Source organism: Microbacterium sp. MYb62 (genome assembly GCF_002979475.1).
Lineage (GTDB): Bacteria > Actinomycetota > Actinomycetes > Actinomycetales > Microbacteriaceae > Microbacterium.
On the sequence record NZ_PCOY01000001.1, the window covers coordinates 113,475 to 168,360 of the forward strand.

Genomic DNA, 54,886 nt, shown 5'->3' on the forward strand with positions numbered 1-54,886 from the left:
ACCGGCCACCATGAGCGGCCCGGCCCACGGCGTGGAGTTGTCCAGCGGCCAGGAGACGACGATGTCGTCAGGGGCGTCCGCCGTGCCGTCGTAGGCGATCAGCAGGCTGGTCCCCTCGGGAAGCTGCATGTTGTCGGCGATGAGGCGATCCTCGTCGCCGAAGGAGTCGAGCCACAGGTCGGAGCCCCGCGGATCCTGCCCGGCGGCAGGTGGGTCGCCCTCAGCACCCGCATCGCCCTCCGCGCCTTCGGCGGCAGGATCATCACCACCGGTCGACTCGTCCTCGGCCTCGGATGCCTCGACGTGCTCGACCTCGAGGTCGCCGTCCTTGCCCACCGTGACGTGGTTGTAGTCGGAGACGGCGAGCCATGCCTCCATGTCAGGGGTGCGTCCGTAGCTTCCGAAGATCTCACCCTCGCCGCGCACGATCAGCGTCTGCGCACCGGGATTCGTCCGCAGCACTTCACCGTCCATGAGCACGAACGGCGCCGGTTCGTCTATCGCGACCTGCGTCTGCTGCGACGACGGCCCCATGAATATGGTGCGCTGGGCGATCCCCGCCCCGATCAGCACCGCGGCCAGCACGAAGGCCACCACGGCCCATACGAAACGCACGAATAGTCTCCTCACGCATCGCCGACATCCGTCGGCGACGCAACACTCGACATTTCAGACTAGCGAAACCAGCTGTGTGTTGCCCACGAGCAGGTGCAGTGCGTGCTGGGTCGGCACGTCGCCGGGGTCAGGACGGGCCGTCTCGATAGCCTTGCTGCATCCATCTCGAGGAGTCGACGCATGAAGATCCACAATCCGTTCCGCACCGCCCTGGTGGCGACACTCGGCGTGGGATTGGGGATCCTGCTCATCAGCAGCGTGCAGACGCTCTCGACCGTGCTGCTGTATCTCGGCACCGCGCTGTTCCTGAGTCTCGGGCTCGATCCGCTGGTGTCGTTCCTCGAGCGGCGGCGTCTCCCCCGCTGGCTGGCGGTCCTCGTGACGATCCTCGCGGTCCTGGCCGTGTTCGTGGGGATCGTGCTCATCATCCTCCCGGTGCTGGTGGACCAGATCTCACAGCTGATCGCGCAGATCTCCGCGATCGTCCAACGCGGAAGCGCGATCGATGATCTCAAGGAATGGATGACGGAGGCGTTCCCGAACCTTCTCGTGGACGATGTCTTCGCCTACGTCGAGGATTGGCTCACGACGAATCTCGCCGAGATCGGCGGTTCCATCGGGCAGGGCTTCCTCGTCGCCAGCGGTGCGGTGCTCAGCGGCCTGTTCGGTGCGTTCATCGTCCTCATCCTGACGATCTATCTGACGGCGTCGACCCCGTCCCTCAAACGAGCCGTCTACCAGCTCGCCCCGGCCTCGAAGCGCGACCGCTTCATCGACCTGTCCGAGCAGATCACCGACTCGGTCGGCTACTACGTCATGGGTCAGGTCACGCAGGGTGTGATCAACGGTGTGCTCAGCGCGATCTTCCTCACGATCATCGATGCACCGTTCCCCGCCGTCCTCGCAGTCGTCGCGTTCTTCTTCTCGCTGATCCCGCTCGTCGGCACGCTGACAGGCTCCACGATCATCGTGCTGGCCTGTCTGATCCCGGGTCTCGGCTCCCCGGCGACCGCGATCGCCGCCGCCATCTACTACCTCATCTACATGCAGATCGAGGCGTATGTGATCTCACCGCGCATCATGAGCCGCGCGGTCTCGGTGCCCGGCGCGGTCGTCGTCGTCGCAGCACTCGCCGGCGGTAGTCTCCTCGGCCTGCTCGGGGCCCTCATCGCGATCCCGGTCGCGGCCAGCATCCTGATCATCTACCGACAGGTGCTCATCCCGCGGATGAACGAACTCTGAATTCCAGAGAGAGCCCTCAGTCCGTCGGGGGCCAGTGCGTGCCCAGTGGCAGCGCTGAGGGATTCACGGCGGCGACGATCTCCGTGAGCACGCGGCGCGTCTGCGTCTCACCGACCCAGAGGTGCTTGCCGCCCTCGACCGCGATCAGCTGGGCGTGCGGAATCGCAGCGAAGCGTTCTCTCGCCTCGGCGGGACGCAGGTAGTCGTCCAGCTCGGGGACCAGGACGACGACCGGCCGATCGGTCGCAGCCCACGCGGCGACCTCCTCCGGCGTCGCTCGGTGCAGCGGCGGCGAAAGCAGGATGATGCCCTCGATATCGTGCTCGCGACCGTACTTCAGGGCCAGTTCGGTGCCGAACGACCATCCGAGAAGCCAGGGGCGCGGGAGCGCGCGATCACGGACGAAGCTCATGGCCGCGGCGACGTCGAACTGCTCCGCCGCTCCGCCGTCGAACGCCCCGTCGCTCGTTCCCCGCGCAGACGTGGTCCCCCTGGTGTTGAAGCGCAGTACCGCGAGATCGGCGAGTGCGGGAAGTCGGGCGGCCGCCTTCCGGATGATGTGCGAGTCCATGAAGCCGCCGGCAGTGGGCAGCGGGTGCAGCGTCACGAGCGTCGCGAAGGGTTCGCGTGCCTCCGGCTCAGCGAGTTCACCGACCAGCGTCAGACCGTCTGTGGTCGTCAGTTCGATGTCCTCGCGTCGCGCCGGAAGCTCCAGCGGCCCTCGGATCTCGATGCTCATGCCATCCTCCAACAGTGTGTGTGCCAGTGCCGGCGGGCGGCGAGGTCAGCCGCGTCTCCCAGGACGCCGTCTGCGCGCCAGGCGACGAGGTGAGCGGTGCCCGCTTCTATCCCCTGCCCGCATCCCGGACAGAGGTACTCCTTCTGCGCCTGTGCGGCAGAGACCGGCTGGACCGTCCACTCACTACCCCGACGCGTCTCGGAGCGTTTCCACCCGGCGAGAAGACGGTCGAAGGAATCCTCGGCGTCAGGGCGCGCCGGAGGGCGTCTGCGAGAGCGGGGCATCGTGCCTGCTCACCACCAGTGGTTGTTGGTCCAGAAGTTGTACGCGCCAGCCCAGCTGCCGTAGCGGCCGGTGGCGTAGCCTGTGGCCCACCGGAGGTTGTCGACCGGGTTGTATCCGTTGCCTGGCACCTTGCTGCAGGGCAGCGCCTGCACCAGCCCGCACGCACCGGAGGACTTGTTCGTGGCGTTGGGGTTCCATCCGCTTTCGCGGGAGACGATGTAGTCGACGTACTGCCAGTCCCCCTGCGCGATACCGGCCGCGGCCATCCACTCCGCCGGCGCCCCTCCCCCCGAGTAGGGAGGAAGCGAACCGCCGGAGGAACCGCTGCGGGGGGCTGCCGCGACGGTGGGCGCGGGAGGGGGCGGCGGTTTCGGCTTCACGTACACTTCGAAGCTGCCACGCACCACCGGGGTGATCTCCGCGCCGTCGACCGTGACGGTGAGGTTCTGTGTGTCGGCGAGAGCCAGAGAATATGCCGAATCCGGAGCATCCGGCTGGGCGGGTTGCGCCAGTGCGACACCGGTCGGAGCGACGAGCGCGCCGGCGAACCCGACCACGGCCAGTGCGCTGAGAACGCTGACCACACCACGACGGCGTGACACGCGGGGAGCACCCTTGCGCGCCGAGCGGGCCGTCGCTGCGGGCGCCAGCGAGGGATCGTTTCGTTCGAGGTTCATGTCGTTTCGGGAGTTCACGATGAGGGACAGTCTACGCAACGGTGCCTGAATCGACCATCAGGAACCTCAACGTACCGCGAGTATCACGTCGATCGTCGCATCGAGCAGCGCATCGACCTGTTCCTCGCGGTACCCGCCGCGCTGCATCCGGAACGCCGCGGAGCGCAGCTGTTCGGCCGTCAGCGCGTCGCCGTCTCGGAGGTAGCGCACGATTCGCGTCGACACGTGATCGACTTCATCGATGCGGTAGCCGAAGGTGAGCACACCCGTGCGGGCGAAGCGATGACGCCGCGGTCGCGCCAGATGATCGAGGATCAGCTGTGCATCCGACCTGGCCTGCTCGACCCAGGCACCCGCACCCTGTTCACGAACGACGCGCTCGCGCTCGCGGGCGGCGAATGCGTCCTCCACGCGACCGAGCGCCGCGTCGACGTCGGCGACGACGTAGCCGCCCTTGACGAGCGGGAATGACGCGGCCCGGACGTCGTCCGCGCCGAGTTCGTCTCCGCCGGTCTCGAACGCGCGCCGCGCCGACGCGAGAAAAGTGTCGACCGCCGCGCGATGATAGCCGCGCGTGCGACCAGAAGTCAGCGCGAATGCGGGCGGCGTCTGGGTCTCGTGCTCATCGAGCTGGTTGTCGGTCATCACAGCACCACCCAAGGTGAGAGGAGGAAGTACAGGCAGAGCGCGGGAATCGTCGACGGGAGGATGCTGTCGAGCCGATCCAGCAGACCGCCATGACCCGGCAGCCAGGAGCTCATGTCCTTGATCCCGAGATCGCGCTTGAGCATGGATTCGCCGAGATCGCCGAGTGTCGCGGAGAGGAGGATGGAGGCGCCGAAGATCAGCCCCGCCCACCACGGCAGCTCGAGCAGGAACATCGCGAGCAGCACGCCGGCCAGGAGCGACGCGACGACAGCGCCGCCGAAACCCTCCCAGGTCTTCTTCGGGCTGATCTTCGGTGCCATCGGATGACGACCGAAAGCCAGGCCCGCGGCGTAGGCACCCGTGTCAGCGGCCACCGCGATCGCGATGAAGCTGAGCACCCACCATTCACCGCCCTCCTGCTTGAGCAGGATCAGCGCGATACCGGCGAGGAACGGCACGTACACCTGCACGAACCCGCTGATCGCGGCATCCGCCAGCACATCGCCGTAGGTGCGCCCGTCCTTCTCGACCATCTGGGCGATGAGTCGCCACACGATGACGAAAGCGACAGCCACGAAGAGCATCACCCAGCACAGCCAGGGCTCGGCGAAATACGCCGAGAGAACCAGGAGGGCTGCGGCGATCAGCTGTGGCACGACATCGACCCGACGCCCGGAACCCCGCAACGCCCGCGAGAGCTCGTATACTCCCAGCAGCGCGGCGGCGAGAGCGAACGGCACGAACAGTACTTTGAGGAACAGCAGGGATCCCAGCAGGGCCGCGCCGAACGCGAGCCCGATCAGGATCGCCAGAATCAGATCGCGGCCGGTGCGCTCCTTGATGCGCTCGTTGGCCTGGTCGAGCTGATCCCGTGCATGCGAGACATGGCTGCCGAGCTCGTCTCGTGCGGCCCGCCACTGCTCGCGGATCGCGTTGTGATCAGCGGTGTCGAGCGGGTCGCCGAGCGACCGCGCCGCGTCATCCGTCGATTCCGGGCCCGGGAGAGGAGGGCGCGGCGGGACAGCCGCCGAGTCGAATGACGGGAAGGCCGCGTCGACGAGCGGGACGCCACCGGACGGCGTGCCATCGCGCCCGTCACGACGCGTCACCGCCCCGTCATCCTCGGCGTCTCGCGTTTCGTCAGACATCCCGACTACACCTCGAGGAGTTCGGCCTCTTTGCGCTTCAGCGCGTCGTCGATGAGGTCGACGTGCTGACGCGTCAGGCCGTCGAGCTCCTTCTCGCCGCGCGCGATCTCGTCTTCACCGAGTTCGCTCTTGAGCGCGTCCAGTTCATCCTTCGCCTTGCGGCGGATGCCGCGGACGTGCACCTTCGCGTCCTCGGCCTTGGTCTTGACGAGCTTGACGTATTCCTTGCGACGCTCCGCCGTGAGTTCGGGCATCGTCACACGGACGAGGTTGCCGTCGTTCGTGGGGTTCGCACCGAGGTTCGGCATGTCGCGGATGGCCTGCTCGATCGCCTTCAGCGCCGACTTGTCGTACGGCGTGATGATGAGCGTGCGAGCTTCCTGGTTCGCCAGCGACGCGAGCTGGGCGATAGGTGTCGGCGTGCCGTAGTAGTCGACAAGGACCTTCTGGAACATCTGCGGGTTCGCACGACCGGTGCGCACCGTGGAGAAGTCCTCCTTGGCAGCTTCGACCGCCCGGTTCATACGAGTGGTGGTTTCAGCGAGGACGTCCGCGATCACGGTGACTCCTATCGTCGGGGTGTTCTGCAAATTCTATCGGGCGAAGTGTCCTCCGCCGTGTCACACACTCAGGCGGTGACGAGGGTTCCGATCGGCTCGCCGAGCAGCGCACGGGTCACGTTGCCCGCCGGCTCCATGCCGAACACGCGCATGTCCATGCTGTTGTCCATGCAGAGGCTGAAGGCCGTCGAATCGACGACCTTGAGTCCGCGCTGCAGCGCGTCACGATAGGTCACCCGCTCGATGCGCTCCGCATCGGCATGCTTGTTGGGATCAGCGGTGTAGATCGCGTCGACGCCGTTCTTGGCCACGAGGACCTCATCCGCGCCGATCTCGAGCGCCCGCTGCGCGGCGACGGTGTCGGTGGAGAAGTACGGCAGACCAGCGCCGGCACCGAAGATCACGACACGCCCCTTCTCGAGGTGACGCTCCGCGCGACGAGGGATGTACGGCTCGGCGACCTGGGTCATCGAGATGGCCGACTGCACGCGCGTGGCGGCCCCGGCCTGCTCGAGGAAGTCCTGCAATGCGAGGGCGTTCATGACCGTGCCCAGCATCCCCATGTAGTCGGCGCGTCCCCGGTCCATGCCGCGCTGGCTGAGCTCGGCCCCGCGGAAGAAGTTGCCTCCGCCGACGACGATCGCGACCTCGACGCGATCCACCGCCGCGGCGATGTCCCGCGCGATCTGGGAGACGACGTCGGGACTGACGCCCAGCTGCCCCGCTCCGAAGGCCTCTCCGGAGAGCTTGAGAAGGACGCGGCGGCGTCCGGTGCGTTCAGTCATGGGTGGGTGTCCTCTCGTCCCGATTCAAGATAGTGCCTCGTGGGCATGAAGAAGGGGTTCGGATCTTGGCGATCCGAACCCCTTCGACGGTGCTACGCGCCGACCTTGAAGCGCGCGAAGTCCGTCACGGTGATACCGGCGTCCTTCGCCACCTGGGCGACAGAGAGCTTGTTGTCCTTGGCGTAGTCCTGCTCGAGCAGGGCGACCTGCTTGATGAACGCAGAGACACGGCCTTCGACGATCTTCGGGAGAGCCGCTTCCGGCTTGCCCTCGTTGCGGGAGATCTCGGTGACGATCTCGCGCTCCTTCTCGACCGCGTCGGCCGGAACGTCTGCACGCGACAGGTACGACGGGTTGGCGAACGAGATGTGCTGAGCGATGCTGCGCGCGGTCTCCGCGTCGTCACCCGAGTAGGCGACGACGACGCCGATCTGCGGCGGCAGGTCCTTGCTCGTACGGTGCAGGTAGACCTCGACCTTGTCGCCGGAGATCGTGCGCACGCGGCGCAGCTCGACCTTCTCGCCGATGATCGCGGCCTCTTCCGAGATGACCTGCTCGACGCTCTTGTCGCCGGCGGATGCCGCGAGGGCGGCGTCGACCGAGTCGGCCTTGACCGCTGCGGCGGCGTCGGCGACCTTGTCGGCCAGCGCGATGAAGCGCTCGTTCTTCGCGACGAAGTCGGTCTCGCAGGCGAGCTCGATGAGCGTCACAGCGCCGTCCTGCTCGCGGGCGACGATCAGTCCCTCGCTCGTGGAACGGTCGGCGCGCTTCGCGTTGCCCTTCGCACCCTTGAGACGCAGGATCTCGGTGGCCTTCGCGACGTCTCCGTCAGCCTCCTCGAGCGCCTTCTTGGTGTCGACCATTCCCGTGCCGAGCTGCTCACGCAGCGCCTTGAGGTCAGCGATGGTGAAGTTGGCCATGTGTGGTGGCTCCTTGCTTCGTTAGGTGTGTGTACGAGGGATTACTTGGCGTCAGCAGCCTCGGCGGCGGCGACCTCAGCGGTCTCCTCACCGGAAGCGGCGGCGATCGCCTCGTCGTGTGCCTCAGCACCGGCCTCGTCGGCAGCGGTCTCGTCGGCGGCGGGCGTCTCCACGACGGCAGCAGCGTCATCTGCGGTGACGACCTCGGCGGCGTCAGCGGACTCCTGGACCTCGGGAGCCGGAGTCTCGAGGAGCTCCTTCTCCCAGTCGGCGAGCGGCTCGGCGTCGCCCGTCTCCGGGTTGTGCTTCTGCTGCAGGCCCTCGGCCGCGGCGTCGGCGATGATGCGCGTCAGCAGCGAGACGGAGCGGATCGCGTCGTCGTTGCCGGGGATCGGGTACTGGAAGTCGTCCGGGTCGGCGTTGGTGTCGAGGATGCCGATCACCGGGATGCCGAGCTTCTTGGCCTCATCGATCGCGAGGTGCTCGCGCTTGGCGTCGACGACCCAGATGGCCGAAGGCGTCTTGGTGAGGTTGCGGATACCGCCGAGCGACTTGTGCAGCTTGTCGAGCTCGCGCTTCTTGAGAAGCAGCTCCTTCTTCGTGAAGCCGCTGTTCGCCGGGGTCTCGTAGTCCAGCTCCTCGAGCTCCTTCATGCGTGCGAGACGCTTGGAGATCGTCTGGAAGTTGGTGAGGAGTCCACCGAGCCAGCGCTGGTTCACGAAGGGCTGGCCCACGCGGGTCGCCTGCTCGGCGAGGATCTCCTGCGCCTGCTTCTTCGTGCCGACGAAGAGGATCGTGCCACCGTGGGCGACGGTCTCCTTGACGAAGTCGTAGGCCTTGTCGATGTAGCCGAGCGACTGCTGCAGGTCGATGATGTGGATGCCGCTGCGCTCGGTGAGGATGAAGCGCTTCACCTTCGGGTTCCACCGACGGGTCTGGTGTCCGAAGTGCACGCCGCTGTCGAGCAGCTGGCGGATGGTGACCACAGCCATGGTCGTCTCCTGGTTCTGGCGCGTTTCTGCGCCGTTGAGGTTGTCTCGCCGATCAGATGATCTGGCTTCCTGGCGCCCGGCCCACACCCGCCTGCTCGAGGAGAAGGACCTGTGGGAGTGGATGCCGCGAAGTGATTCGCTTTGGGCACGCGTAGTCACCCCGATTTCGAGGTGCTCCCCCAGCATACAGGATCAGGTCGCGGCACTCATCCTGCACCCTGGGGCGCATCTGCGGACCTCTCCCCGCGGCCGTGGGCACCCGGTTCCCGCGCCATCGTCTGCCGACCGCGACAGTCAGACTCCTGCCATGCGTTCATCCTCTCGAACCGTTCTGGGGGCGGTTTCGCTCCTCCTGCTCCTGCTCGCGGTGGCGAGCCCGGCCGCTGCGTCGAATCCGGACGACCGGGGCGACCCGCCCCGCTGGACCTGGCCGTTGACGGGGCCGCACGTCGTCGTGGCCGAGTATCGCGCGCCTGCACATGACTACGGCCCCGGGCATCGAGGTGTCGATCTCGGCGCGTCGGTCGATGCCGTGGTCGTCGCGCCGGCGGACGGCGTCGTCGCGTTCCGTGGCGGTGTGGTGGATCGTCCGCTCCTCACCGTCACCCACGCCGACGGTCTCGTCACGACCTTCGAGCCCCTCCGATCCACCCTCGCCCCCGGCGATGCGGTGTCGGCCGGCCAGGCGCTCGGGTACGTCGATGTCGGCGGTCACAGCCCGCCGGGTGCGCTCCACCTCGGTGTGCGACTCGACGGCGCATACATCAATCCGATGCTGCTCTTCGGTGATGTCCCTCGAGCCGTGCTGCTCCCCTGCTGCGCATCGCGATGATTCTCCGCGGATCGCGGTCAGGCGCGGGGGTGCGCGAGCCGATACGTCGCCGCCAGGCGTTCGGTCGACACATGCGTGTAGATCTGCGTGGTCCCGAGGCTGGCGTGGCCGAGGATCTCCTGGACCGCACGCAGGTCCGCACCACCGTCCAGCAGATGCGTGGCCGCGGTATGACGCAAGGCGTGGGGGCCGATGGTCTCGGCACCGACGATCGGCCCCAGGACCCTCGCGACGAGCTCGTACACGGTCCGTGGTCCGATCCGCGCCCCTCGACTGCCCAGGACGACCGCGGGTGTGAACGTCCGCGCTCGTGCCACGAGGACGGGTCTGCCGCGGTGCAGGTACGCGACCAGCGCGTCGCGGGCCGGCGCTCCGTAGGGCACGACTCGTTCCTTCGCCCCCTTGCCGAGAACCCGCGCCGTGCCACGGTCGAGGTCGAGATCATCGATGTCAAGGCCGCAGAGCTCGGAGACGCGAACGCCCGATCCGTACAGCAGCTCGAGGATGGCGTGATCCCGCAATGCGATCGGATCTCCCTCTTGCGCTGCCTCGCGGTGCGCGTCGAGAAGGCTCGACATCGCCTCTCGCGATGCGACCGTGGGCAGCGTGCGCCCCTTCTTGGGTGCGACCAGGCGCAGGCTCGGATCGTGGGAGATGAGCTCCTGCTCCTTCGCCCAGCTGAAGAACGAGCGCGCCGCAGCCGAGCGCCGGGCCAACGTAGACCTGGCATCGCCTCGCTGCGTTGCACGCCAGAGCCAATCCCGGAGCACCTCCAGATCGACGGCTTCGATCGGCAGGCCGCCCGACGCCGACGCAAGATCTCGCAGGTCCGATCGGTATGCCTTCACGGTCGCGGGCGACAACCGCCGCACCCGCTCCAGGTGATCGACGAACGCCTCGGTCGCGGCCGCGAGTTCCATCTCTCCAGCTTGCCGTGCCGGCGTGCTCTCTGCGGCAGCCTCGCCGTCGAATGCCTCGCTCTGCGCGGCGGGGCGGATTCATGTCGACCTTGTCTGCGGGGCTCGGCGCCACCCGGCCTCGTCGAGGGCGACATCGCCTTCCAGATGCAGCAGCCCGAGCAGCGACCTGACCCGATCCGCTGACAGACCCGCGCGGCGCGCGATCTCGTCTATCGGCAGACGTGTCCTCGTGCTCATGGCATCGAGGACTCTCGTGCGATTCGGATCGCTCTCCGCCGGTCCGAACTCCTGGTGGCCGTCCACGGTTCCGAGCATCTCCCTCACCTCGGGCGCAGATGTGACGCACTGCGCGTCGTACTCGCGCAGAAGACGATGACAACCTGCGGATGACGCCGACGTGACCGGCCCCGGCACGGCGCCGAGGGGCCGTCCGAGCGTCGCCGCGTGGCCGGCCGTGTTGAGGGATCCGCTGCGCCATCCGGCCTCGACGACCACGGTCGCCTGACCGAGTGCGGCGATGAGGCGGTTCCTCGCGAGGAACCGCCATTTCGTCGGAGCCGTGCCGCACGGCGGCTCACTCACCAACGCCCCTTCCTCGGCGATCTGTCGAAGAAGCTCCTGGTGCCCGACCGGGTACGCGCGGTCGACACCTCCGGCGAGGAAGGCGACGGTCGCACCCTGGACGCCGAGGGCGGCACGATGCGCAACGCCGTCGATGCCGTAGGCGCCGCCGGACACGATCACCGCACCCGTCGCAGCGAGGTCACCGGCGAGTTCCGCAGCCATATGCTCGCCGTACCCGCTGGAAGCCCGTGCCCCCACGATCGATAGACGGGGTTCCCTGTGGAGTAGATCCGCGCGGCCTCGCACCCAGAGTGCGAACGGAGCGCTGGGGCCGAGATCGTCGAGGCTCCTCGGCCAGTGCTCGTCGCCGGGGATGACGAGCCGTGCTCGCACGTGGTGAGCCCCGCGTAGCGCGTCACCCACGGCCTGCGCCCGAGCGCGGGGTCTCCACCGGGCCCGGCCCTCCGCGAGTGCGCGCGATGCGTCCGCGGTCGCGCCACCAGGGGGAACCAACGAGGCGGAATCGCCCACGGCCAGCGCGAGCGCATCGACCGCTCCGAGCGCTTCGATCAGCGCGCCGGCCACCGAGTCGCCGGGCTCGGCGATCACGGACCAGGCTGCCCGAGCGACGCACTCGGCGATCTCCGGCCCGGGATGGACGCGGCGGACGGCGGCCGCGATCTCGCAATCGGCGAGCAGGGATTCGATCATCCGGGCAGGCCCCTCCGCAAATGCAGGGCTCGACCGATCTCCTCGATGCCCGGTACCTCCCGCTCGGCCAGATCGGCCATCGTCCACGCGACCCGGAGAACGCGGTCGTACCCTCTCAGCGTGAGCGCGCCGCGCTCCAACGCACGGTCGAGCGGCGAACGCGTCTCGGCCGGCAGGCGGAAGGACCCCTGACGCAACCAGGTGCCCGGAACATCGACATTGCGTCGCCAGCGCGTGCTCCGCCAACGGGAGGCCGCCCTCGCACGCGCCGCCGCGACGCGTTCACGCGCCATGGCCGTCGTCGTCGCCGACGCCTGCCCCGTCGCCCTCGAAGCGGTCACGCGGCTCACCTGCAGATCGATGTCGATGCGATCTCGGAGGGGCCCCGACAGCCGAGTGGAGTACCGCCGGATCGACATCGGCGGACACACGCACTCGGCACCCCGGACCCCGTGGTTCCCGCACGGGCAGGGATTCATCGCCAGCAGCAGCTGGAACCTGGCGGGAAAGCTCGCCGTGAACCCCGCACGGTGCACCTCGATCATCCCCGATTCCAACGGCTGCCGCAGCGCGTCGAGCGCCACCCGCGAGAACTCGGCCGCTTCGTCGAGGAACAGCACGCCGCGATGTGCCCTCGCGATCGCGCCGGGCCTCGCCACGCGCGATCCGCCGCCGATGAGTGCCGCGACGGAGGCGCTGTGGTGCGGTGCCTCCAGCGGAGGAAGCCGGTCGAGCACGGCGACGGGTTCCCCGCTGAGGGAGCGGACGGACGCGACCTCGAGCGCCTCCTGCTCGTCGAGCGGCGGCATGATCCCCGGCAATCTGCGCGCGAGCATCGTCTTCCCCGCTCCCGGTGGGCCGCTCAGGAGCATGTGGTGCCCGCCTGCTGCCGCCACGACGAGCGCTTCGACGGCTTCTTCCTGCCCCACGACATCCGACAGATCGAGCGCGTCCTGGTTGCGGGGGGCCGCTGTCGCCACATCGACGGTCGTCACGTCGGGTGCCTCGACATCGGCACCGTGCCAGACCGCCACCTCCGCCAGCGACGCTGCCGCACGCACCTCGATGCCGGGTACCAGCCGCGCTTCCGCTTCGTTCGCGCGCGGGACGATCACCGACCCGAATCCCGCACGCACGGCGGCGAACACCGCGGGAAGAACCCCCGGAACGGGGCGGATCCGACCATCGAGCCCGAGCTCACCGATGTGCACCGTGGCGGTGATCGAACGCGGATCGATCGAACCGCCTGCCGCGAGAGAGGCGACGGCCACACCGAGGTCGAACCCGGCGCCGTGCTTGGGGAGGCTCGCGGGCGAAAGGTTGACCGTGAGTCGTCGCCGTGGAAGGTCCAGACCGGCGTTCTTGCAGGCGTTGTGCACCCGCTGCACGGCCTCGCCCAGTGACTTGTCCGGGAGCCCGATGATCCGGAACTCGGGCGTCTGATTCGACATGTCCGCCTCGACCTCGACGAGATGCCCGTCCACGCCGGTGAGCGCGACCGCCCAGGTGCGCGCGGTGCTCACGCGATGTCCACGAGATGCTCGAGCGAGCCGCGGAACGGATCATCGCCGATGATCCCGATCGCGTCGAGTCGCAGGATGCGGCCACGCGCGGTTTCGGGGTTCTGGGCGACCCAGGCCTGCGCGAGCCGCCAGAGCCGACGGCGCTTACGATGATCGATCGCCTCGAACGGGTGCCCGAACGCGGCGGTCCGACGCGTCTTCACCTCGACCACCGCGAGATGATCGCCGCGTGCGGCGACGATGTCGATCTCACCCTGGGCACACCGCCAGTTCCTGGCGAGCACGGTGTATCCATTGCCCGTCAGGTGCTGCGCAGCGCGCTCTTCCCCTGCTCTGCCGAGTTCATCCTTGGATGCCATGTGCTCAGCATCACGTGTCGTCCTCGTCGCACAGCGCGAGATCACACTGCCAGCACGGTCATCGGGGAGAAGTCAGTTCAGCGAACCCTTGTGCAGAATCGGGCGCTTCCGCTGGGCGACGACGTCGTCACTCGCCGTCGAGCGAGAGCTCCTGCGGGAGCTCGAACTCGCGGCGCTGGAGTTCTTCGACGTTGACATCCTTGAACGTGAGCACGCGCACGGCCTTCACGAAACGGTCGGCACGGTAGATGTCCCAGACCCACACGTCGCTCATCGAGATCTCGAAGTAGAAATCGTGCTCGGTGTCGCGACGGACGACGTTGACCTCGTTCGCCAGGTAGAACCGACGCTCGGTCTCGACGACGTACTGGAACTGCGACACCACATCCCGGTACTCCCGGAACAGTGCCAGCTCGAGTTCGCGGTCGTAATCGTCGAAGGCTTCCTCATCCATGATGTGTCCATCCTAGAGTCGCGCGCCCGACCACGCGGCATCCCCGTTCGCGGATCCCCTCGGTCGGGTGGCTCAGAACAGGGTCGGGACGTCCGCGATCGCCCAGGACGCCCGATGGAACGGGGAGAGCCCGAAGTTCCGGATGGCGTCGCGATGCTCCGAACTGGCGTAGCCCTTGTTCCTGTTCCACTGATACGCGGGATGGCTCTCGTGAAGCTCGGCCATGTAGCCGTCGCGCGCCACCTTCGCGATCACCGAGGCCGCGGACACCGAGGCGCAGTCCCGGTCCGCCTTGATCACCGGGCGCACGCGGAGCGGCACGGGGTGCACCTTCGAGACATAGTCGTGGTTGCCGTCGAGGAGGACCAGAGCCTCTCCGACGTCGGCCCCCTGGTCGGCGACAGCCTGCACCGCTCGCGATGCGGCGAGACCGAGAGCCCGCATGATGCCGACCTCGTCGACCTCCGTCGCGCTCGCCCACCCGACAGCGGAAGCCTGGACCCAGGCGGCCGCACGGGCAGCCACCTCAGGGCGACGCTTCTCGGTCACGAGTTTGGAATCGCGCAGTCCCTCCGGCACGCGACGACGGGCGCCGGCGGCATCCATCACGGCGGCACCGACGGCGACCGGCCCGGCGAGAGCGCCGCGTCCGACCTCGTCCAGGGAGATGATCAGGCCGCACTCACCCAGGAGTCTGCGCTCCAGGGTCAGCCGCGGCGTGACGACGGTCATTCTGCCGCCGGCACGCCGTTGAAGATCTCGTGATGACCGTCGATGGGTCCGACGCGATCCAAGGGCCACGTGGTCAGGAAGGCCTTGCCCACGATGTTCTCGATCGGCACGAAACCGCCGCTCGGCAGATCCTGATGAGCGCGGGCGTCGCGTGAACGATCGCGGTTGTCACCCAGCAGCCACACCGCCCCGTCGGGGACCACGACATCGAAGGGCTCGTTCGACGCCGCCGTGTCCCCCTCCGGAAGATTGAGGTAGCTGAGTTCGTCGATGGGCGCGCCGTTGATGGTGATCTGGCCGAGCGCATTGCAGCAGACCACGTGGTCGCCGGGCAGACCGATCACGCGCTTGACCAGGTGGTCCTGAGAATCCGTCGCGGAGATGCCGACGAAGTTCAGCACCCAGTCGACGGCCTCCACCAGCGGCGGCTGCGGCGGCGCCTGCGGAATGCCTTCGAGCCACCCGCCCGGATCCTTGAAGACCACGACATCGCCGCGCTCGTAGGGCGTCCACCGCGGTGTGAGCTCATCGACCAGGATGCGGTCCTTGACGAGCAGTGTGCGCTCCATCGACGCCGACGGGATGTAGAAGGATCGCACGACGAAACTCTTCACGACGAACGACACGAGTGCCGCGATCACGATGATCACCAGCACGTCGCGGAGGAACACGAGGAACCCGCGGCGACGTCTGGACGTGGGCGCGGACGGAGAGTCGGTCATCAGGTTCCTTCACGATCATGCACCGTCGTGCGGCGACGGTATCTAGGTTCGCACACCGGGCACAGAACAAAGCACCCCGGGACATCGTGTCCCGGGGTGCTGTGGAGTTGCTGCGACTCAGCGGTCGCGCTTCTCCTTGATCTTCGCCTTCTTGCCACGGAGCTGGCGGAGGTAGTAGAGCTTGGCGCGGCGCACGTCACCGCGCGTGACGACCTCGATGTGGTCGATCACCGGGGAGTGCACCGGGAAGGTACGCTCGACGCCGACCTGGAAGCTGATCTTGCGGACGGTGAAGGTCTCGCGCACGCTGTCGCCCTGGCGGCCGATGACGACGCCCTGGAAGACCTGGATACGAGAGCGGCTGCCCTCGGTGATGTTGACGTGCACCTTGACGGTGTCACCGGGGAAGAAGTCCGGGATGTCCGAACGAAGGGAAGCCGCGTCGACGGCGTCGAGGATCTGCATGATCGTCTCTCTCTGCACCCGCCACAGGTCGCATGCATGTTTTCAAAGGAACAAGAAAAGGAGTGAACTGTACGGAGCTGATGCATCCGCGGGCTCCCCTGTGGCAGAGCCGGTCACAGCACAAGGAACCATTCTGCCATGGAAGCGGTGCCCGACCAAAACGCGGCCTCAATCGCGGAGGTCGGTCTCCCGCACCACGATGACCTCATGCGCCCGGGTCGGCGGCGCCTGCTCCTCGGCGGTGGGGATGGTGGACCAGGTGATGGTCTCGCGCAGCCTCGCGCCGCTCCCCTTCGCCTCGTTCCACAGCTGCCACAGCTGCAACCAGATGAGACCGATGCCGGCGATGATCGCGCCGGTGAGCAGCCACGGGAACGCCCCGTCGATGAAGAATCCGACGGCGATGGTGAGTCCGTTCCAGACCGTGAATCCCGCTACGTCCCACCAGGACACGGCCCGTTCGATCCGCACGGAGGGACGGGAGCGCGTCAGAAGCGTGAGCAGCAGCTGCCCGAGGAAGACAGAGGGCATCGCGATCAGCAACACCCAGAGGATGGACCAGCCACCCTGGAAGACTCCCCACCCGATCAGCAGCCACAGCGGCAGCAGGAAAGCCGCCGGGAGGAGCCAGCGGAAGAAGGCCTGTCGCAACCACATGCTCAGATCGTACGACGCCGGTCCCACTCCGGCCCCGGTGTTCGCTGAGAGCGCTCGGGGATCCGGACCCTCGCGATCAGGGAGAATGGGAAGGACGAGAGGACAACCGATGATCGAACTGCGCACCCCTGCCGAGATCGACGAGATGCGCGCCGCAGGACGTTTCGTCGCCGAGACACTGGCGACGCTGCGCGACGAGACCAAGGTCGGGACCAATCTCCTCTCGATCGATCGCCGCGCACACGACATGATCCGCAAGGCCGGCGCCGAGTCGTGCTACATCGACTACCACCCGTCGTTCGGTGCGAGCCCGTTCGGCAAGGTGATCTGCACGTCGGTCAACGACGCGGTGCTGCATGGGCTCCCCCACGACCACACGCTTCGGGACGGCGATCTCGTCACCCTCGACTTCGCCGTGTCGGTCGACGGCTGGGTCGCCGACTCGGCCGTCTCGTTCGTCGTCGGCACCGCCCGCGAAGAAGACCTGCGATTGATCGACACGACGGAGCGCGCGCTCTCCGCCGCGATCGAGACGTCCACGGTCGGCAATCGCATCGGCGACATCTCCGCGGCCGTCGCCGCCATCGCCCACGGCGAGGGGTACTCGATCAACACCGATTTCGGTGGGCACGGCGTCGGTCGCACGATGCACGGCGATCCCCATGTCCCGAATGACGGTCGCGCGGGCCGCGGCTTCCCCCTGCGCGCCGGCCTGGTTCTGGCGCTCGAGCCCTGGTTCCTCGCGACGACCGACGAGCTGGTGACGGATCCGGACGGCTGGACGCTGCGCAGCGCTGACGGATCCCGTGGCGCGCATTCCGAGCACACCATCGCGATCACCGAAGACGGACCGATCATCCTGACCGACCGTTCCTTCCTCGGCGTCGACTGACGACCATCCTCACGACGCGAGGGCGGCGTCAGATGCGGCGGTAGACGTAGACCTCCGTGACCTGCGGAAGGTCGAATTCCTCACGTCCACGCGTTTCCACGGCTTCGTCCAGCACCTGCCCGATCTCGCCGAGCATCCTGGTGCGCGTCGCATCATCGGCGATGAGCAGGCTGCTCACCGTCGACCACCGGCGAAGATAGTGCTCCCGCGTGATGGGCTCGGTCCAGTGCAGCTCTTCGCGGCGGACCAGCACGAAGCCGGGGAGCTCGCTGTCCGCACTGTCGGTCGTGAGGTCCTCATCGCCCACGGCAGGATGAGCGATGCGATGGCAGGCCCGATCCCAGACGCACATCGGATCCGAGTGATTCCACAACAGGCCGAGGGTTCCTCCGGGGACAAGGACGCGTGAGATCTCGGCCGATGCGGTCTCGCGCTCGAACCAGTGGAACGCCTGGGCGACCGTGACGACATCCATCGATGCCTCCGCGACCGGTATGCACTCGGCCGTGCCGATCAGGGCTTCCACGCCAGGGAGCTTGGATCGCAGCACCTGCAGCATGCGCTCGGATGGTTCGACGGCATAGGTACGACGCGCTCGACCGACGAGCCGTTCCGTGAACTTCCCGGTACCGGCGCCGAGGTCCAAGACCGCGTCGACCACGCTCGGGACGATCGCCGATGCCGACGCCTCCGGGAACCCAGGACGGTATCTGTCGTAGTCATCCCCGATGCTCTCGAAGGAACGGGCCAAAGCGTGTCCGGACATGTCTCGACGCTATCAGCGTGCCCCGACGAGCCCGCGCGGCCCCGCGTATGCCATTCTGAGTCCATGATTCCGCAGGATCGTCACGTGCCGGAGCGTCTGCTCCTGGCCCGGCACGGGCAGACGGTCTGGAACGCCGAGCACCGCCTGCAAGGTCAGCTCGACTCTCCCCTCACGGAGGAAGGTGTCGCTCAGGCCAGGGCGATCGCTGAGCGGCTCGCGGATGCCGGTGTCCTCACCGTGTGCGCGAGCCCCCTCGGGCGAGCGCTGCAGACGGCGGTCATCATCGCCGACCGGCTCGGCGCCGAGGTGATCGAGGTCCCCGAGCTCGCGGAGCTCGATCACGGCGAACTGGCGGGGATGACGTGGGAGGAGATCGACGTCGCCTACCCGATGGCCAGAGAAGAGCGCGCCGCCAACCGGTACGGCTGGGCGTTTCCCGGCGGTGAGAGCTACGCCCAGGCGAGGGCGCGCGCGAGGAAGGCACTCAGCAGCTGCGGATGGGCTTCCGACGGCGTGCCGCTGCTCGTGAGCCACGAGATGATCGGACGGATGCTGCGCGCGGAGATGCGGGGGCTCGACGCGTCGAACGCGCTGGGCCTGCGGCATCCCCACGGCGTGGTCTTCGAGATCGACCGGACCTCGGAGCGGATGCTCTGAGGGGGCGGAGAAGGTCGGGGACGAAGCCGATCACCGTCAGCGCGACGGGGCCTCGTCGTCTGCCAGGAGATCGGGTCGGCGGGCTCGCGTGCGCACGAGCTGCTGCTCCCGCCGCCAGGCGGCGATCGCGCCGTGATTTCCGCTGAGCAGGATCTCGGGCACCGCGCGTTCCCGCCAGGACGCGGGCTTCGTGTAGGACGGATACTCGAGCAGACCGTCCTCGTGGGACTCCTCGACGAGGCTCTCCGGGTTGCCGACGACGCCGGGGATGAGGCGGCCGATGGCCTCGATCATCGCCATGGTGGCGACCTCTCCCCCATTGAGGACGTAGTCCCCGAGGCTGATCAGTCGCACTTCTCCGAGGTCGGCCGCGTACTCGAAAACGCGCTCGTCGATCCCCTCGTAGCGACCGCATCCGAAGACGAGGTGCTCGCGCGTCGCGAGCTGGCGGGCGGTCTTCTGCGTGAAGACCTCACCGGCGGGTGACGGGAAGATGATGGTCGGACGCTCGGCATCCGGTGCCGGCGCGGACCCGGCCACCTCGTCGAGGGCCAGCCCCCAGGGCTCGGGTTTCATCACCATGCCGGCGCCACCGCCGTAGGGCGTGTCGTCCACCGTGCGGTGGCGATCGAACGCCCAGTCCCTGAGGTCGCGGACGCGGAGGTCGATGAGGCCTGCGTCCTGAGCCTTCCCGAGAAGGGAGAGGGTCAGACCGTCGAAATAGGACGGGAAGATGGAGAGGACGTCGATGCGCACGGGGGAACCGTATCAGCGCTCACTCGGACGCTTCGGCGTCCGAGCCCGACGGCGACTCGGCGTCCGCGGCATCCGGAAGCTCCTCGAAGAGGCCGGGCGGCGGGGTGACGATCACGCGTCCAGCAGCGACGTCGACGGTCGGCACGATGGCCGCGACGAACGGCACCATGACCTCGTTCTCCCCGGCCTTCACGATGAGAAGGTCCTGCGCGGGGAAGTGCTCGACGCGCACGACACGGCCGATGACGGCGTCGTCGCGGACGACGTCGAGACCGACCAGCTGGTGGTCGAACCACGCGTCGTCCTCGACCTCGTCGGCATCCTGATCGATCCACAGGATCGCCCTGACGAGGCTGTCGGCGGCGTCACGGTCTTCGACGTCGTCGAAGAAGACGACGGGGTTGCCGTTCATCACCCGATACTCGCGGACCGTGATCTCCTTGCCGTGCCACGGAGATGCCTCCGGCACCTGCAACGTGAAACCGGCACCGGGAGTGAAGCGTCCCTCGGGGTTGTCGGTGTAGAGCTCGAGCTTGAGTCCGCCCTTGAGCCCGTGCGCCTTGACGAGGCGTCCGACACGCAGCTGGTTCTTGCCCTGGTTGCGGTCCTTCGACACCACGTCAGTCGTCCGCGACATCGACGCGGACCCGACGCCCGTCAGCGAGGGCGCTGACGAGGGTGCGAAGGGCCTTCGCGGTGCGGCCGCCGCGCCCGATCACGCGTCCACGGTCATCGGGGTGCACACGCACCTCGAGGAGGTCGCCTCGCGGCGACGTGGATTCGTTGATGCGGACATCTTCCGGGTGATCGACGATCCCCTTGACGATGTGTTCGAGCGCGGCGGCGAGCACGACGGATTACTCTGCGTCTGCTGCGGGAGCCTCAGCGGCCTCCGCGTCGGCCGCGGCGGGAGCCTCCTCAGCGGGAGCCTCCACCTTCTTCTCGACCTTGGGCTTGACGACGGACTTCTTGGAGCCGTCGATCTCGAAGGGAACCTTGGGCTCCTTGACCTTCAGCGTGGACTTCGCGTCAGCGTCGCCCTTGAACTTGCCCCAGTCGCCCGTGATCTTGAGGATGGCGGCGACCTGCTCGGTCGGCTGCGCGCCGACGGAGAGCCAGTACTGCGCACGCTCGGAGTCGACCTCGATGAACGAGGGCTCCTCGGTGGGGTGGTACTTGCCGATCTCCTCGATCACGCGACCATCGCGCTTGGTCTTCGAGTCGGCGACGACGATGCGGTAGTACGGCGCACGGATCTTGCCCAGGCGCTTGAGACGAATCTTGACAGCCACGATTCTCCTGAATTGTGTGGAAGGAAACGAACTGATCGCCTGGAGAGTGGGGTGCACACCCGGCGGAAGCTCAAATGAGTGCGGACGAAAGCTGGATAGAGGGTCGAGCAGCCGTCCGACCCTCTATTCTGCCAGATACGCGGGCCGCGCGCGAAACGCGGCGAAACGCCTGTTGCCGTGTCGCGGTGCGCGCATGCCAGACTGTGCGGGTGAAGCTCGAGTTCGCCTCCTCGGCCCGGTCCACCGTCGGCCTCGAATGGGAGATCATGCTCGCGGATCCCGCGAGCGGTGACCTCGTCGGACGCGCTCCCGAACTGCTCGCCGCGCTCGAAGCCGAGAGCGCCGATGAGCGGCACACGGTCACGGGCGAACTGCTCACGAACACGATCGAGGTCACGAGCGGCATCGGCGATTCGGTGGCGCACGCCGTCGACGACATCGCCAATGCCATCACAGCGGTGCGTTCCGCGACGGATCCGGCGGGGATCGAGCTGCTGTCGGCGGGAAGTCATCCGTTCGCCCAGTGGTACGACCAGCAGGTCACGGACAAGTCGCGTTACCACACGCTGATCGAACGCACCCAGTGGTGGGGGCGCAACATGATGATCTGGGGGATCCACGTGCACGTCGGCGTGGAGGACCACCGCAAGGTCTTCCCGATCATCAACGCGCTCTCCGCCTACCTGCCGCACCTGCAGGCTCTGTCCGCCTCGAGTCCGTTCTGGGCGGGTGAGCGCACGGGATACGCCTCTAACCGCGCTCTCGTCTTCCAGCAGCTGCCCACGGCCGGCCTCCCCTGGCCGCTGCACGACTGGTCCGAGTACGAGGCGTACCTCGACGACATGGTCCGAACCGGGGTGATGGCCGACGCCACAGAGGTGCGCTGGGACATCCGCCCCGCACCCCGCTGGGGCACCATCGAGGTGCGCGCATGCGACGGGCTCTCGACACTGCCCGAGCTGGCCTCGGTCGCCGCCCTCGTCCAGGTGCTGGTGGAGCACTTCTCCCGCCAGCTCGACGAGGGCCGGAAGCTCCCCGAACTGCCGGCATGGTTCCACCGCGAGAACAAGTGGCGTGCGGCGCGGTACGGACTGGACGCGCGCGTCATCGTCGACGCCGCGGGAACCCAGCGACCGGTCCGCGAGCATCTCGCCGAGATCCTCGAACAGCTCGCGCCGGTCGCCGTCGAGCTCGGCTGCATCAGAGAGTTCGGCAACAACGCCGCCACGCTGGAGCACGGAGCGAGCTATGAGCGTCAGCTCGTGCTCGCCAATGCCACCGGCGGCGACCTCACGGCCGTCGTGCAGCATCTGATCCGCGAGTTCCGGTCCGGCCCCGAGTCTTCCACCGACGGCGCGTAGCCCCCTCCGGGCGGACGCCCCTCGCGCTGCGGAGCACTCAGTCCTCGACCAGGCGCCTGGCGAGGCCCTCGTCCAGCACGACATCGGTGATGAGACCTGCGGCCAGTGCGGCGCGAAGACTGACGAGCTTCGGGATGCCGGAGACGACGCAGATCCGACGCGGGACCCGCCGGAGACGATCGAGGCCGGGGCCAGTCGCCCTGGCGTTGACGCGGATGTCCCTCCACGAGCCGTCCAACCGGAAGAACACCGTCGCGACGTCGCCGATCGCATGGTCCTCGCGGAGGCTGCGGTAGTCGTCGCGTCCCAGGTAGCCGCCGACGTACACGCGACTGGGCACCTCGGCTGCGGGGGATCCCAGACTGAAGACCGCGACGTCCATCTTCGCCTGCAGGTCGAGCACGCGACGAGTGCTCCGCTCGCGCCACATCGCTTCACGTGTCGCCGGGTCGTCGAAGAACGCGGGAACCGGGAACTGCTGTACCTGCGCGCCGAAGGCGCTGCCGAACCGCTGCAGGATGTCGCTGGAGTACTCCACCCCCGTGGTCTGCGTGTTGCCCGCCCCGTTGAGCTGCACGAACGTCGTGTTGTGGGTCTCCTTCTGCGTGAGCCCGCGACTGACCGCGCTGATGGTCGACCCCCACGCCACCCCGATCACCATGTTCGAGTCGACGAACTGCGACAACAGGCGTCCGGCAGTGAGGGCGACCCGCTCCAGGCGCTCCACCTCGCTGAGGATCTCGGGCATCGGCACGACGTGCGCCGCGACTCGATGGCGGTCGCGGATGCGCTGTTCGAGCATGCCGAGCCGTTCGAGGGGCGAGTTGATCCGGATGTCGACCAGCCCGCTCTCCCTGGCGAAGCTCAGCAGACGGGAGACGGAGGACCGTGAGGTACCGAGCTCCTGAGCGATGACCTCCATCGTCTTGTCCTGCATGTAGTAGAGCTGCGCGGCCGTGAGCGCGGCGATCAGCTTGCTGTCGCGCGATTCCGCGCTTGTCCCGGCCATGACGACCTCCTCATCCTCGATCCTTGCACATATGTGCAGTGGGCTTGCGCGGGATGCCACACAGGTCGATGCTGGTTGGCAAGTAAGGAAGAGAGGGTCGACGATGATCGATTCGACACACTCGTCAGCGGAGCGCGCAGAAGTTCGCGCCGTCCGCGAATCCGGACGCACGAGCGTCCTCGTCATCGGCGGCGGGATCAACGGGATCTCCACGTTCCGTGACCTGGCACTCCAAGGGGTCGACGTGCTGCTCGTCGAGCGCGGCGACTTCGCTTCCGGCGCTTCCTCCGCGTCGAGCCACATGATCCACGGCGGCATCCGCTATCTCGAGAACGGCGAGTTCCGCCTCGTGCGCGAGTCCGTCGAAGAGCGCAACGGTCTGCTCAAGATCGCCCCGCACTACGTCAAGCCGCTGCAGACGACGATCCCGATCTACTCGACCTTCTCGGGCATCCTGTCCGCTCCCCTGCGATTCCTCACGCACAAGAGCGGCAAGCCCCAGGAGCGTGGCGCGTTCCTCATCAAGGTCGGCCTGACGATCTACGACACCTTCTCGCGTGACGGCGGCACCGTTCCCCGGCACCGGTTCCTCGGACGCAAGAAGTCGCTCGCGGAGCTGCCGTCGCTCGACCCGAAGATCAAGTACACCGCGACGTATTACGACGCCTCGATGCACGATCCGGAGCGGCTCGCGCTCGACGTCCTCCAGGACGGACGCGCGGCGCACCCCGGTGCACACGCACTCAACTACGTCGAGGCCATCGCACGCGACGGCGACAAGGTCGTGCTCCGCGATCGCGAGAGCGGGACGGAGTTCTCGGTGCAGTCCGACGTCGTCGTCAACGCCTCCGGCCCCTGGACCGACCTCACCAACGACGCACTGGGCACCGACAGCCGCTTCATGGGCGGCACCAAGGGGTCGCACATCGTGCTCGACCACCCTGAGCTGCTCGAGGCGACGCAAGGTCGTGAGATCTTCTTCGAGCACTCCGACGGCCGCATCGTGCTCATCTACCCGCTCAAGGGTCGCGTTCTCGTCGGCACCACCGACATCGACGCCGACCCGCGCGAGGTCCCGGTGTGCACGGAGGAGGAGGTCGACTACTTCTTCGATCTGATCCACCACGTGTTCCCGACCATCGCCGTCGCACGCGACCAGATCGTGTACAAGTTCTCGGGTATCCGTCCGCTCCCGCGCCACGAGGACACGGCTCCCGGTTTCGTGTCCCGCGACTACCGCATCGAGGTCGACGACCAGGGCGCTGTCCCCCTGGTCAGCCTCGTCGGCGGCAAGTGGACGACGTTCCGCGCACTCGGCGAATCCCTCTCCGACATCGTGCTCGGCCTCATCGATCGCACCAGAACCGTCTCCACGGCCGGACGTGCGATCGGCGGCGGGCGGGAGTTCCCCCGCACCGAGAAGGCCAAGCGCATCTGGATCCAGGAGAATCTCCCCGGTGCCGGCGTCCGCGCGGAACGGCTGCTCACCCGCTACGGGACGCGCGCCGCGCAGGTCTGGGACTACGTCGAGCAGGGAGCGGATGCTCCACTCGCCGGCGGCGACCTCTCGACGCGCGAGCTCGACTGGATGGTGCAGAACGAGATGGTCACGCGCCTGGAGGACGTCGTCCTCCGCCGGACCAGCATCGCCTTCACCGGCGGCGCGAACGCCGAGGTCCTCGACGAGATCGCCGACGCCCTCGCGCCCATGCTCGGCTGGGACCGCTCGCGCCACGATGCGGAGCTCGAGCAGACCCGCCAACTGTTGAACGAAAGACACGGACTCGACATCCCGTCCCGCACCCGCGGCTGACAGGATCTCGGACAGCCGCCCTCCTCGCGGCGCAACCCTCATAACGTGTCGGGGCAGAGGGGCCCCGACACACAAGAAAGGTCAAAGAAGACATGGCTGATGTGAATCTCGGTCTCTACTTCCTCTCCGAACTGGTCGGCACGGCGATGCTGGTGTTGCTCGGATGTGGTGTCGTAGCGAACGTCGCTCTCGCGAAGAACAAGGGCTTCGGCGGCGGCTTCCTGATGGTCAACTGGGGATGGGGCCTCGCGGTCTTCGCCGGTGTGCTCGTCTCGGCCTACTCCGGCGCGATCCTCAACCCCGCCGTCGGCATCGGCCTCCTGGTCGCCGGCAAGATCAGCTTCGTGATGTTCCTGACGGCCACGGCCGCGGAGCTCGTGGGAGCGATCCTCGGCGCGATCGTCGTGTGGCTCGCCTACAAGCAGCACTTCGACGAGGAGCCGGAGGCCGCCAACAAGCTCGGCGTCTTCTCCACCGGCCCCGCGATCCGCTCCTACGGATGGAACCTCGTCACGGAGATCATCGGCACGTTCGTGCTGGTGTTCGTCATCTTCGCGTTCGCCGACTACGGCGACATCGAGGTCGGCACGCCCGGAGGCCTCGGCCCGCTCACGGCTCTGCCGGTGGCACTCCTCGTCGTCGCGATCGGCGCTTCCCTCGGTGGCCCGACCGGCTACGCGATCAACCCTGCCCGTGACCTCGGTCCGCGCATCGCCCACGCCATCCTGCCGATCAAGGGCAAGGGCGCCAGCGACTGGTCCTACTCGTGGGTCCCTGTCGTCGGTCCGCTCATCGGTGGTGTGATCGCCGCTCTGGCCGCCCCCGTGCTGCTCGGCCTCGCCGGCTGACCCGCACTTCATCCGCACTGGAATTCAAAGGAGAGCACAAGTGGCTGACTACATCATCGCGATCGACCAGGGAACGACGTCGAGCCGCGCGATCATCTTCGACAAGAAGGGGAGCATCGTCGCGACCGGCCAGAAGGAGCATGAGCAGATCCTTCCGAAGGCCGGTTGGGTCGAGCACGACGCGGCCGAGATCTGGCGCAACGTCCAGGAGGTCATCGGTCTCGCCCTCGGGCGCGCAGACCTCACCCGCCACGACATCGCGGCCGTCGGGATCACGAACCAGCGCGAGACCGCTGTCGTGTGGGACAAGAAGACCGGCAAGCCGATCTACAACGCGATCGTCTGGCAGGACACCCGTACGCAGGAGATCGTCGACCGCCTCGCGGCCGACGGCGGCGTGGAGCGGTTCAAGCCGGTCGTCGGTCTTCCGCTGGCGACCTACTTCTCCGGCACGAAGATCGCCTGGATCCTCGAGAACGTCGACGGGGCCCGTGAGAAGGCAGAGGCGGGCGATCTGCTTTTCGGCACGACCGACTGCTGGGTCCTGTGGAACCTGACGGGCGGTGCGGACGGCGGAGTGCACGCGACCGACGTCACCAACGCCTCCCGCACGATGTTCATGGACCTCGAGACGCTCGAATGGCGCGACGACATCCTCGAGGCGTTCGGCGTGCCGCGTTCGATGATGCCGGAGATCCGTTCCTCGTCCGAGGTCTACGGCACGGCCGAGAGCTCGTCGCTGCTGCGCGAGACACCGATCGCCGGCATCCTGGGCGACCAGCAGGCCGCGACGTTCGGGCAGGCGGCTTTCCAGACCGGTGAGAGCAAGAACACCTACGGCACTGGCTGCTTCCTGATCTTCAACACGGGCGAGGAGATCGTCCACTCGAAGAACGGGCTGCTCACCACCGTCGGCTACAAGCTCGGCGATGGACCGACGCACTACGCGCTGGAGGGATCGATCGCCGTCACGGGATCGCTCATCCAGTGGCTGCGCGACCAGCTCGGCATCATCTCCTCGGCCCCCGAGGTCGAGAAGCTGGCCGAGCAGGTCGAGGACAACGGCGGGGTGTACATCGTCCCGGCGTTCTCGGGTCTGTTCGCACCGTACTGGCGCCCGGACGCCCGTGGCGCCATCGTGGGCCTGACCCGCTACGCGAACAAGAGCCACATCGCGCGCGCCGCCCTGGAGGCCGTGGCCTTCCAGACCCGCGACGTGCTCGACGCGGTCAACGCGGATGCCGGCGTGGATCTGACCGAGCTCAAGGTCGACGGCGGGATGGTCGCCAACGACGCACTCATGCAGTTCCAGGCGGATGTCCTCGGCGTCCCTGTGGTGCGTCCGGTCGTCGCCGAGACCACGGCGCTGGGTGCGGCTTACGCTGCCGGGCTCGCCGTCGGATTCTGGAACGGTCTCGATGACCTCTCTGCGAACTGGCAGGAGGACAAGCGCTGGGAGCCCTCGATGGAAGAGGGCGAGCGCGACCGGCAGCTGCGTCTGTGGCGCAAGGCCGTCACGAAGTCGATGGACTGGGTCGACGAGGACGTGAAGTGATCTGACGGCATCACGAGGCGGGTCCGGAGTTCTGCTCCGGGCCCGCTTTCGTGTTCCCGACCGCGAGCTGCTCGGCGACGGCCAGGAACGCTCTGGCCGCAGTGCGCGGCGCGGTGACGTCCCAGGCGATGTACTCGACGCGCGACGGGCCGTCGCGTACATCGGCGGTCTCGACGTCGACCCCCGACCTCGCGACAGTCCCCGGCGCGAGCAGCGTCACCGCCAGTCCTGCTTCGACCAGCCCGAGGATGAGCGACGCGGAGTCGGCCTCGAACGCGACGTCGCGCGTCAGGCCGGCGGACGCGAACGCGGCGTCGCTCTGGGCTCGGCCGGAGGTCGCCGCCGGGAAGTCGGCGAACGTCAGGCCGGCGAGATCTGCGAGTCCGATCGCCCCGGATGCCGCCAGCTCGTGCCCTCGAGGGACCACGGCGACGAGACGGTCGTGGGACAGAACGCGCGATGCCACCCCGACCGGATCCACCCCCTCGCGCAGGCCGAGCACGGCGACGTCGAGGTCGCCCCGACGGAGTGCCCCCATCAGGACGTCGCTGTTACCGACCCGCAACTCGACCCTCGCGAGCGGATGAGCCGCGCGGTACGCCACGAGCGCTGCCGGGAGGTCGATGGCGGTCACCGTCGGGATGACCCCGATCCGAAGCGTGCCCACGACGACGCCGTCGGCGGCGGCGGCATCCTCCTTCGCCTGCTCAGCGGCCCGCAGCGCGATGCGCGCGTGCTCAACGAAGGCTGCACCGGCCTCGCTCAGGCGCACGCTGCGACTCGACCGCACGAACAGCCGTCGGCCGAGTTCGCGCTCGAGCGCGGCGATCTGGTGACTCAGCGCCGACTGCGTGACGAAGCATCGTTCGGCGGCGCGGGTGAAGCTCGAGGTCTCGGCGACTTCCACGACGTAGCGGAGCTGTTGGAGTTCCATCCATCCATGATCACGCTTCATCTAAAGCGTGACAACTATGCCTTGGACTCATCGATGCTCGCCGCGCACCCTGGAAGTATGAACCGCCTGGCACTGGTGCTGTTGACCGCACTCGCTCCCATCGCATGGGGAACCACCTATCTCGTGACCACCGAGCTCCTCCCCGCCGGCCATCCGATGTTCGCCGGCCTGCTCCGGTCCCTCCCGGCCGGGCTGCTCGCCGTGCTGATCAGCCGTCGACTTCCGCGCGGGTCGTGGTGGGGAAAGGCCTTCGCCCTCGGAGCCCTGAACATCGCAGCGTTCTTCCCGCTCCTCTTCCTCGCTGCCGAACGACTCCCCGGCGGCGTCGCCGCCGCGGTCGCGGGGGCGCAGCCACTCATCGTCCTGATACTCGGCGCTCTCGTCCTGCAGGAGCGGATCCGGCCCGTGACGGCTGCGGCCGCCGTCGTCGGGGCCGGGGGCGTCGCGCTGGTCGTCCTGGGCCCGGCGGCCGAGCTCGATGCCTGGGGAGTCCTCGCCGCGCTCGGCGGGGTCACGGCGACCGGGGTGGGGATGATCCTGACAAAGCGGTGGGGTCGACCGTCCGGCGTCGGCCCGGTCGCCTACGCGGGCTGGCAGCTCAGCGCCGGCGGGCTGCTCCTGCTGCCGCTTACGCTCATCGTCGAAGGCGTGCCCTCCACGATCGATGCCGGCGCCGCTCTCGGGTACCTCTGGCTCGGAACCGCCGGAGGAATCGTGGCCTACACGCTCTGGTTCCGCGGGGTCCAGCAGCTTCCGATGATCGCGACGGGTCTACTGGCGCTGCTCTCCCCCGTCGTCGCCACCACACTGGGCGTGCTGGTCGCAGGCGAGCGCTTCACCGCGATCCAGGCGATCGGTCTCGCTCTCACGATCGGCGCCCTGGTCCTGGGGCAGGTCGTCACCCGCCCGCCCGCAGCGAATCCCCCACGGCGGGTGGAACCGTCGTCGCCTGCGGCACTGGCGGCGCCCCGCTGAGCGCCGATCGACTCCTGCCGATCAGCGCTGCCGGTCAGCTCTTGCCGAAGAGCTTCTGGATCTCAGCGAGTTCTGCCTCGCTCGGTGCCTGAGCAGCACCGCCGCCGAGCCCGAATCCCGATCCCGTCGGCGTCGCGGTCGAGGCGATACCCGCGTTCTCGGCGGCGCGCTTCGCCGGGTTCCCCGACCGGGAGCCGCCCGAGGACTTCGCCTTCTTGCCGCGCTTCGACGACGCACCGGGACGCCCCATGCCGGGCACCGCCCCCATGCCGGGGATGTTGGGCGTGCCACCGCGCGCCACCGTCTTCATCATCTTGGCGGCCTGCTCGAAGCGCTGCACGAGCTGGTTCACGTCGGTGACGGTCATGCCCGAACCGCGGGCGATGCGCAGGCGGCGAGAGCCGTTGAGCACCTTGGGGTTGCGGCGCTCCCCCGGTGTCATCGAACGGATGATGGCCTCGGTGCGATCGATCTCGCGCTCGTCGAAGTCGTCGAGCTGCTGCTTCATCTGCCCCATGCCCGGGAGCATCCCGAGCATCTTCTTCATCGAGCCCATCTTCTTCATCTGCTGAAGCTGGTCGAGGAAGTCCTCGAGCGTGAAGGCCTCTGTCGCGAGCTTCTCGGCCATCTTCATGGCCTCTTCCTCGTCGAAGGCCTGCTGGGCCTGCTCGATGAGGGTCAGGATGTCGCCGAGGTCGAGGATGCGGCTCGCCATGCGGTCGGGGTGGAACGGCTCGAGATCCTCGAGGCGCTCGCCCGTCGAGGCGAAGATGATCGGCCGGCCGGTGACGGAGGCCACCGAGAGCGCAGCGCCACCGCGCGCGTCTCCGTCGAGCTTCGAGAGCACGACACCGGTGAAGTCGACGCCCTCCTGGAACGCCTTGGCCGTGTTGACGGCATCCTGACCGATCATCGCGTCGATGACGAACAGGACCTCGTCGGGGTCGACGGCCTTGCGGATGTCGGCTGCCTGCTTCATGAGTTCGGCATCGACGCCGAGGCGGCCGGCGGTGTCGATGATCACGACGTCGTGCTGCTGACGGCGGGCGTAGTCGACGCCATCGCGAGAGACCTTGACGGGGTCGCCGACGCCGTTGCCCGGCTCGGGAGCGAAGACCGTGGCACCGGCCTGCTCCGCCACGACCTGCAGCTGGTTCACCGCGTTCGGGCGCTGAAGGTCGGCGGCGACGAGCAGCGGGGTGTGCCCCTCGCCCTCGAGCTGTTTCGCGAGCTTGCCGGCGAAGGTCGTCTTACCGGAGCCCTGGAGGCCCGCGAGCATGATGACCGTCGGTGCCGTCTTCGCGAACTGCAGGCGTCGCTGCTCGCCGCCGAGGATCTGCACGAGCTCCTCGTTGACGATCTGCACGACCTGCTGCGCGGGATTGAGCGCCTTGTTGACCTCGTCACCGAGTGCGCGCTCGCGCACCTTCGCGGTGAACTCCTTGACGACGACGAGTGCGACGTCGGCGTCGAGCAGCGCGCGACGGATCTCACGCACGGTGCCGTCGACGTCGGCCGCGGTGAGCTTTCCCTTCGTGCGCAGGTTGCGGAAGGTCTCGGTGAGCCGATCGGAGAGCGTGCCAAAGGTAGCCATGGTGCTGTCGATTCTACGCGAGCGGAGCCTCCATGCTCAGCGCGGCGCGGAGCTCGGCCTTCGCCCTCTGATAGCGGCCGCGAGCGGTGGAGGCGGGGATGCCGATGATCTCGCCCGCCTCGGCGAGCGAGAAGCCCTCCCAATGCACGAGACGCACGACTTCGGCGAGGTCGAGATCGAGGCGCGCGATCGCGTCGCGCACATCGGCACCGGCATCCGACGGCGGGGCGCACGCGTTCTCGCGGACCTGCAGACGGATCCGGTCGGCCAGCGCCCATCGGCGCCGCGAACCACGGGCGTGGTTGAGCAGCGCTCCTCGAGCGATGCCGAAGAGCCACATGCGGGCGCGCTCGGCGTCGACGGGAAGCTCGGCGACCCGGCGCCACGCCACCACCATGGTCTCTCCGAGCAGATCGGGGGCGTCGTCGGGGCCGGCCCTGCGTTGGAGGTACGCGAGGATGTCGGCGGCGGAGGCCTCGAGAGCGGCGGTGAGCAGTGCGGATCCGTCGGTCATGCGCCGGCGCACTTGACACCACCCTCGGAGCTGAACGTCCAGGAGTTCTCCGGGAACCCTCTTTCCTTCAGATGTGCGGTCATCGCCTCACCGACGGCCCGATCGACCGCGAACGCGTGGATGTCGTCAGCGTCCGGCCGACCGGGAACCGAGGCCGCGTCCTCGAGCCAGCCGTCCGCTCCGATGATCACGGTCATTCCCACCACCGCCTGCTCGTCGTAGATGGCCCTCACCTCGGCTTCGGCGGCGGGAAGGTTGAGGGCACGATCCAGCGCTCCCCCTCTCAGCCACTGGGCGACCTCATCCTGAAGCGCGCGCTGCGTCTCCGTGTCGGTGCTCCGGTCCACCTCAGCGGTCGGATCGTCGATCGTTGCTGGATCCCCGATGATCAGTCGCACCTCGCATGCTCGACCACTCGGGAGGCTGAACGAGTAGGCGCCGTCAGGGTCCTCGAATCCGCCGGGCCACGAGACCAGCCCGGATGCGACGGCAACACCGCCCCCACCGATGACGAGCGCCAACGCCGTGGCGGCCGCGACGCCTACCGTCGCCCGTCGACGCGGCCGAACCGGTCGAGCCGTGTCTTCGGCGTCCCGCACCATGGCGCGCAACGCGACATCGAGATCCGGTCGCCGGGTGACGGTCGCCGGGTTCGATCGGGCAAGACCGTCGTCGAACAGGTCGTCGTCCATGAGCTTCTCCTCCGTTGCGCCCACCTCGAACAGGAGGGTTCACTCCTGACCTGTCCGGCACACCGCGAAACGTCCACGGTCGATGCGGGTCAGCCCCAGCGAAGGTCGTCGATGCCGGACTGCGCCTCGTCGAGCAGGGCGTCCGGAGTCACGCGTCCCGCTCCCTGCTCGGCCCATACCCGCAAAGACGAGAAGAGGGCAGCCGCGTGCGCGGCGCCGAGGATGTCGGCGCGGATGGTACTGATGCCTGCGGCCACAGCCGCCTGGGCGATCGCCGCGGCCAGCCGCGCCTGGCGCACGCCGGTATCGCGGACCAGCTCCTGCTCCAGGCCCATGGCGGCCCTGTTCCGCAGGGCGAGCGCCAGCGGGTCCGGTGCGAAGTCCCGCAGGACCTCGCGCAGCACCGCACGCACGGCGTCCCCGTCCGCGCGGTCGCCGAGCTCGGCCAGGGCGTCCACGCTCGCGGCGATCCTGGCGTCGAGCCCCGACCACAGCACGTCGCTCTTGGAGGAGAAATAGTTGAAGAAGCTCGAACGGCTGACACCGGCGCGCTGTGTGATGTCGGCCACGGATGTCGCGTCGTAGCCGCGCTCCAGGAAGAGCTCGCACGCCGCCTCTGCCAGCGTCTCCCTCGACGACGCCTTCGGGCGCCCCGCTCGACCGGTGGAACTCATGCCCTCACGCTACCGCGAGGTGCGGCGCAGGCGCGCCCGAGCATCCCCGGAGGAGTATTGTTGCCCTCAGTCCATTTACCCGACGAAGGTGACCATGTGATGCTCGAGATCCTCACCCCCGGATTCGCTCCGACCCCTGTGCCCTACCTCGACGGGTGGGAGTTGCAGCGTCGCGTACACGCCGACATCGTCGAAGGCGCGCGGCCGGACACCTTGATCCTCCTCGAACACGAGGGGGTGTACACCGCAGGCAAGCGAACCGAGCCGCAGGAGCGCCCACAGGACGGCACGCCCGTGATCGACGTCGATCGCGGCGGCAAGATCACCTGGCACGGACCAGGGCAGCTCGTCGGATATCCCATCGTGCGGCTGGTCGAACCCATCGACGTCGTCGCCCACGTCCGCCGACTGGAGCGTCTGCTCATCGAGGTCCTGCGCCCACTCGGCGTCGACGGCTATCAGGTCGCCGGACGCAGCGGTGTCTGGGTGCGTCGACCGCTCTCCGAAGACAAGGTCGCGGCGATCGGGGTGCGCGTGCAGCAGGGCGTGACGATGCACGGGTTCGCCATCAACTGCGACAACTCCCTGGCGGGGTTCCGCGGCATCATCCCCTGCGGCATCACCGACGCCGGGGTCACGACGGTGAGCGAGGTCGTCGGTTCGGCCGTCTCCCCCGTCGATCTCGTCGATCCGGTGCAAGAAGCCTTCCTCGCGGAGTACGCGGGAACCGAACTGTCAGGAGCCAACGCATGACCGCTGCACCCGAGGGCCGCAAGCTCCTCCGCCTCGAGATCCGGAACGCCGAGACGCCGATCGAACGCAAGCCGGAGTGGATCAAGACGAAGGCGAAGATGGGCCTCGAGTACACGGCGCTCCACTCCCTCGTGAAGAGCGAAGACCTGCACACGGTCTGCCAGGAGGCCGGCTGCCCGAACATCTACGAGTGCTGGGAGGACCGGGAGGCGACCTTCCTCATCGGCGGCTCCCAGTGCACCCGGCGCTGCGACTTCTGCCAGATCGACACCGGGAAACCCGATGCCTACGACACCGACGAGCCCCGACGCGTGGCCGAGAGCGTCGTGCGGATGAACCTCCGCTACGCCACGGTGACGAGCGTGGCCCGCGATGATCTGCCCGACACCGGCGCGTGGCTCAATGCCGAGACGGTGCGGAAGATCCACGAGCTCAACCCGAACACGGGCGTCGAACTGCTCGCGAACGAGCACAACGCCGATCCCGCGTTCCTGGGTCAGATCTTCGATGCGCGCCCTGAGGTGTTCGCGCACAACGTCGAGACCGTGCCGCGCATCTTCAAGCGCATCCGCCCGGCCTTCCGCCACGAACGCTCCCTCAACGTGCTGACGCAGGCGCGGGATGCCGGTCTGATCACGAAGTCGAACCTCATCCTCGGTATGGGCGAAGAGCCGGAGGAGGTCATCCAGGCGCTGCACGACCTGCACGACGCCGGCTGCGACATCATCACCATCACCCAGTACCTGCGTCCGTCGCCTCGTCACCTCCCGGTCTCGCGCTGGGTGAAGCCGGCGGAGTTCCTGGAGTTCAAAGAGGAGGCGGAGCGCATCGGCTTCCTCGGTGTCCTCGCCGGGCCCCTGGTCCGGTCGTCGTACCGTGCTGGGCGCCTGTGGGCGCAGTCGATGGTCTCCAAGGGTCGGGACATCCCGGAGCACCTCGCACACATCGCCGACAGCGCAGACCTGGGCTTCGCTCAGGCGGTCTGACCGACCGTCCTGGCACCGCTCGGAACGACGGTTCAGTCGGCGCTCATGACGGACTGCACGCTACCGTCGGAGCCGAGGTTCACGAGCAGCACGTCATCCGTCGAGCTGTCGTCGAGGGCGTATTCGAGGACGGCGAACGGCTCAGAGCCGCCGTGCTCGTCCGCGAGGATCGTCATGCTCATCAGGCGCAGCGAGCGGATGATGTCGACGGCGGCATCCCCCGAGACGTCGACGAGCACCTCAGGCAGATCGTCACCGTAGGTCTCCTGCTGCTGAAGGATGTACTCGGTGACCTCGCTGGTCCGGTCATCGACCTCCGCGAGCATGCCCCGGCGTGCCGTGTCGTCCACGCTCTCGAGTCCGGCGATGAGCGATGCGGCGATGTCGAGCGCGTCGGCGGACACGTCGTCCTGGTCGGGCGCCGTCAGATCGACGGTGACGCTCTGGTCGCCCAGCTCGACGGTCTCCGACCAGAAGATCGAGCCGTCTGGTCCCGAGGACAGGAGTCCGAAGTAGTCGTGTTCGATCGCCATAACGCTATGAAACCAGCCTCGTGCTCACTGCGGTAGTCCCGTCATCAACCGACCAGCGACTGGACGAACACATGGGGGGTGAAACCGGTGAGATCGTCGATCCCCTCGCCCTGTCCGAGCAGCTTGACCGGGATGCCCGTGCGCTCCTGGACGGCGAGCACGAACCCGCCCTTGGCGGACCCGTCGAGCTTGGTGAGGACGAGGCCCGTGACGCCGGCGTGCTCGAGGAAGGCCTCTGCCTGCATCACGCCGTTCTGACCTGTGGTGGCGTCGAGCACGAGCAGCACCTCGCTGATCGGCGCCTGCTTCTCGACCACGCGCCTGATCTTCGAGAGCTCGTCCATGAGGCCGCCCTTGGTGTGCAGACGCCCAGCCGTGTCGATGATCGCGATCTCGATGCCTTCGCGCTTCGCATACTCGACGGTCTGGAAGGCGACGGACGCAGGGTCCTGTCCCTCCTGCTGCGGACGCACGATCGCGGCGCCGCCGCGCTGAGCCCACGTGGCGAGCTGGTCGACCGCCGCCGCTCGGAACGTGTCGGCCGCCCCCACCACGACGCTGCGCTGATATCCGCGGAGGAACTTGGTGAACTTGCCGATCGTCGTCGTCTTGCCGACGCCGTTGACACCGACGACCAGCACGACGGCCGGGCGTTCCGTGAGCTTGAGAGTCGTGTCGAACTTCGCGAAATGCTCCTCGAGGGTCTCTCGCAGCATGCGCTGGAGATCCTTGGGGTCCGTCGTCCGGTACTTCTCGACCTTCGCGCGAAGCTCGTCGACGACACGCTCGCTGATGTCGGGTCCGAAGTCGGCGGTGATGAGAGCCGTCTCGAGGTCCTCCCAGGTCGTCTCATCGATCGTGGGCTTGACGAACATGCCGCGCAGTGCGCGACCAAGAGACCAGGACTTCTCCGCCATCCCTCCAGCCTACGGGTACCGTCAGGGGATGAACCCCGCATCCGGATTCGAGCGTGTGTACGTGCATGGTGCTGGGCGCCGAGGCAGGGATGCATGGCCGGCGCAGGGCATCGGCGCGGGGCGGTTCTTCTCGTTCCCCTCCGAGTCCTCCATCGAGCAGCAGGTCGCCTCCCTCCTGAGTGCAGGCTCCGGTACCCGTGTGATCCTGTTCGCCCACTCGATCGGAGCCGTCCCCGCCGTCCTCGCTGCGGCCTCGCGCTCCGTCGACGTCACAGGTCTGGTGCTGGTCGAACCCGCGCTCTACGACATCGCTCGCGGCTCGGCGCCGGTCGAACGCCACATCAGCATCGTTTCCGAGGCGCGTGCACTCGCAGCGACCGGGGACCTCCGCGGGTTCTGGGCGATCCTGCGGCCGTTGATGTTCGGCGGCCCGTACGACGACGAACTCTGGGATCGAGAGCGACCGATCGCGCAGCATTGGGCCGCGACGAACCTGCCCTGGGGGCACGGCGTGCGCGCATCGATGGTGCGGAGCGTCCCGACTCTCGTGGTCACCGGCGGTTGGAACGGCGAATATGAGGAGATCGCCGCCGTGCTGACAACGGAGGGCGCGCGACACGAGACGCTTGCCGGCGCGGGGCATCGGCCTCAAGACCTTCCGACGTTCCCCGCGCTGGTTGCAGGATTCGAGCGGGATGCGGTTCGCGAAAACCCAGACGATCACGGCGTGTCGTTCGGAGGCTGACCCCGACACGCCCGCGGACCCCCGGACCATCCGGACTTCCGCCGCGGCTGGCGCGTGCGGCTGTCAGCTGGCGCGTGCGGCAGTCAGACGGCGGCTGCCGCCCGGTCGCCGACGCGCTGACCCACGACGGCGGACACGCCGTCCTGACGCATCGATACCCCGTACAGGGCATCGGCGATCTCCATCGTGCGCTTCTGGTGGGTGATGACGAGCAGCTGCGAGCTCTCCCTCAGCTGCTCGAACACTGTGAGCAGTCGACCGAGGTTCGCATCGTCGAGTGCGGCCTCGACCTCGTCGAGGATGTAGAACGGGCTCGGCCGCGCCTTGAAGATCGCCACGAGCAGGGCCACCGCCGCCAGCGAACGCTCCCCGCCGGAGAGAAGGGACAGGCGCTCGATCTTCTTGCCGACCGGGCGCACCGAGACTTCGATGCCGGTCGTCAGCATGTTGTCGGGGTCGGTGAGCGAGATGCTCCCCGTGCCGCCGGGGAACAGGAGCGGGAACACCTGTCCGAATGCCTCCTTCGTGTCTTCGAAGGCACTGGCGAAGATCGTCTGCATCCGCTCATCGAGATCGGCGATGATCGTGAGGAGGTCCTGCCGGGTCTGGGTGAGGTCAGACAATTGCTCGGTCAGGAACGCGTGCCGCTGCTCGAGAGCGGCGAACTCCTCGAGAGCAAGCGGATTCACTCGGCCGAGCTGTGCGAGCTTGCGTTCGGCCTCGGCGAGCCGACGCTGCTGGATGCGGCGATCGAAGGGGATCGCGGTGTCGTCGAGGAGATCGTCAGCGACGGATTCAGCGCCTGGATCACGGGGAACCAGCTGGTCAGGACCATATTCCGCAACAAGAATATCTTCGTCGAGCGCGAGCTCGGAGGACACGCGTTCGAGCAGACTGTTGAGGTGCAGCTTCTTCTCATGGATCTGCAGTTCGAGCCCGTGCACGCTCTCGGTGAGTCCGGCGAGGCGTTCCCGCAGTGAGGTCTCCTGCGCTCGAAGTCCGACGAGCTCTTGGTTCTGAGCCGACCGCGCGGCCTCCGCCTCCGCGAGCGCGACACGCGCCTCGGTCACGGATCGGTCCAGGGAGTCGAGGATGCGCGGGAGCTCCTCGGCCACCCCCGAGGCCGCCTCGCGCTGTGCGCGACGGATCACTGCTCGTCGAGCGGTCTCCGCAGCCGCGTCCCGTTCCTGCTCGCGCTGACGTTCGAGGCTCGCGACCCTGGTTTGAGCCGCACGCACGCGTTCTCTCAGCGTCTCGATCTCCAGCCTCGCCGTCACCTCGCCTTCGCGCGCGAGCTCGAGAGCCTCGAGCAGGCCGTCGCGTGCCGACGCGTCGAGGACGGGACGCGGCGCCGCGATCGCCTCATCCAGCTCCGCCTTCGCCGCCTCCGCCTTCGCCTCGGCGTCGGACACAGCAGCCTGGGCCTGGACGAGGCCGGCCTCCAGCCGCTCGCACTCCGCCACAGCCGACTCATGCCGCACCGTGACGCGGTTCATCTGCTCGGCATGCGTCGCCAGAGCCGCGTCGTGCTCGCGGAGGGCGCGCAGCGCGTCCTTGGCCTGACGCCTCGTGGTCTCCACAGCCTCGTTCGCATCCTCGCGGGCCTCACGGAGCGAATCGACCACGATCTGGATCTCGGTGAGGCGCTCGGATGCCGCATCGCGCTCCGCCGCGAGCTCCAGACGTGAACGCTCGCCTCCTGACCCGGTCCGCAGGGTCTGCGCGGTGATCACGTCACCGCCCACGGTCACGATCGTCGTCGAGGTGTCCCCGGCGATATCGAGTGCCGCCCGCGCGGAGCGCGCAGACTCCAGGTCGTCCGCGATGAGGACATGGGAGAGCACCCCGAGCACGCCGTCGGGAGCCGTCACCGTATCGATCGCGGGAGTGACACCCGCGACTGCGGAGGGAACCGCCTCCGGACGACGCGCATCGGCGATGACGAAGTCGACCACTCCCCTGCGCTGTTCCGCGGCTTCTGCCGCGAGAGCGAAGGCATCGGCGGCCGTCTCGATGAGCACGCCCTCTGCGAGGGGACCGAGAACCGCGGCGATCGCCGCCTCATAGCCGGCCCGCACCTGCACGGAATCCCCGACCAGGCCGCGCACTCCCCTCCCCCCGCTCTTGACGATCTCTGCGGCGCCGCCGGAGAGATCCAGGGCGCTGCTCAGTGCGGCAGCCTTGGCCGTCAGGGAGTCGACCTCGCGCTCCGCGGCATGCAGCCGCTCCCGCAGGGTCTCCCGTTCGGCTTCGGCCGCGCTCGACGCCCGCTGCGCGCTGTCATAGGCGGCCGCATGCTCCACCGCGGTGCCCTCGGGGGTCTCCGCATCGTCGATCGCCTCGAGTGCATCCGCGGCCTCGCGCCTGCGCGCGTTCGCGGCCTCGAGCGCATTCTCCTGCCGGAGCACAGCGCCTCGCACAGCCGCCAGGGCGGAGGCGGCGGCATCGGCCGTGCCGCGCAGGGCGGACAGCCGCATGTCGTACTCCGAGACGAGCGCACTCTGCTCGGCGATGTCCACGTCGAGCGTGTCGAGTTCGGCCCGTGCAAGCACGACATCGCGGCTCGCCGACGCCGCCGCGTCCTGCGCATCGCCCAGGCCGGCGGAGATCACGTCGATCTCGTCCTTCGCCTCATCGATGGTGCTCTGCGTCACGGTGACCGCGGTGACGGCCGCGTCATCCTCGTCGGAGCCGAGAAGGGCGAGGCGCTGATTCGCGAGCGTGTACAGCCCGCGCATACGCTCCTGCACCTGCTCCAGACCGAACGCCACGCTGCGCGCCTGGTCGACGGCGACCGAGTTCTGATCCTGCTCCAGACGCGCGATGCTCGCACGGACCGTTTCCGCCTGGTCCGAGAGCACCAGCCGCTCGGTGTGACGTTCCTGCTCCGTGCGCGTGTGATCAGCGAGGGCGGCACGCAGCGCCACCACGTCATCGGCGAAGATGCGGGCCTTGGCGTCACGGACGACCGCAGCGATCGTCTGCGCCTCGCGTGCGATCTCCGCCTGACGCCCCAGCGGCTTGAGCTGTCGCCGGATCTCTCCCGCCAGATCGCTGAGACGTGTGAGGTTCGTCTCCATGGCGTCGAGCTTGCGAAGGGTCTTCTCCTTGCGACGACGGTGCTTGAGGATCCCCGCGGCTTCTTCGATGAAGCCGCGTCTGTCCTCCGGCGATGCCTGCAGCACCGTGTCGAGGCGGCCCTGACCGACGATCACGTGCATCTCGCGACCCAGACCGGAATCACTCAGCAGCTCCTGCACATCGAGGAGCCGGCATCCCTCCCCGTTGATCGCGTACTCGCTCGCCCCGTTGCGGAAGAGCGTGCGACTGATCGTTACCTCCGCATACTCGATCGGCAGCGCACCGTCGGCATTGTCGATCGTGAGTTGTACCTCGGCGCGTCCGAGCGGCCCCCGGGTCGACGTGCCGGCGAAGATGACGTCTTCCATCTTGCCGCCGCGCAGCGTCTTCGCGCCTTGCTCCCCCATCACCCAGGCGAGTGCATCGACGACGTTCGACTTGCCGGAACCGTTCGGACCGACGATGCAGGTGACGCCGGGCTCGAACACGAAACTCGTCGGCTGCGCGAACGACTTGAACCCTTTGAGCGTCAGGCTCTTCAGATGCATGCGGGCACCGCTCGTCCGGGGAGAATCACGCGGCTACGCTACCGGAATTCCGCGCCTGTACAGTCATCCCGCGCGGACGGACACGGAACCGACGCCGACCTGCGACACGCCGCAACGGACCGATGTGCTTGACGCTGAGCGCGGTGGTTCGCTACCGTGGCCTCCGGATCGCCACACGAAAGGAGGTTACCGATGATTACGACTCAGCTCAACGCACAGGCCACTGGCCTCGCCGCGCCCGCGCATTTCGCGCCGCGCCCTGCGTTCTCGGTAACCGCCGGCGTCCCCGCGAGCACGCTCTCGTAGAACCGCACCCCGAGAATCCAGGCCCGTAGTGGGTCTTCTCCGGTCGATTCCTTCGCGCCCCACCCTCTGATCTGTCTTCAGATCATGGATCTCCCGCCGCCCTCGGCACCCACGTTCCGTGGCGCCGACGAGCCGCATCCTTCCGCGCCGTCCCGACTGCTGCCGCCGTCGAGGTGCGGTGCTTCCGCACCCCATCCATCACCAACCCTTCCGAAGGAATCATCGTGAACACCACGTTGCACCGCAGCGTCTCCCACCCGCCCGATATCGAGGACCGCGAGGTCCTCCAGATCCCCCGTCCCGACGAGCTGCGTCAGCTCTCGCTCATGGATCGCGTCTCCCTCCGGATCGGCCTCTGGCTGTTCCAGCGGGCGCAACGTCCACCGCGACAGCGTCGCAGCCTGCACATCGATCCGGCCGACCTGTTCCTGCTCGGGGAGCAGCGGCACCGGTCTGCAGCCGAGTCGTACGCCTTGCTGACGTACGACATGCAGCGCGGAATGCGCTGACCGGAGGCCGATCATGCACATCGCCTCGGATCAGTCACCGCTGTCCGCATCCGCTCGCTCCGTGCGAGCGGGTGCGGACAGCGCAGAGGGGCCACGCACCATCGACCGGTCTCGCTCCTCCGTTCCCCTGCCCCCGACTCGAGTCGGCCACTCCTCCCAACCCGACAACTCCGACATGAAGGAAACGCACATGACGACCGTCGAACCGACGATCAGCCCGCTGATCGTGCCGGTCTCCCTGGACGCCGAAGACGCCGCAGACTTCCACGCCTGTGCCGCGCTGAACCGACAGATCTGCGATGAGATGGTCGGGCTCCCCGACCTCGCACCGGATGCGGTGCAGATGCTGCCGGAATGGCAAGACGAGACAGATGGACTCCATCGGGGATTCGTCGCCCGCATCGGTGACGAGATCGTCGGCATGATCACGATGTTCTTCGCGCTGGAGGAGGACGCACGCGCGGCGGAGTTCGACATGCTGGTTCCCCGGGCACAGTGGGGGAAGGGCGTCGAGGATGCTCTGCTCGCACGAGCAGAAGCGGAGGCCCGCGCTCACGACCGGAGCATCCTGCAGACCTGGAGCCTGCATCGTCCGGTCGAAGTCGACCGGATGCTCGTGCCGCGGACCGGGTGGGGACGCATCCCGGCGACGCCGCTCTCCGACCTGGCCGAGGCCAGCGGCTTCGTTCTCGAACAGGTCGAGCGCAACAGCGAGTACGACCTGCACGGCGACGCCGCACCGCTGCGACAGGCCCTGGCGGATGCGACAGCGTTCGCCGGAGACGACTACCGCGTCCTCGAGTGGAACATGCCGACGCCACCCGAGCTGCGAGACGGTTTCGCTGCCGTCCTCGCCCGGCTGTCGACAGATGCGCCGAGCGGAAACATGGACTTCGCGGAGGAGAGCTGGGACGCCGATCGCGTGGCCCGCCGCGAGGAGAGGATTCTTCGCGCGGGACAGGCCGTCTCCGTGGTCGCCGTGCAGCACGTGCCGACGGGGGAGCTCGTCGCGTACAACGAGCTGCTGATCGCCGCGGATCGCACCGGCGTCACGGATCAGTACGGCACCCTGGTGCGCAAGGACCATCGGGGGCACCGCCTCGGCATGATCGTGAAGTGCGCGAATCTGCTCCGCTGGCGCGAGCTGATGCCTCTCTCGACCGTCGTCTCCACCTTCAACGCGGAGGAGAACCGGCCGATGCTGAGCATCAACGAGTCGATCGGCTTCCTCCCGGTGTCGTACACGGGGGCATGGCAGAAGAAGATCTGACGGCTGTGCGGACCCGATCTCATTCTTCGGGATGACATCGGGTCCGCATCGTCATCCAGCCGACCGACGACATCGGAGGGGCGAGTGATGAGGCTGGAGTCATGAACATTCCCGTGATCGAAGCCCACGCCCTCACCAAGAACTTCGGGACGACGCGCGCTCTCGCCGGCGTCGATCTCGCCATCCACCGCGGCGAGTCCGTTGCGATCATGGGGGCGTCCGGCTCCGGCAAGACCACGCTCCTGCACGTGCTGGCCGGGATCACCCCGCCCGATGCCGGCAGCGTCGTGTTCCGCCCCGCCGAAGGTGCTCCCATCGAGGTCACGGCACTCGGCGAGAGCGCGCGCTCCCGGCTGCGACGCGAGCGATTCGGCTTCGTCTTCCAACAGGGTCTGCTGATCCCGGAGCTGACAGCGGTGGAGAACGTCGCCCTCGCATCGATGATCAACGGCATCCGCCGAAAGGACGCGGCGCACCATGCAGCATCCTGGCTCGCAGCGCTCGGTCTCGCCGGCATGGAGGACCGCCGCATCGGCGAGCTCTCCGGTGGTCAGGCGCAGCGCGTTGCGATCGCCCGCGCCCAGGCCACCGGTGCGGAGCTCGTGTTCGCCGACGAGCCCACCGGCGCCCTCGACTCGCAGACGTCCTCCGAGGTGATGGACGCGCTCCTCTGGTCGACGACCGGCCAGGGACGCACCCTCGTGGTGGTGACCCACGATCCCGAGGTCGCGGCCCGCTGCACCCGCACGATCGCGGTGCGCGACGGACGCATCGTCTCATCGGCGGTGGCGGCATGAACCGCGCCGTCCTCGCCCTGCTCCTGCGCCCCGCGCCCGGGCAGAACAGCGTCCTCGCATTGCCGGTGGTCGCCTTCGGCGTCGTGACGACGCTCGTTCTCACCGTGATCGGAGGTGCGCAGTCCTTCTGGGGCTGGACCGACGAGTATGCCCCGATCTATCAGGCGCTCGCTGCCATCGCCCTCGTCCTCCTCGTGGTGCCCCTGATGTCACTCGGCGGTGCGGCGGCGAGGCTCTCCGCCCGTAGACGCGACGAGAGGCTGTCCACGCTCCGCCTGCTCGGGGTTTCCCCCGCCGGCGTGACGGTCGCCACCGTGGCGGAGTCGGTTCTCGTCGCAGCCGCCGGAGCTCTCGCCGGAGTCGTCGGGCACGTCGCACTCAGCCCACTCATCGGGCTGATCCCCTTCCGAGGCGAGCCTCTCGGTTTCGCGGCAGTCATCCTCCCTCCGCAGCAGATCTCCTTGGTGTTCGCGGGCGTGCTCGTCCTCGCGGCGACGAGCGCCGTGATCGGGCTCCGTCGGGTCGTGATCTCCCCACTCGGAGTCCGCACGCGGACCGTGGCCTCGAAGGCGCATTGGATCCGCGCCGTGGTCGCCGCCGGAGCGATCGCGATCGCCTTCGTGCTCATCAAGGTGTTTCCCTCGATCGGCGGAGTCGTGATGACGATCGTCGTGCTCGCCGCACTCTTCGGCGTCGCACTGGGGGTGCTCAACCTCGTCGGGCCCTGGGTCCTCAAGGTCTCGGCATCCGGGCAGCTGAGGCGCGCCGAGCAGCCCGAGCGGCTGCTCGCGGCCCGCATCGTCCTCGATTCCCCCCAGGCGGCGTGGCGTCAAGTGGGCGGGATCTCGATGGCGAGCTTCATGGCCGTCTTCGCAGGCACCGGGGTCGCGATACTCAATTCGATGAGCAGCTCCGAGGCGGCAGCGTCGGACCTCGCGCTCGCCGACGACATCCGCACCGGACTCATCATCACACTCATCGGGTCGTTCCTGATGGTGGCGGCATCGGTCGGCGTCAACCAGGCGTCGGACATCCTCGACCAGCGTGAGCTGCACCGGAGCCTCCATCACCTCGGCATGCCGATCGAGACCGTGGATCGTGCTCGCCGCCGCGCGATCATGTCGCCACTGCTGGTCACGGCGATCGGATCGGCTCTGGTCGCTGCCGTCCTCGTGTTCCCTCTGGTCGGGATCGCTCTGATCACGGCCCCGATCTCCCTGTTCACGATCGCCGCGGTGGTCGCGATCGGCATCGGCGTCGTGTGGGCGAGCACCTGGGCCACCCGTCCGCTGCTCCGAGGGGCCTTCCAGGCCGCATGATCGCCGCTTTGGTCGAATAGTACGTATTAACGTACTATTCGACCATGAGCGATGAGATCTCCCCCCTCCGCGAAGAGCTGATCGCATTGACCCAGCGTGTCGATGCCTTGGAACAAGGCCTGCGAGCCCCGAGCGGCGCCACCGCCACGCACGATGGATTCTGGGCTCTGAACGGTCTGGAGGAGCGACGTGCCGACGATCCGTCCACGGAGCAGGGAGCGGTCATGCTGGTCGGGGCCTTGACACTGCCGGCCGGCGGTCCGGTCTCCTGGCAGCAGACCGTCGGCACGACGGGCCAGATCGAGACGACCTGGACGGAACGCGCCGCGGTGTTCGCCGCACTCGGCCACCCGGTACGCATCGAGCTGCTCCGTCATATTCTCGCGGGTGTACAGGCCACTGCCGACCTCGCCGCGATCGACGGTCTCGGGACGACGGGGCAGCTGCACCATCACCTTCGACAGCTCGTCTCTGCCGGGTGGGTGCGTCAGAGCGGGCGCGGCAGCTATGAGGTACCGGCCGCCCGCATCGTGCCGCTGTTGGCCTGCGTGCTGGGAGCGGAGCGGTGAGGCGCGCCCTCGTCGCGGCCTACCGCCTACGCGGACCGGTCTACGGGATCGCCGCCCTCGCACTGATCGTGTCGGCTCTCAGCAGCGGAATCCCGCTCGGGGACGGCTCCCGCCAGGCACGAGGCGTGATCAGCCTGGTCGCACTCGGCGCGCTCGCGGTGAGCATTCTGCTCGTCTTCGTCGGCCCCCGACTCCTCCCCACGCGCGACACCGCAGTGATCGGTTCCCCCGTGTCCGGCCGGTGGCTGGGCATGAACAGCCCGGCGACGAAGGTTCCCAGCCACGGGATCCGCATGTACGGGCAGGCGTATGCCATCGATCTCGTCCACGAGCCGACCGACGGGGATCGTCCGGCTTTCGGCGACGGTCCGGCGCTGCGTCGCCCGCAGGACTTTCCCGCGTTCGGCGAAGCCGTCTTCGCGATGATCGACGGGACCGTCGTGCGCGCAACGGACTGGCGGCGAGACCACCGCGCCCGCGCGAGCACCCTCGCCCTGATCTACATGCTGTTCGAAGGCGCGGTGCGAGAGCTCGGAGGCCCCGGCTTCATCCTGGGAAACCACGTCACGATCCGCGGGGCGAACGGTGAGTACGCGACGGTCGCGCATCTGCAGCGGCATTCGATCGCCGTCCGCGTCGGTGACACGGTGCGCACCGGAGAGCAGATCGCCCGCTGCGGGAACTCCGGGAACAGCAGTGAGCCTCATGTGCATGCGCAGCTCATGGACCGCGTCTCGCCGTGGACCGCACAGGGACTGCCGATGGCGTTCACCGCCGTCTCGCTCGATGACGGCCCGGAGCACGTCGCGGCGTTGCCCGAGACCGGCCAGCACATGACCACGATGGGCCTTCCGCACCCGGCAGCAGGGCCGAGCCCCTCGGTGTCGTGAGGCTCAGCGCGCCGGGCGCTGGCACCGCGGGCAGAAATGCGAGCCACGGTTCATGAACTGCTCGCGCACGATGAGCGTGCCGCAGCGCGGACAGGGTTGGCCCTGCTGCCCGTAGGCATTCAGCGAGTGCGCGAAGTACCCGGCCTGCCCGTTGACGTTCACGTACTGGGCGTCGAAGCTGGTGCCGCCCTCGGCCAGCGCCTTCGCGAGGACGATACGCACCTCTGCCAGGAGTCGGCGCACCGCCGGCGTCGAGAGACGATTCGCCGGCGTCTCCGGGTGGATGCGCGCCGCCCAGAGGGATTCGTCCGCGTAGATGTTGCCGATCCCGCTCACGACACCCTGATCGAGGAGCACACGCTTGATCGCGCTCCCCCGCCGCGAGAGGGCCGAACGGAACCCGTCATCGTCGAAGTGGTCGTCCATCGGGTCACGCGCGATGTGCGCGACCTGCGTCGGGATCCGCGATCCGCCGTCCGCGATGAGGGCGTCGACGGCGAGCGAGCCGAACGTCCGCTGGTCGGAGAACACGATTGCGAGCTCGCCGTGCACAGGGTGCTCGATGCCGATGCGCACGCGCTCGTGCCGCTCGGCATCGGCGTCGGGGGCGCGCAGCAGCATCTGCCCGCTCATCCCGAGGTGCGCGATCAGCGCGGACTCCGCGTCGTCGAGCGGAAGCCAGAGGAACTTCCCGCGACGGAGCGCCGCCGTGAACGTCGCGCCTTCGAGCCTGCCGGCGAAATCCGCCGCACCGGCGAGGTGCCGCGTGAGCGCTCGTTCGTCGAAGACGCTCACGGAGGTGATCACGGAGCCGACGGCCGCCGGTTCGAGGCCCGCGCGAACGACCTCGACCTCGGGAAGCTCAGGCACGCTCGCTGAGCGTGCGCCAGGCGCTGAGGGCCGCCGCCATCTCCGCGGTCTTCTTGCTGCTGCCGGTACCGGTCATGCGAACGTCGCCGACAGCGACCGTCGCGGTGAAGCGGCGGTCGTGATCGGGTCCGCTCGCCTCGACCGAGTATTGCGGCGGTGTCGCGCCGACCCGCGCCGCGAGCTCCTGCAGGCTCGTCTTCGGATCCATCGCCGCGCCGTAGCGCTCCGGATCCGCCAGCAACGGCTTCGTCAGACGCAGCACGAGCTCGGTCGCCGCGTCGGGTCCGGCCGAGAGGTACGTGGCGCCGATCACGGCCTCCATCGTGTCGGCCAGGATCGAATCCTTGTCGCGACCCCCGGTCTGCTCCTCACCGCGTCCCAGCAGCAGATGGCTGCCGAGATCGATGACACGCGCGACTTCGGCGAGGGCGACGGTGGACACGACGCTGGCGCGTCGCTTGGCCAGCTCACCCTCATCGAGATCGGGATGGGTCGTGAAGAGCATCACCGTGACCGCCTGCCCGAGCACGGAGTCGCCGAGGAACTCCAGGCGCTCGTTGTGCGGGATGCCGCCGTGCTCATACGCGTAGGAGCGGTGGGTGAGGGCCAACTCCAGAAGCTCCGCGTCGATGTCGACGCGGAGCTTCTCTGGGAGAGGCCTCGTCCCCCCGGGGACCTCCGTCACAGTACGCGACTCAGACGTCGGCGACCTTGCGGCCCTTGTACTCGAGGAACAGCTCGGTGCCCTGCGAGTCGGTGACGACCTTCGCCTGGTGCGGACGGCTGTAGACGACCTTGCCGTTCTCGATGGTCTTGACGAGCGCGATGGGCGCCGCCTTCCACTGCGCGCGGCGCGAGCGGGTGTTCGAACGGGAAACCTTGCGCTTCGGGGGGTTACCAGCCATGACTAGCTCTCTTCTTTCTCGGCGGCACGAGATTCTTCCGTGCCGTCTTGGTCTGTGATGTTCTGGAGCGCGCTCCACCGAGGATCGATGGGAGCGGCCTGCTCCGTTCCGGTGCTCACGGTCAGTCGCTCACCCGTTTTCGGGTCAAGACCCGGGCAATCCGGCTGACACACCGGCTGAAAAGGAAGTGCCAGTACGGCCGCATCCCTGACGAGAGTTTCAAGATCCACGTGGTCGTCTTGAACCTCGAAGTCAGTTTCTTCCTCACCAGGATACGCGAAAAGCTCCTGGAACTCGACTTCGACCGGCCGGGTGATGTCGATCAGACATCTGCCGCACACTCCGGCGTACTCCGCATCGGCCGTTCCGGAGACCAGAATGCCTTCGTGAACGGACTCCAACCGCACGTCGAGATCGAGTTCGGAACCCGCTTCGTAGGACACGATGCCCTCACCCCACGCTTCCGCGAGAGCGACGGTGAACTCATGTTCGCGCATCTCTCCCGGGCGCCGGACGATGTCACGGACGGGGAGGACGAAAGGGCCGTTCATTCGAGAGCGCACCCGACCATGCTACCGGGCCTCACCTGGAGCCGCGCTGACTCCGGGTTCGAGCGGAGGGTTCAGATGCCGCGCGAACCGGTGTCCAGGAACTCCGCCACGGCCGAGGGCACGAACGGAGTGACGTCGCCACCGAGCGATGCGACTTGCCGCACGAGAGAGCTCGACACCATCGCGTGGGACGGGTCGGGGAGGAGGAACACAGTCTCGATGTCGGCCAGGTGCCGGTTGACGATCGCCATCGGGGATTCGTAAGCGACGTCGATCTGCGATCGGATGCCCTTCACGAGCACTCCGGCGCCGACATCACGCGCGTAGTCCACGAGCAAGCCCATGCTCCAGGACCCGATCACGATGTTGCCGGGCATGCCGTCATCCGCGATCGAGCGTTCCAGGAGTGAGAGACGCTGCGCGATCGGCAGCATCGCCTCTTTGCCGGGGTTGTGCACCACCAGGACATGCAGCTCGTCGTAGAGAGCGGCTGCACGCCGGATCACATCGAGATGACCCAGCGTAGGCGGATCGAAGGAACCCGGGACGACGGCGATCCGGCTGCTCATGGTTCCAGCCTAGGGCACGGCAGAACGGTGTCAGTTCTTGGCCAGCGCCGCACGATCCTCGTCGCTCACCCGTCTGCCGATCGCCTCGCGCAGTCCCGGGTGGTCGGCCAGATCGGGGTCGGCGGCGAGGATGCCCTCCGCCACGTCGCGTGCCCGTGTGATGAGCGCCGCGTCCTTGACGACGCGCAGGAGCTTCAGCGAGGAGCGCACGCCGGCCTGCGCGGCCCCGAGCACGTCGCCTTCCCCGCGCAGCTCCAGATCGACCTCCGCGAGGGCGAAGCCGTCGAGTGTCGCCGCTACGGCATCGACGCGGTCACGTGCGAGCGATCCCGCCTCGGCTTCCGTCACGAGCAGACAGAGTCCGGGGACGCCGCCTCGCCCGACTCGGCCGCGAAGCTGGTGGAGCTGGGAGACGCCGAAACGGTCGGCGTCGAGCACGATCATGGTCGAGGCGTTGGGCACGTCGACACCGACCTCGATCACGGTGGTCGCCAGGAGCAGATCGATGTCGCCGCGGGCGAACGACTGCATCACCGCGTCCTTCTCGTCCGACGGCATCCGCCCGTGCAGCACGGCCCTGCGCAGTCCTCCGAGCATGGGGTGGGTGGACAGCGCCTCGTCGAGCTGCACGACACCCCAACGCGGGCCCGCCGCGCCCTCCGGCGCCAGCGTCGGCTGCTCCCCCACCTCCGCCGTCTTCTTCGTCGTGTCGATCGCCGCGCAGACGGCGAACACCTGTCGGCCCTGGGCGATCTCCTCGGCGGCGCGTTCCCAGACGCGATTGAACCAGGCGGGATGCTCGGCGAGCGGAGCGACGAACGACTCGATGCCGGCACGCCCAGCCGGCATCGTGCGGATGACCGACGTGTCGAGGTCGCCGAACACCGTCATCGCCACCGTCCGCGGGATCGGCGTCGCAGTGAGGACCAGCGCGTGCGGACTCGAGCCCTTCGCACGCAGCGCCTCCCGCTGTTCCACCCCGAACCGGTGCTGCTCGTCCACGACCACGAGTCCGAGATCGGCGAAGGTCGTCTTCTCCCCCAGCAGGGCGTGCGTGCCGACCACGATGAGCGCTTGCCCCGACGCGACGCGCAAGGCCGCTTTGCGGCGCTCGGCAGCCGGCATCTGGCCGGTGAGGAGGGTCGGCATGAGGAGAGGAGCGAGGTCCGGCCCCAGCATCTTCGCGATCGAACGCAGGTGCTGGCCCGCCAGTACCTCGGTGGGCGCGATCAATGCCGCCTGCCCACCGCTCTCGGCCACCTGCAGCATCGCACGGAGTGCCACGAGGGTCTTGCCGGATCCGACCTCGCCCTGCACGAGGCGGTTCATCGGCCAGGCTCCGACCAGGTCGGCGGCGATCTGATGCCCGACCGTCTCCTGATCGGCCGTGAGCGTGTACGGGAGCGCGGCGTCGAATCGCTCGAGCACGCCCCCGGGAAGAGCGGGGCGGGAGGTGGCGGAAAGGGCGCGTACCGCGTCGCGCTGTTGGAGGAGCGCTGTCTGGAGCGTGAGAGCCTCATGCATCCGCAGCGTGCGCACGGCGGGGTCGATGTCGTTGCGCGTGCGCGGACGATGGATCAGCTCCAGCGCCTCTCGCGCCGTGAGCAGCTCCTCCTGCTCACGGATCTCCGCCGTCAGGGGGTCCGGCGCAGCGGACAGGTCGTCCAGCACCCGGCCGATGAGTCGGGCGATCTGCCAGGTCTGGATGGTCGAGGTGGCGGGATAGATCGGGATCGGCACGGCGGCGCGTGCGTCGGCACTGCGCCGCGCCGAGTCCTCGTCGTCGAAGAGCTCGTACTCGGGATGCGCGAACTGGGTCGCGCCGTTGAATTCGCCGACCTTGCCGGAGAACACGCCGCGTCGCCCGACCGCGAGGTCTTTCGATCGCCACTCGGCCGCGCCGACGTTCTTCGCGAAGAAGGTGAGCGACATGCGGCCGATCCCATCGCCGATCACGACGTCGACCATCGCCCCTGGCCGATTGCGCATGCGCCGGAAGCTCGACGACAGCACCTCGGCGACGATCGTCACCGTCTCCCCGAGGGGAAGGTCGCGAATGGGGGTCAGCTCGCCCGGATCGGCATAGCGCCGGGGGTAGTGCGCGAGCAGATCGCCGACACTCCGCATGCCGAACGCGCGTCCGAGCGTCTTGGCAGACGCCGCACCGAGCGCATCCTCCAGCGAGGAATCGAGCGTGAGCGACATGCTCCGAGTCTAGGGAACACGACCGACACGTCGGACACCCCGGCTGTCGTATCGTGAACGGGTGACGAGGATCATCGCAGGCAGCGCCAGGGGCGCGCGACTCGAGGTACCGGGATCGGGAACCCGACCGACCAGCGACCGGGTGCGCGAGTCCCTCTTCGGCGCACTCGAATCGCTCAGCGCGATCACCGGCGCCAGGGTGCTCGACCTGTACGCCGGATCGGGGGCCCTCGGTCTCGAGTCCCTCAGCCGAGGCGCGGCGAGTGCCGAGTTCGTCGAGCGGGGGCGCCAGGCCGCGGCGATCGTCCGGCGCAACGCCGAGGTCGTCGCGAAGGCGGGCGGGATGACGGCGGGCCGCGTGCACGAAGGCGCTGTCCATGCCTTCCTGCAGCGGGCGACCGGCCCCTTCGACCTCGTGTTCACCGATCCGCCCTACGACCTGGCCGACGCATCGATGACCGCGGATCTCGTGGCGCTCGCCCCGCTCCTGTCCGCGGACGCCGTCGTCGTGGTCGAGCGTGCACGCCGCTCCACCCCGCCGGATTTCGCGGCCGCAGGGCTGGAGCCGTTCCGCGAGAAGTCCTACGGCGACACCACGCTGTGGTGGGCCGAACCCGCCTCCGACGAGGAGAACCCGTCGGCGGAGGATCAGCCTCCGACCGAGTCCCAGTCGCGGTAGGGGTCCCAACCGCTGATGTCGACGGGGAGGTCGTCGCAGAGCAGATCCTCCTCCCCCCGGCGGCGCACAGCGCCGATGATCCGGAATCCCGGAGCCAGAACCCCCTCCGGGAACGTCGCGAGCAGCGCGTGGTCCTCGCCCCCGGCGATCGCCCGCTCCGGATCGTCCCCGAGGAGTGCCCGGTCGAGAGCGATCGTGACGCCCGAGGCCTCCGCCATCCGGCGCGCATCGAGCGCGAGCCCGTCGGAGATGTCCATCATCGCGGTGGCGCCGGCCGTCGCCGCCACTGCGCCGAGACCGATGGGTGGCGCAGGCCGCAGCTGTGCCGCGAGCGCGGCGGTCTCCCCCGAGGCGAGCACGGAGGTGTCCACCGCCACAGGCACGTCGCCATCGCGGAAGCGGCCGAACAGCACGGCGAGGCCGTGCGCGGCGTGACCGAGCTCTCCGGCGACGGCGACGACGTCGCCGGGGCGCGCACCACCCCGTGTCACCGGCGCTCTGCCCTCGAGATCTCCGAGAGCCGTCACCGCGACGGTCAGCACGTCCGACACCGTCAGGTCACCGCCGACGACGGCGCATCCGGGCGCGAGCGCGGCGCACGCGTCGCGGAAGCCATCGGCGAGCCGTTCCACGAACGAGAGGCGCAGGTCACGCGGTACAGCCAGAGCCACCAGCAGCGCAGTCGGGCGCGCTCCCATCGCCGCGACATCCGCGAGGTTCACGGCGGCGGCCTTCCAGCCGAGGTCGTACCCGCTGGACCAGGCGAGGCGGAAGTCCGGTCCGTGCACGAGCGTGTCGGTCGTGGCCACCACGGATCCCGACGGTGCGGCGATGACGGCTGCGTCGTCACCCGGGCCGATCAGCGCGTGGGAGGCTGCAGGCGTCCGGGTCAGGATCGCGTGGAGGATGCGCCCCTCGGACACATCGCCCAGGCGCGGATCGTCGGCATCGGGTCGGGAGGGCATGCTGTCAAAGGTAGCCTGGAAGCATGCACCGTTCCCGTCGCCTCGCTGTCCTCGGAGGCGCAGTGGCCCTCGCCGCGATGCTCGCCGGCTGCTCGACCACCGTGCACCTCGAACCCGCCGCGGATGCGAACGACCCCGCGTGCGCGAACGTCTCGGTACTGCTCCCTGAGACCGTCGGCGATCTCGACCGCGTGTGGACCGACGCACAGGCGACGGGAGCCTGGGGCGAGCCCACGGTGGTGCTGCGCTGCGGCGTCGATCCTCCCGCCCCGTCCGCTCTGGTGTGCACCACGCTCGGCGGAGTCGACTGGCTGGTGCTCGAGCAGGAGGAGCAGCGGCAGCGACTCGTCACCTACGGACGCGACCCCGCGATCGAGGTCAACATCCGTCGCGGAGAGCAGGTCGACTTCCAGTCGATCGTGGACACCCTCTCCAAGAGCATCCAGTCCGGACTCGCGCCGGCCACGGCGAGATGCACGGATCGCGTGGAGTTCCCCGCGAGCTGACGCCCACGGGGAACGTCGTGGTCAGCGGCGCAGGCCGGCCTCGACGAGCTCGGTGATGAGGTCGCCGTAGCTCAGGCCGGATGCGACCCAGCACTTCGGGAACATCGAGATCGGCGTGAAACCGGGCATCGTGTTCAGCTCGTTGACGACGAGATCGCCCGTCGGCGTGAGGAACATGTCGACCCGTGCGAGGCCGCGGCCGTCGACCGCTTCGAACGCCCGCAGACCCGCGTCCTGGATCGCCGCCGTCTCGGCCTCGGTCAACGCGGCCGGGCACACGACATCGACGCCGTCGCCACCGAGGTATTTGCCCTCGAAATCGTAGAAGCCGCGAGACGTGAGCACGATCTCACCCGGCAGCGATGCTCGGACGCCGTCCGCGGTCTCGAGCACGGCGACCTCGATCTCCCTGCCGCTCACACCCTTCTCGATCAGCACCTTGTCGTCTTCGGCGAACGCCACCGCGAGCGCGGCATCGAGCTCATCGGTGTCGTCCACCTTGGACACGCCGACGCTCGAGCCCGCGCGTGCGGGCTTCACGAACAGGGGAAGGCCGAGCGCTGCAGCCCGGACACGGACGTCGGCGGCATCCCGATCCCAGTCCCTGCGACGCACCGTGACCCACGGCGCGACGGTGATGCCCGCAGCCTGAAGCGCGATCTTCATGAAGTGCTTGTCCATGCAGAGGGCGGAGTCGAGGACTCCCCCACCCGCATACGGAACCTCGAGGGTGTCGAAGTAGCCCTGGATCGTGCCGTCTTCGCCGTGAGGTCCGTGCAGGATCGGCAGCACCACGTCGATCTCGCCGAGTCCCTCGACGGCGCCGCCGGGGTGCGCGACACGCAGCGTGCGGTCCCCACCCGGTTCCGGCCACAGCACGCGCGTGCCGTTGTCGGCCACCTCGGGGAGGTGTGCGGCGTCCAACGGGAACTTCGCGGGGTCGTCGTCTTCGAGGACGAACGCACCTTCACGGGTGATCCCGACGGGGATCACGTCATAGCGGTCGCGGTCAATCGCTCCCAGCACGCCCCCCGCCGTTGCGGAACTGATCGAATGCTCGCTGGAGCGCCCGCCGAAGAGCACCACCACCATCTGCTTGTCCATGGTTGGTCCTCTCACCCTGCGGGGTGTCGTCGTCCGTCGTCAGGTGGGGTGCGATGTCTCGCGGATCCATCTTGCCGTCGAGCACCATCTTCACCTGCTCGACGATGGGCATGTCGACCTCGGCCTCGCGCGCCAGCTGCAGGATGGGCGCTACCGAGGCCAGGCCTTCCGCCGTCTGCTGCATCTGCTTCACGACGTCCTGGAAGCTGTAGCCCTGGCCGAGCAGGCGCCCGGCGGTGTTGTTGCGGCTCAACGGCGACTGGCACGTGGCGATGAGGTCGCCCAGCCCGGCGAGGCCTTGGAGGGTCTCCGGGTGCGCACCGTTCGCGACGGCGAAGTCGGTCATCTCGACCAGACCCCGGGTGATGATCGAGGCCTTCGTGTTCTCGCCATAGCCGACGCCGTC

The 54,886-nt window shown here is 68.2% G+C and carries 62 protein-coding genes (2 of these 62 only partly in view); 20 read left to right on the plus strand and 42 right to left on the minus strand.

All coding sequences use genetic code 11. From position 1 onward, the window contains the following. Positions 1-615, minus strand: partial view of a glycosyl transferase gene (locus tag CQ042_RS00550; RefSeq protein ID WP_258131884.1) — the 5' portion only. 1,350 nt of this gene lie to the left of the window's left edge; 615 of the gene's 1,965 nt are visible here — the first part of the coding sequence; its start codon is at positions 613-615; its stop codon lies beyond the left edge, outside the window. Between the two features lie 180 nt (positions 616-795). Here CQ042_RS00550 and CQ042_RS00555 point away from each other — a divergent pair, with 180 nt between their 5' ends. Continuing rightward, positions 796-1,857 carry an AI-2E family transporter gene (locus CQ042_RS00555; protein ID WP_105668294.1) on the plus strand — a complete coding sequence of 354 codons (1,062 nt, stop codon included), beginning with the start codon at positions 796-798 and terminating at the stop codon, positions 1,855-1,857. 16 nt (positions 1,858-1,873) lie between these two features. Here the strand turns inward: CQ042_RS00555 and CQ042_RS00560 are convergent, their stop codons facing one another. From CQ042_RS00560 to rpsB, 9 genes are all read right to left on the minus strand, one after another. After that, positions 1,874-2,596, minus strand: coding sequence for an alpha/beta hydrolase (locus CQ042_RS00560; protein WP_181157388.1), 723 nt, complete (start codon positions 2,594-2,596; stop codon positions 1,874-1,876). Further along, the gene (locus CQ042_RS20640; RefSeq protein ID WP_105668295.1) at positions 2,593-2,880 is read right to left on the minus strand and encodes a hypothetical protein; all 288 of its coding nucleotides are present in this window, start codon (positions 2,878-2,880) and stop codon (positions 2,593-2,595) included. The genes CQ042_RS00560 and CQ042_RS20640 overlap by 4 nt, the downstream gene beginning before the upstream one ends. Before the next feature lie 9 nt (positions 2,881-2,889). Beyond that, positions 2,890-3,558, minus strand: a complete 669-nt coding sequence (locus CQ042_RS00570) for a transglycosylase SLT domain-containing protein (RefSeq protein ID WP_105668296.1) — start codon at positions 3,556-3,558, stop codon at positions 2,890-2,892. Positions 3,559-3,624: 66 nt separating this feature from the next. Next, on the minus strand, positions 3,625-4,203 hold the full coding sequence (locus tag CQ042_RS00575) for a DivIVA domain-containing protein (RefSeq protein WP_105668297.1): 579 nt from the start codon (positions 4,201-4,203) through the stop codon (positions 3,625-3,627). Continuing rightward, a complete protein-coding gene (locus tag CQ042_RS00580) occupies positions 4,203-5,354 on the minus strand; it encodes a phosphatidate cytidylyltransferase (protein ID WP_105668298.1) in 1,152 nt (383 codons plus the stop codon). The genes CQ042_RS00575 and CQ042_RS00580 overlap by 1 nt, the downstream gene beginning before the upstream one ends. Positions 5,355-5,359: 5 nt before the next feature. Then, on the minus strand, positions 5,360-5,914 hold the full coding sequence (gene frr / locus CQ042_RS00585; protein ID WP_105668299.1) for a ribosome recycling factor: 555 nt from the start codon (positions 5,912-5,914) through the stop codon (positions 5,360-5,362). A 68-nt stretch (positions 5,915-5,982) separates the two neighbouring features. Further along, entirely contained in the window at positions 5,983-6,699 is a 717-nt protein-coding gene (pyrH, locus tag CQ042_RS00590; RefSeq protein WP_017830711.1) for a UMP kinase, read from the minus strand. A gap of 92 nt (positions 6,700-6,791) precedes the next feature. Beyond that, a complete protein-coding gene (tsf, locus tag CQ042_RS00595; RefSeq protein ID WP_105668300.1) occupies positions 6,792-7,619 on the minus strand; it encodes a translation elongation factor Ts in 828 nt (275 codons plus the stop codon). A 41-nt stretch (positions 7,620-7,660) separates the two neighbouring features. After that, positions 7,661-8,611 carry a 30S ribosomal protein S2 gene (rpsB, locus tag CQ042_RS00600; RefSeq protein WP_105668301.1) on the minus strand — a complete coding sequence of 317 codons (951 nt, stop codon included), beginning with the start codon at positions 8,609-8,611 and terminating at the stop codon, positions 7,661-7,663. A gap of 307 nt (positions 8,612-8,918) precedes the next feature. On the opposite strand from rpsB, the gene CQ042_RS00605 reads away from it, so the two are divergent. Further along, the gene (locus CQ042_RS00605; protein ID WP_105668302.1) at positions 8,919-9,443 is read left to right on the plus strand and encodes a murein hydrolase activator EnvC; all 525 of its coding nucleotides are present in this window, start codon (positions 8,919-8,921) and stop codon (positions 9,441-9,443) included. Between the two features lie 17 nt (positions 9,444-9,460). Here the strand turns inward: CQ042_RS00605 and CQ042_RS00610 are convergent, their stop codons facing one another. The 9 genes from CQ042_RS00610 to CQ042_RS00650 form a co-directional block, all read right to left on the minus strand. After that, positions 9,461-10,363, minus strand: coding sequence for a tyrosine recombinase XerC (locus tag CQ042_RS00610; RefSeq protein ID WP_105668303.1), 903 nt, complete (start codon positions 10,361-10,363; stop codon positions 9,461-9,463). Positions 10,364-10,441: 78 nt separating this feature from the next. Continuing rightward, positions 10,442-11,638: a DNA-processing protein DprA gene (gene dprA, locus CQ042_RS00615; protein WP_105668304.1), complete on the minus strand. Its 1,197-nt coding sequence runs from the start codon at positions 11,636-11,638 to the stop codon at positions 10,442-10,444. Beyond that, a complete protein-coding gene (locus CQ042_RS00620) occupies positions 11,635-13,161 on the minus strand; it encodes a YifB family Mg chelatase-like AAA ATPase (RefSeq protein ID WP_105668305.1) in 1,527 nt (508 codons plus the stop codon). The genes dprA and CQ042_RS00620 overlap by 4 nt, the downstream gene beginning before the upstream one ends. Next, a complete protein-coding gene (locus tag CQ042_RS00625) occupies positions 13,158-13,520 on the minus strand; it encodes a YraN family protein (protein ID WP_105668306.1) in 363 nt (120 codons plus the stop codon). Before CQ042_RS00625 ends, CQ042_RS00620 begins: the two co-directional genes overlap by 4 nt. Positions 13,521-13,647: 127 nt before the next feature. Next, positions 13,648-13,974, minus strand: coding sequence for a DUF2469 family protein (locus tag CQ042_RS00630; RefSeq protein ID WP_017204525.1), 327 nt, complete (start codon positions 13,972-13,974; stop codon positions 13,648-13,650). Between the two features lie 72 nt (positions 13,975-14,046). Then, positions 14,047-14,706, minus strand: a complete 660-nt coding sequence (locus CQ042_RS00635) for a ribonuclease HII (protein WP_105668307.1) — start codon at positions 14,704-14,706, stop codon at positions 14,047-14,049. After that, positions 14,703-15,428 carry a signal peptidase I gene (gene lepB / locus CQ042_RS00640; protein WP_105668308.1) on the minus strand — a complete coding sequence of 242 codons (726 nt, stop codon included), beginning with the start codon at positions 15,426-15,428 and terminating at the stop codon, positions 14,703-14,705. Before lepB ends, CQ042_RS00635 begins: the two co-directional genes overlap by 4 nt. Positions 15,429-15,545: 117 nt before the next feature. Next, entirely contained in the window at positions 15,546-15,893 is a 348-nt protein-coding gene (gene rplS, locus CQ042_RS00645) for a 50S ribosomal protein L19 (protein WP_017830722.1), read from the minus strand. Between the two features lie 168 nt (positions 15,894-16,061). Continuing rightward, on the minus strand, positions 16,062-16,550 hold the full coding sequence (locus CQ042_RS00650) for an MFS transporter permease (RefSeq protein ID WP_105668309.1): 489 nt from the start codon (positions 16,548-16,550) through the stop codon (positions 16,062-16,064). 109 nt (positions 16,551-16,659) lie between these two features. On the opposite strand from CQ042_RS00650, the gene map reads away from it, so the two are divergent. After that, positions 16,660-17,442 carry a type I methionyl aminopeptidase gene (map, locus tag CQ042_RS00655; protein ID WP_105668310.1) on the plus strand — a complete coding sequence of 261 codons (783 nt, stop codon included), beginning with the start codon at positions 16,660-16,662 and terminating at the stop codon, positions 17,440-17,442. Between the two features lie 28 nt (positions 17,443-17,470). Here map and CQ042_RS00660 read toward each other — a convergent pair whose 3' ends face one another. Continuing rightward, on the minus strand, positions 17,471-18,208 hold the full coding sequence (locus tag CQ042_RS00660; RefSeq protein ID WP_105668311.1) for a class I SAM-dependent methyltransferase: 738 nt from the start codon (positions 18,206-18,208) through the stop codon (positions 17,471-17,473). Between the two features lie 63 nt (positions 18,209-18,271). On the opposite strand from CQ042_RS00660, the gene CQ042_RS00665 reads away from it, so the two are divergent. After that, positions 18,272-18,865 (plus strand): histidine phosphatase family protein, encoded by a 594-nt coding sequence (locus tag CQ042_RS00665; protein ID WP_258131889.1) that lies wholly within the window; start codon positions 18,272-18,274, stop codon positions 18,863-18,865. 36 nt (positions 18,866-18,901) lie between these two features. Here the strand turns inward: CQ042_RS00665 and trmD are convergent, their stop codons facing one another. Genes trmD through rpsP form a run of 4 tightly spaced genes read right to left on the minus strand, consistent with a single transcriptional unit; the run spans position 18,902 to position 20,913 of the window. Continuing rightward, positions 18,902-19,621: a tRNA (guanosine(37)-N1)-methyltransferase TrmD gene (gene trmD, locus CQ042_RS00670; protein WP_105668312.1), complete on the minus strand. Its 720-nt coding sequence runs from the start codon at positions 19,619-19,621 to the stop codon at positions 18,902-18,904. Positions 19,622-19,640: 19 nt separating this feature from the next. Then, on the minus strand, positions 19,641-20,258 hold the full coding sequence (gene rimM, locus CQ042_RS00675) for a ribosome maturation factor RimM (RefSeq protein ID WP_105668313.1): 618 nt from the start codon (positions 20,256-20,258) through the stop codon (positions 19,641-19,643). Next, positions 20,242-20,472, minus strand: a complete 231-nt coding sequence (locus tag CQ042_RS00680; RefSeq protein ID WP_017830729.1) for an RNA-binding protein — start codon at positions 20,470-20,472, stop codon at positions 20,242-20,244. Before CQ042_RS00680 ends, rimM begins: the two co-directional genes overlap by 17 nt. Before the next feature lie 6 nt (positions 20,473-20,478). Further along, a complete protein-coding gene (gene rpsP / locus CQ042_RS00685; RefSeq protein ID WP_105668314.1) occupies positions 20,479-20,913 on the minus strand; it encodes a 30S ribosomal protein S16 in 435 nt (144 codons plus the stop codon). Positions 20,914-21,122: 209 nt separating this feature from the next. Between rpsP and CQ042_RS00690 the strand changes: the two genes are divergently transcribed. Then, a complete protein-coding gene (locus CQ042_RS00690; protein ID WP_105668315.1) occupies positions 21,123-22,274 on the plus strand; it encodes a glutamate--cysteine ligase in 1,152 nt (383 codons plus the stop codon). A 37-nt stretch (positions 22,275-22,311) separates the two neighbouring features. On the opposite strand, the gene CQ042_RS00695 is transcribed toward CQ042_RS00690, so the two are convergent. Next, positions 22,312-23,283 (minus strand): sugar-binding transcriptional regulator, encoded by a 972-nt coding sequence (locus CQ042_RS00695; RefSeq protein WP_105668316.1) that lies wholly within the window; start codon positions 23,281-23,283, stop codon positions 22,312-22,314. Between the two features lie 103 nt (positions 23,284-23,386). On the opposite strand from CQ042_RS00695, the gene CQ042_RS00700 reads away from it, so the two are divergent. The 3 genes from CQ042_RS00700 to glpK all read left to right on the plus strand — a co-directional run bounded on the left by CQ042_RS00700 (position 23,387) and on the right by glpK (position 27,499). After that, a complete protein-coding gene (locus tag CQ042_RS00700) occupies positions 23,387-25,096 on the plus strand; it encodes a glycerol-3-phosphate dehydrogenase/oxidase (protein ID WP_105668317.1) in 1,710 nt (569 codons plus the stop codon). A 92-nt stretch (positions 25,097-25,188) separates the two neighbouring features. After that, positions 25,189-25,944: an MIP/aquaporin family protein gene (locus CQ042_RS00705; RefSeq protein ID WP_105668318.1), complete on the plus strand. Its 756-nt coding sequence runs from the start codon at positions 25,189-25,191 to the stop codon at positions 25,942-25,944. A gap of 40 nt (positions 25,945-25,984) precedes the next feature. Next, the gene (gene glpK / locus CQ042_RS00710) at positions 25,985-27,499 is read left to right on the plus strand and encodes a glycerol kinase GlpK (protein WP_105668319.1); all 1,515 of its coding nucleotides are present in this window, start codon (positions 25,985-25,987) and stop codon (positions 27,497-27,499) included. A 10-nt stretch (positions 27,500-27,509) separates the two neighbouring features. On the opposite strand, the gene CQ042_RS00715 is transcribed toward glpK, so the two are convergent. Beyond that, positions 27,510-28,433: a LysR substrate-binding domain-containing protein gene (locus CQ042_RS00715; protein WP_105668320.1), complete on the minus strand. Its 924-nt coding sequence runs from the start codon at positions 28,431-28,433 to the stop codon at positions 27,510-27,512. A 78-nt stretch (positions 28,434-28,511) separates the two neighbouring features. Between CQ042_RS00715 and CQ042_RS00720 the strand changes: the two genes are divergently transcribed. Then, on the plus strand, positions 28,512-29,429 hold the full coding sequence (locus CQ042_RS00720) for an EamA family transporter (RefSeq protein WP_105668321.1): 918 nt from the start codon (positions 28,512-28,514) through the stop codon (positions 29,427-29,429). Between the two features lie 34 nt (positions 29,430-29,463). On the opposite strand, the gene ffh is transcribed toward CQ042_RS00720, so the two are convergent. From ffh to CQ042_RS00740, 4 genes are all read right to left on the minus strand, one after another. Next, on the minus strand, positions 29,464-31,023 hold the full coding sequence (ffh, locus tag CQ042_RS00725) for a signal recognition particle protein (RefSeq protein ID WP_105668322.1): 1,560 nt from the start codon (positions 31,021-31,023) through the stop codon (positions 29,464-29,466). Positions 31,024-31,036: 13 nt separating this feature from the next. Next, positions 31,037-31,537 (minus strand): RNA polymerase sigma factor, encoded by a 501-nt coding sequence (locus CQ042_RS00730; RefSeq protein WP_105668626.1) that lies wholly within the window; start codon positions 31,535-31,537, stop codon positions 31,037-31,039. Further along, a complete protein-coding gene (locus CQ042_RS00735; protein ID WP_105668323.1) occupies positions 31,534-32,229 on the minus strand; it encodes a hypothetical protein in 696 nt (231 codons plus the stop codon). Before CQ042_RS00735 ends, CQ042_RS00730 begins: the two co-directional genes overlap by 4 nt. A gap of 89 nt (positions 32,230-32,318) precedes the next feature. Next, entirely contained in the window at positions 32,319-32,903 is a 585-nt protein-coding gene (locus CQ042_RS00740) for a TetR/AcrR family transcriptional regulator (RefSeq protein ID WP_105668324.1), read from the minus strand. Positions 32,904-33,002: 99 nt separating this feature from the next. Here CQ042_RS00740 and lipB point away from each other — a divergent pair, with 99 nt between their 5' ends. Next, entirely contained in the window at positions 33,003-33,656 is a 654-nt protein-coding gene (lipB, locus tag CQ042_RS00745; protein ID WP_105668325.1) for a lipoyl(octanoyl) transferase LipB, read from the plus strand. Then, on the plus strand, positions 33,653-34,642 hold the full coding sequence (gene lipA / locus CQ042_RS00750) for a lipoyl synthase (RefSeq protein WP_105668326.1): 990 nt from the start codon (positions 33,653-33,655) through the stop codon (positions 34,640-34,642). Before lipB ends, lipA begins: the two co-directional genes overlap by 4 nt. Before the next feature lie 32 nt (positions 34,643-34,674). On the opposite strand, the gene CQ042_RS00755 is transcribed toward lipA, so the two are convergent. Continuing rightward, on the minus strand, positions 34,675-35,175 hold the full coding sequence (locus CQ042_RS00755) for a DUF2004 domain-containing protein (protein ID WP_105668327.1): 501 nt from the start codon (positions 35,173-35,175) through the stop codon (positions 34,675-34,677). A 44-nt stretch (positions 35,176-35,219) separates the two neighbouring features. Further along, positions 35,220-36,092 (minus strand): signal recognition particle-docking protein FtsY, encoded by an 873-nt coding sequence (gene ftsY / locus CQ042_RS00760; RefSeq protein ID WP_105668328.1) that lies wholly within the window; start codon positions 36,090-36,092, stop codon positions 35,220-35,222. Between the two features lie 28 nt (positions 36,093-36,120). Here ftsY and CQ042_RS00765 point away from each other — a divergent pair, with 28 nt between their 5' ends. Continuing rightward, positions 36,121-36,837 carry an alpha/beta fold hydrolase gene (locus CQ042_RS00765; protein ID WP_181157389.1) on the plus strand — a complete coding sequence of 239 codons (717 nt, stop codon included), beginning with the start codon at positions 36,121-36,123 and terminating at the stop codon, positions 36,835-36,837. 83 nt (positions 36,838-36,920) lie between these two features. Here the strand turns inward: CQ042_RS00765 and smc are convergent, their stop codons facing one another. Next, a complete protein-coding gene (gene smc, locus CQ042_RS00770) occupies positions 36,921-40,466 on the minus strand; it encodes a chromosome segregation protein SMC (protein WP_105668329.1) in 3,546 nt (1,181 codons plus the stop codon). A 530-nt stretch (positions 40,467-40,996) separates the two neighbouring features. Here smc and CQ042_RS00775 point away from each other — a divergent pair. From CQ042_RS00775 to CQ042_RS00800, 6 genes are all read left to right on the plus strand, one after another. After that, complete coding sequence (locus tag CQ042_RS00775) at positions 40,997-41,281, plus strand: hypothetical protein (RefSeq protein WP_105668330.1); 285 nt, start codon at positions 40,997-40,999, stop codon at positions 41,279-41,281. A gap of 190 nt (positions 41,282-41,471) precedes the next feature. Further along, the gene (locus tag CQ042_RS00780) at positions 41,472-42,551 is read left to right on the plus strand and encodes a GNAT family N-acetyltransferase (protein WP_105668331.1); all 1,080 of its coding nucleotides are present in this window, start codon (positions 41,472-41,474) and stop codon (positions 42,549-42,551) included. A gap of 101 nt (positions 42,552-42,652) precedes the next feature. Beyond that, a complete protein-coding gene (locus CQ042_RS00785) occupies positions 42,653-43,348 on the plus strand; it encodes an ABC transporter ATP-binding protein (protein WP_105668332.1) in 696 nt (231 codons plus the stop codon). Beyond that, complete coding sequence (locus tag CQ042_RS00790; protein ID WP_105668333.1) at positions 43,345-44,667, plus strand: FtsX-like permease family protein; 1,323 nt, start codon at positions 43,345-43,347, stop codon at positions 44,665-44,667. Before CQ042_RS00785 ends, CQ042_RS00790 begins: the two co-directional genes overlap by 4 nt. Positions 44,668-44,711: 44 nt before the next feature. Beyond that, the gene (locus CQ042_RS00795) at positions 44,712-45,236 is read left to right on the plus strand and encodes a helix-turn-helix transcriptional regulator (RefSeq protein WP_105668334.1); all 525 of its coding nucleotides are present in this window, start codon (positions 44,712-44,714) and stop codon (positions 45,234-45,236) included. Then, positions 45,233-46,126: a M23 family metallopeptidase gene (locus tag CQ042_RS00800; protein WP_105668335.1), complete on the plus strand. Its 894-nt coding sequence runs from the start codon at positions 45,233-45,235 to the stop codon at positions 46,124-46,126. The genes CQ042_RS00795 and CQ042_RS00800 overlap by 4 nt, the downstream gene beginning before the upstream one ends. A gap of 3 nt (positions 46,127-46,129) precedes the next feature. On the opposite strand, the gene mutM is transcribed toward CQ042_RS00800, so the two are convergent. The 6 genes from mutM to CQ042_RS00830 all read right to left on the minus strand — a co-directional run bounded on the left by mutM (position 46,130) and on the right by CQ042_RS00830 (position 51,226). Further along, entirely contained in the window at positions 46,130-46,996 is an 867-nt protein-coding gene (gene mutM / locus CQ042_RS00805; RefSeq protein ID WP_105668336.1) for a bifunctional DNA-formamidopyrimidine glycosylase/DNA-(apurinic or apyrimidinic site) lyase, read from the minus strand. Beyond that, positions 46,989-47,681, minus strand: coding sequence for a ribonuclease III (gene rnc / locus CQ042_RS00810; protein WP_105668337.1), 693 nt, complete (start codon positions 47,679-47,681; stop codon positions 46,989-46,991). Before rnc ends, mutM begins: the two co-directional genes overlap by 8 nt. Positions 47,682-47,691: 10 nt before the next feature. Continuing rightward, the gene (gene rpmF, locus CQ042_RS00815; protein WP_105668338.1) at positions 47,692-47,901 is read right to left on the minus strand and encodes a 50S ribosomal protein L32; all 210 of its coding nucleotides are present in this window, start codon (positions 47,899-47,901) and stop codon (positions 47,692-47,694) included. 2 nt (positions 47,902-47,903) lie between these two features. Further along, positions 47,904-48,452 (minus strand): DUF177 domain-containing protein, encoded by a 549-nt coding sequence (locus CQ042_RS00820; protein ID WP_105668339.1) that lies wholly within the window; start codon positions 48,450-48,452, stop codon positions 47,904-47,906. Positions 48,453-48,523: 71 nt separating this feature from the next. Beyond that, complete coding sequence (coaD, locus tag CQ042_RS00825) at positions 48,524-49,021, minus strand: pantetheine-phosphate adenylyltransferase (RefSeq protein WP_105668340.1); 498 nt, start codon at positions 49,019-49,021, stop codon at positions 48,524-48,526. Positions 49,022-49,051: 30 nt separating this feature from the next. Further along, positions 49,052-51,226: an ATP-dependent DNA helicase RecG gene (locus CQ042_RS00830; RefSeq protein WP_105668341.1), complete on the minus strand. Its 2,175-nt coding sequence runs from the start codon at positions 51,224-51,226 to the stop codon at positions 49,052-49,054. 61 nt (positions 51,227-51,287) lie between these two features. Between CQ042_RS00830 and rsmD the strand changes: the two genes are divergently transcribed. Then, positions 51,288-51,905 (plus strand): 16S rRNA (guanine(966)-N(2))-methyltransferase RsmD, encoded by a 618-nt coding sequence (gene rsmD / locus CQ042_RS00835; protein ID WP_105668342.1) that lies wholly within the window; start codon positions 51,288-51,290, stop codon positions 51,903-51,905. Here the strand turns inward: rsmD and thiL are convergent. After that, positions 51,875-52,870: a thiamine-phosphate kinase gene (gene thiL, locus CQ042_RS00840; RefSeq protein ID WP_105668343.1), complete on the minus strand. Its 996-nt coding sequence runs from the start codon at positions 52,868-52,870 to the stop codon at positions 51,875-51,877. The two genes, rsmD and thiL, sit on opposite strands and share 31 nt — an antisense overlap. 23 nt (positions 52,871-52,893) lie before the next feature. On the opposite strand from thiL, the gene CQ042_RS00845 reads away from it, so the two are divergent. Next, entirely contained in the window at positions 52,894-53,376 is a 483-nt protein-coding gene (locus CQ042_RS00845; RefSeq protein ID WP_105668344.1) for a DUF3515 domain-containing protein, read from the plus strand. A 21-nt stretch (positions 53,377-53,397) separates the two neighbouring features. Here the strand turns inward: CQ042_RS00845 and CQ042_RS00850 are convergent, their stop codons facing one another. Next, the gene (locus CQ042_RS00850; RefSeq protein ID WP_105668345.1) at positions 53,398-54,480 is read right to left on the minus strand and encodes a D-alanine--D-alanine ligase family protein; all 1,083 of its coding nucleotides are present in this window, start codon (positions 54,478-54,480) and stop codon (positions 53,398-53,400) included. Beyond that, positions 54,386-54,886, minus strand: partial view of an NAD(P)H-dependent glycerol-3-phosphate dehydrogenase gene (locus CQ042_RS00855; protein ID WP_105668346.1) — the 3' end only. Its footprint extends 633 nt past the window's final position; the window shows 501 of its 1,134 coding nt (coding positions 634-1,134); its start codon lies off the right edge, out of view — the gene reads right to left on this strand; it ends in the stop codon at positions 54,386-54,388. The genes CQ042_RS00850 and CQ042_RS00855 overlap by 95 nt, the downstream gene beginning before the upstream one ends.

Coding starts and splice junctions, on each gene's coding strand:
- CQ042_RS00555 (WP_105668294.1), top strand. CDS start 796: ATGAAGATCCACAATCCGTTCCGCACCGCCCTGGTGGCGACACTCGGC.
- CQ042_RS00560 (WP_181157388.1), bottom strand. CDS start 2,596: ATGAGCATCGAGATCCGAGGGCCGCTGGAGCTTCCGGCGCGACGCGAG.
- CQ042_RS20640 (WP_105668295.1), bottom strand. CDS start 2,880: ATGCCCCGCTCTCGCAGACGCCCTCCGGCGCGCCCTGACGCCGAGGAT.
- CQ042_RS00570 (WP_105668296.1), bottom strand. CDS start 3,558: ATGAACCTCGAACGAAACGATCCCTCGCTGGCGCCCGCAGCGACGGCC.
- CQ042_RS00575 (WP_105668297.1), bottom strand. CDS start 4,203: ATGACCGACAACCAGCTCGATGAGCACGAGACCCAGACGCCGCCCGCA.
- CQ042_RS00580 (WP_105668298.1), bottom strand. CDS start 5,354: ATGTCTGACGAAACGCGAGACGCCGAGGATGACGGGGCGGTGACGCGT.
- pyrH (WP_017830711.1), bottom strand. CDS start 6,699: ATGACTGAACGCACCGGACGCCGCCGCGTCCTTCTCAAGCTCTCCGGA.
- tsf (WP_105668300.1), bottom strand. CDS start 7,619: ATGGCCAACTTCACCATCGCTGACCTCAAGGCGCTGCGTGAGCAGCTC.
- rpsB (WP_105668301.1), bottom strand. CDS start 8,611: ATGGCTGTGGTCACCATCCGCCAGCTGCTCGACAGCGGCGTGCACTTC.
- CQ042_RS00605 (WP_105668302.1), top strand. CDS start 8,919: ATGCGTTCATCCTCTCGAACCGTTCTGGGGGCGGTTTCGCTCCTCCTG.
- CQ042_RS00610 (WP_105668303.1), bottom strand. CDS start 10,363: ATGGAACTCGCGGCCGCGACCGAGGCGTTCGTCGATCACCTGGAGCGG.
- dprA (WP_105668304.1), bottom strand. CDS start 11,638: ATGATCGAATCCCTGCTCGCCGATTGCGAGATCGCGGCCGCCGTCCGC.
- CQ042_RS00625 (WP_105668306.1), bottom strand. CDS start 13,520: ATGGCATCCAAGGATGAACTCGGCAGAGCAGGGGAAGAGCGCGCTGCG.
- CQ042_RS00630 (WP_017204525.1), bottom strand. CDS start 13,974: ATGGATGAGGAAGCCTTCGACGATTACGACCGCGAACTCGAGCTGGCA.
- CQ042_RS00635 (WP_105668307.1), bottom strand. CDS start 14,706: ATGACCGTCGTCACGCCGCGGCTGACCCTGGAGCGCAGACTCCTGGGT.
- lepB (WP_105668308.1), bottom strand. CDS start 15,428: ATGACCGACTCTCCGTCCGCGCCCACGTCCAGACGTCGCCGCGGGTTC.
- rplS (WP_017830722.1), bottom strand. CDS start 15,893: ATGCAGATCCTCGACGCCGTCGACGCGGCTTCCCTTCGTTCGGACATC.
- CQ042_RS00650 (WP_105668309.1), bottom strand. CDS start 16,550: ATGTGGTTGCGACAGGCCTTCTTCCGCTGGCTCCTCCCGGCGGCTTTC.
- map (WP_105668310.1), top strand. CDS start 16,660: ATGATCGAACTGCGCACCCCTGCCGAGATCGACGAGATGCGCGCCGCA.
- CQ042_RS00660 (WP_105668311.1), bottom strand. CDS start 18,208: ATGTCCGGACACGCTTTGGCCCGTTCCTTCGAGAGCATCGGGGATGAC.
- CQ042_RS00665 (WP_258131889.1), top strand. CDS start 18,272: ATGATTCCGCAGGATCGTCACGTGCCGGAGCGTCTGCTCCTGGCCCGG.
- rimM (WP_105668313.1), bottom strand. CDS start 20,258: ATGTCGCGGACGACTGACGTGGTGTCGAAGGACCGCAACCAGGGCAAG.
- CQ042_RS00695 (WP_105668316.1), bottom strand. CDS start 23,283: ATGGCCGGGACAAGCGCGGAATCGCGCGACAGCAAGCTGATCGCCGCG.
- CQ042_RS00700 (WP_105668317.1), top strand. CDS start 23,387: ATGATCGATTCGACACACTCGTCAGCGGAGCGCGCAGAAGTTCGCGCC.
- CQ042_RS00705 (WP_105668318.1), top strand. CDS start 25,189: ATGGCTGATGTGAATCTCGGTCTCTACTTCCTCTCCGAACTGGTCGGC.
- CQ042_RS00715 (WP_105668320.1), bottom strand. CDS start 28,433: ATGGAACTCCAACAGCTCCGCTACGTCGTGGAAGTCGCCGAGACCTCG.
- CQ042_RS00720 (WP_105668321.1), top strand. CDS start 28,512: ATGAACCGCCTGGCACTGGTGCTGTTGACCGCACTCGCTCCCATCGCA.
- ffh (WP_105668322.1), bottom strand. CDS start 31,023: ATGGCTACCTTTGGCACGCTCTCCGATCGGCTCACCGAGACCTTCCGC.
- CQ042_RS00730 (WP_105668626.1), bottom strand. CDS start 31,537: ATGACCGACGGATCCGCACTGCTCACCGCCGCTCTCGAGGCCTCCGCC.
- CQ042_RS00735 (WP_105668323.1), bottom strand. CDS start 32,229: ATGGACGACGACCTGTTCGACGACGGTCTTGCCCGATCGAACCCGGCG.
- CQ042_RS00740 (WP_105668324.1), bottom strand. CDS start 32,903: ATGAGTTCCACCGGTCGAGCGGGGCGCCCGAAGGCGTCGTCGAGGGAG.
- lipB (WP_105668325.1), top strand. CDS start 33,003: ATGCTCGAGATCCTCACCCCCGGATTCGCTCCGACCCCTGTGCCCTAC.
- lipA (WP_105668326.1), top strand. CDS start 33,653: ATGACCGCTGCACCCGAGGGCCGCAAGCTCCTCCGCCTCGAGATCCGG.
- CQ042_RS00755 (WP_105668327.1), bottom strand. CDS start 35,175: ATGGCGATCGAACACGACTACTTCGGACTCCTGTCCTCGGGACCAGAC.
- ftsY (WP_105668328.1), bottom strand. CDS start 36,092: ATGGCGGAGAAGTCCTGGTCTCTTGGTCGCGCACTGCGCGGCATGTTC.
- CQ042_RS00765 (WP_181157389.1), top strand. CDS start 36,121: ATGAACCCCGCATCCGGATTCGAGCGTGTGTACGTGCATGGTGCTGGG.
- smc (WP_105668329.1), bottom strand. CDS start 40,466: ATGCATCTGAAGAGCCTGACGCTCAAAGGGTTCAAGTCGTTCGCGCAG.
- CQ042_RS00780 (WP_105668331.1), top strand. CDS start 41,472: ATGACGACCGTCGAACCGACGATCAGCCCGCTGATCGTGCCGGTCTCC.
- CQ042_RS00785 (WP_105668332.1), top strand. CDS start 42,653: ATGAACATTCCCGTGATCGAAGCCCACGCCCTCACCAAGAACTTCGGG.
- CQ042_RS00790 (WP_105668333.1), top strand. CDS start 43,345: ATGAACCGCGCCGTCCTCGCCCTGCTCCTGCGCCCCGCGCCCGGGCAG.
- CQ042_RS00795 (WP_105668334.1), top strand. CDS start 44,712: ATGAGCGATGAGATCTCCCCCCTCCGCGAAGAGCTGATCGCATTGACC.
- rpmF (WP_105668338.1), bottom strand. CDS start 47,901: ATGGCTGGTAACCCCCCGAAGCGCAAGGTTTCCCGTTCGAACACCCGC.
- CQ042_RS00820 (WP_105668339.1), bottom strand. CDS start 48,452: ATGAACGGCCCTTTCGTCCTCCCCGTCCGTGACATCGTCCGGCGCCCG.
- coaD (WP_105668340.1), bottom strand. CDS start 49,021: ATGAGCAGCCGGATCGCCGTCGTCCCGGGTTCCTTCGATCCGCCTACG.
- CQ042_RS00830 (WP_105668341.1), bottom strand. CDS start 51,226: ATGTCGCTCACGCTCGATTCCTCGCTGGAGGATGCGCTCGGTGCGGCG.
- thiL (WP_105668343.1), bottom strand. CDS start 52,870: ATGCCCTCCCGACCCGATGCCGACGATCCGCGCCTGGGCGATGTGTCC.
- CQ042_RS00845 (WP_105668344.1), top strand. CDS start 52,894: ATGCACCGTTCCCGTCGCCTCGCTGTCCTCGGAGGCGCAGTGGCCCTC.
- CQ042_RS00850 (WP_105668345.1), bottom strand. CDS start 54,480: ATGGACAAGCAGATGGTGGTGGTGCTCTTCGGCGGGCGCTCCAGCGAG.